Origin of the sequence: Shewanella livingstonensis (genome assembly GCF_003855395.1) — a bacterium.
Classification (GTDB): Bacteria; Pseudomonadota; Gammaproteobacteria; order Enterobacterales; family Shewanellaceae; genus Shewanella; species Shewanella livingstonensis.
Genome location: NZ_CP034015.1, coordinates 288,357 through 346,027, shown reverse-complemented (window position 1 = coordinate 346,027; position 57,671 = coordinate 288,357). Strand labels below are relative to the sequence as shown.

48 protein-coding genes and 3 rRNA genes (2 of these 51 cut by a window edge) are annotated in these 57,671 nt (G+C 41.9%); 13 read left to right on the top strand and 38 right to left on the bottom strand.

The window, feature by feature from the left end:
* On the top strand, nucleotides 1-1,728 hold the 3' portion of the coding sequence (locus EGC82_RS01550) for a methyl-accepting chemotaxis protein (RefSeq protein ID WP_124729213.1). The gene continues 192 nt to the left of window position 1, outside the view; 1,728 of the gene's 1,920 nt are visible here — the last part of the coding sequence; its start codon lies beyond the left edge, outside the window; the stop codon is at nucleotides 1,726-1,728.
* A gap of 95 nt (nucleotides 1,729-1,823) precedes the next feature.
* Here the strand turns inward: EGC82_RS01550 and EGC82_RS01545 are convergent, their stop codons facing one another.
* Nucleotides 1,824-2,183, bottom strand: a complete 360-nt coding sequence (locus EGC82_RS01545; protein ID WP_124729212.1) for a DUF4870 domain-containing protein — start codon at nucleotides 2,181-2,183, stop codon at nucleotides 1,824-1,826.
* 113 nt (nucleotides 2,184-2,296) lie between these two features.
* On the bottom strand, nucleotides 2,297-2,989 hold the full coding sequence (locus tag EGC82_RS01540; protein WP_124729211.1) for an MOSC domain-containing protein: 693 nt from the start codon (nucleotides 2,987-2,989) through the stop codon (nucleotides 2,297-2,299).
* 188 nt (nucleotides 2,990-3,177) lie between these two features.
* Between EGC82_RS01540 and EGC82_RS01535 the strand changes: the two genes are divergently transcribed.
* Nucleotides 3,178-4,149: an IS1595 family transposase gene (locus tag EGC82_RS01535; protein WP_124729210.1), complete on the top strand. Its 972-nt coding sequence runs from the start codon at nucleotides 3,178-3,180 to the stop codon at nucleotides 4,147-4,149.
* 243 nt (nucleotides 4,150-4,392) lie between these two features.
* On the opposite strand, the gene EGC82_RS01530 is transcribed toward EGC82_RS01535, so the two are convergent.
* The 4 genes from EGC82_RS01530 to EGC82_RS01515 form a co-directional block, all read right to left on the bottom strand.
* Entirely contained in the window at nucleotides 4,393-5,238 is an 846-nt protein-coding gene (locus EGC82_RS01530; protein ID WP_124729209.1) for a PfkB family carbohydrate kinase, read from the bottom strand.
* Nucleotides 5,239-5,329: 91 nt separating this feature from the next.
* On the bottom strand, nucleotides 5,330-6,667 hold the full coding sequence (locus EGC82_RS01525; RefSeq protein ID WP_124729208.1) for a coproporphyrinogen III oxidase family protein: 1,338 nt from the start codon (nucleotides 6,665-6,667) through the stop codon (nucleotides 5,330-5,332).
* A 329-nt stretch (nucleotides 6,668-6,996) separates the two neighbouring features.
* Nucleotides 6,997-7,320 carry a N(4)-acetylcytidine aminohydrolase gene (gene yqfB / locus EGC82_RS01520; RefSeq protein ID WP_124729207.1) on the bottom strand — a complete coding sequence of 108 codons (324 nt, stop codon included), beginning with the start codon at nucleotides 7,318-7,320 and terminating at the stop codon, nucleotides 6,997-6,999.
* 61 nt (nucleotides 7,321-7,381) lie between these two features.
* Nucleotides 7,382-8,251 (bottom strand): AraC family transcriptional regulator, encoded by an 870-nt coding sequence (locus EGC82_RS01515; RefSeq protein WP_124729206.1) that lies wholly within the window; start codon nucleotides 8,249-8,251, stop codon nucleotides 7,382-7,384.
* Between the two features lie 273 nt (nucleotides 8,252-8,524).
* Here EGC82_RS01515 and EGC82_RS01510 point away from each other — a divergent pair, with 273 nt between their 5' ends.
* The gene (locus EGC82_RS01510) at nucleotides 8,525-9,688 is read left to right on the top strand and encodes an iron-containing alcohol dehydrogenase (RefSeq protein WP_124729205.1); all 1,164 of its coding nucleotides are present in this window, start codon (nucleotides 8,525-8,527) and stop codon (nucleotides 9,686-9,688) included.
* 110 nt (nucleotides 9,689-9,798) lie between these two features.
* Here the strand turns inward: EGC82_RS01510 and EGC82_RS01505 are convergent, their stop codons facing one another.
* Nucleotides 9,799-10,131, bottom strand: a complete 333-nt coding sequence (locus EGC82_RS01505; protein WP_124729204.1) for a DMT family transporter — start codon at nucleotides 10,129-10,131, stop codon at nucleotides 9,799-9,801.
* A 227-nt stretch (nucleotides 10,132-10,358) separates the two neighbouring features.
* On the opposite strand from EGC82_RS01505, the gene EGC82_RS01500 reads away from it, so the two are divergent.
* Nucleotides 10,359-12,218, top strand: coding sequence for a tetratricopeptide repeat protein (locus tag EGC82_RS01500; RefSeq protein ID WP_124729203.1), 1,860 nt, complete (start codon nucleotides 10,359-10,361; stop codon nucleotides 12,216-12,218).
* 17 nt (nucleotides 12,219-12,235) lie between these two features.
* Here EGC82_RS01500 and EGC82_RS01495 read toward each other — a convergent pair whose 3' ends face one another.
* On the bottom strand, nucleotides 12,236-12,895 hold the full coding sequence (locus EGC82_RS01495; RefSeq protein WP_124729202.1) for a hypothetical protein: 660 nt from the start codon (nucleotides 12,893-12,895) through the stop codon (nucleotides 12,236-12,238).
* 221 nt (nucleotides 12,896-13,116) lie between these two features.
* On the opposite strand from EGC82_RS01495, the gene EGC82_RS01490 reads away from it, so the two are divergent.
* On the top strand, nucleotides 13,117-14,157 hold the full coding sequence (locus tag EGC82_RS01490) for a DUF7450 family protein (RefSeq protein ID WP_124729201.1): 1,041 nt from the start codon (nucleotides 13,117-13,119) through the stop codon (nucleotides 14,155-14,157).
* 106 nt (nucleotides 14,158-14,263) lie between these two features.
* Here EGC82_RS01490 and EGC82_RS01485 read toward each other — a convergent pair whose 3' ends face one another.
* From EGC82_RS01485 to EGC82_RS01395, 19 genes are all read right to left on the bottom strand, one after another.
* Entirely contained in the window at nucleotides 14,264-15,133 is an 870-nt protein-coding gene (locus EGC82_RS01485) for an EamA family transporter (RefSeq protein ID WP_124729200.1), read from the bottom strand.
* 157 nt (nucleotides 15,134-15,290) lie between these two features.
* Entirely contained in the window at nucleotides 15,291-15,677 is a 387-nt protein-coding gene (locus EGC82_RS01480; RefSeq protein ID WP_124729199.1) for a DUF2306 domain-containing protein, read from the bottom strand.
* 70 nt (nucleotides 15,678-15,747) lie between these two features.
* Entirely contained in the window at nucleotides 15,748-16,464 is a 717-nt protein-coding gene (locus EGC82_RS01475; protein ID WP_124729198.1) for a ZIP family metal transporter, read from the bottom strand.
* 126 nt (nucleotides 16,465-16,590) lie between these two features.
* Nucleotides 16,591-17,586, bottom strand: coding sequence for an alpha/beta fold hydrolase (locus tag EGC82_RS01470; protein ID WP_124729197.1), 996 nt, complete (start codon nucleotides 17,584-17,586; stop codon nucleotides 16,591-16,593).
* Between the two features lie 257 nt (nucleotides 17,587-17,843).
* On the bottom strand, nucleotides 17,844-18,773 hold the full coding sequence (locus EGC82_RS01465) for a hypothetical protein (protein ID WP_124729196.1): 930 nt from the start codon (nucleotides 18,771-18,773) through the stop codon (nucleotides 17,844-17,846).
* 313 nt (nucleotides 18,774-19,086) lie between these two features.
* Complete coding sequence (locus tag EGC82_RS01460) at nucleotides 19,087-20,010, bottom strand: formate/nitrite transporter family protein (RefSeq protein ID WP_124729195.1); 924 nt, start codon at nucleotides 20,008-20,010, stop codon at nucleotides 19,087-19,089.
* Between the two features lie 151 nt (nucleotides 20,011-20,161).
* Nucleotides 20,162-20,959 (bottom strand): EcsC family protein, encoded by a 798-nt coding sequence (locus tag EGC82_RS01455; RefSeq protein WP_124729194.1) that lies wholly within the window; start codon nucleotides 20,957-20,959, stop codon nucleotides 20,162-20,164.
* A 249-nt stretch (nucleotides 20,960-21,208) separates the two neighbouring features.
* Entirely contained in the window at nucleotides 21,209-21,901 is a 693-nt protein-coding gene (locus tag EGC82_RS01450) for a hypothetical protein (RefSeq protein WP_124729193.1), read from the bottom strand.
* A 136-nt stretch (nucleotides 21,902-22,037) separates the two neighbouring features.
* Nucleotides 22,038-22,463 (bottom strand): GTP pyrophosphokinase, encoded by a 426-nt coding sequence (locus tag EGC82_RS01445; protein WP_124729192.1) that lies wholly within the window; start codon nucleotides 22,461-22,463, stop codon nucleotides 22,038-22,040.
* A gap of 61 nt (nucleotides 22,464-22,524) precedes the next feature.
* Nucleotides 22,525-23,121 carry a DUF1287 domain-containing protein gene (locus tag EGC82_RS01440; protein ID WP_124729191.1) on the bottom strand — a complete coding sequence of 199 codons (597 nt, stop codon included), beginning with the start codon at nucleotides 23,119-23,121 and terminating at the stop codon, nucleotides 22,525-22,527.
* A 116-nt stretch (nucleotides 23,122-23,237) separates the two neighbouring features.
* Nucleotides 23,238-23,627, bottom strand: a complete 390-nt coding sequence (locus tag EGC82_RS01435; protein ID WP_124729190.1) for a septal ring lytic transglycosylase RlpA family protein — start codon at nucleotides 23,625-23,627, stop codon at nucleotides 23,238-23,240.
* 242 nt (nucleotides 23,628-23,869) lie between these two features.
* Nucleotides 23,870-24,886 (bottom strand): formate dehydrogenase subunit gamma, encoded by a 1,017-nt coding sequence (locus tag EGC82_RS01430; RefSeq protein WP_124729189.1) that lies wholly within the window; start codon nucleotides 24,884-24,886, stop codon nucleotides 23,870-23,872.
* A 48-nt stretch (nucleotides 24,887-24,934) separates the two neighbouring features.
* Entirely contained in the window at nucleotides 24,935-25,531 is a 597-nt protein-coding gene (gene fdh3B, locus EGC82_RS01425; RefSeq protein ID WP_011635550.1) for a formate dehydrogenase FDH3 subunit beta, read from the bottom strand.
* Nucleotides 25,532-25,556: 25 nt separating this feature from the next.
* Nucleotides 25,557-28,406, bottom strand: coding sequence for a formate dehydrogenase subunit alpha (locus EGC82_RS01420; RefSeq protein WP_124732530.1), 2,850 nt, complete (start codon nucleotides 28,404-28,406; stop codon nucleotides 25,557-25,559).
* Between the two features lie 16 nt (nucleotides 28,407-28,422).
* Nucleotides 28,423-28,620: a formate dehydrogenase gene (locus EGC82_RS01415; RefSeq protein ID WP_124729188.1), complete on the bottom strand. Its 198-nt coding sequence runs from the start codon at nucleotides 28,618-28,620 to the stop codon at nucleotides 28,423-28,425.
* Between the two features lie 50 nt (nucleotides 28,621-28,670).
* Nucleotides 28,671-29,336 carry a TorD/DmsD family molecular chaperone gene (locus EGC82_RS01410; protein WP_124729187.1) on the bottom strand — a complete coding sequence of 222 codons (666 nt, stop codon included), beginning with the start codon at nucleotides 29,334-29,336 and terminating at the stop codon, nucleotides 28,671-28,673.
* 10 nt (nucleotides 29,337-29,346) lie between these two features.
* The gene (locus EGC82_RS01405; protein WP_124729186.1) at nucleotides 29,347-31,026 is read right to left on the bottom strand and encodes a 4Fe-4S binding protein; all 1,680 of its coding nucleotides are present in this window, start codon (nucleotides 31,024-31,026) and stop codon (nucleotides 29,347-29,349) included.
* 155 nt (nucleotides 31,027-31,181) lie between these two features.
* Nucleotides 31,182-31,853, bottom strand: a complete 672-nt coding sequence (locus EGC82_RS01400; protein WP_124729185.1) for a DUF3306 domain-containing protein — start codon at nucleotides 31,851-31,853, stop codon at nucleotides 31,182-31,184.
* Nucleotides 31,850-32,317, bottom strand: a complete 468-nt coding sequence (locus EGC82_RS01395) for a DUF3305 domain-containing protein (protein ID WP_124732529.1) — start codon at nucleotides 32,315-32,317, stop codon at nucleotides 31,850-31,852. Before EGC82_RS01395 ends, EGC82_RS01400 begins: the two co-directional genes overlap by 4 nt.
* 346 nt (nucleotides 32,318-32,663) lie before the next feature.
* Here EGC82_RS01395 and EGC82_RS01390 point away from each other — a divergent pair, with 346 nt between their 5' ends.
* The gene (locus EGC82_RS01390) at nucleotides 32,664-33,518 is read left to right on the top strand and encodes a formate dehydrogenase accessory sulfurtransferase FdhD (protein ID WP_124729184.1); all 855 of its coding nucleotides are present in this window, start codon (nucleotides 32,664-32,666) and stop codon (nucleotides 33,516-33,518) included.
* Here the strand turns inward: EGC82_RS01390 and rlmF are convergent.
* Together rlmF and EGC82_RS01380 are read right to left on the bottom strand one after the other, a co-directional pair.
* The gene (rlmF, locus tag EGC82_RS01385) at nucleotides 33,515-34,597 is read right to left on the bottom strand and encodes a 23S rRNA (adenine(1618)-N(6))-methyltransferase RlmF (RefSeq protein WP_124729183.1); all 1,083 of its coding nucleotides are present in this window, start codon (nucleotides 34,595-34,597) and stop codon (nucleotides 33,515-33,517) included. The two genes, EGC82_RS01390 and rlmF, sit on opposite strands and share 4 nt — an antisense overlap.
* Nucleotides 34,597-34,998 carry a flagellar basal body-associated protein FliL gene (locus EGC82_RS01380; protein WP_124729182.1) on the bottom strand — a complete coding sequence of 134 codons (402 nt, stop codon included), beginning with the start codon at nucleotides 34,996-34,998 and terminating at the stop codon, nucleotides 34,597-34,599. Before EGC82_RS01380 ends, rlmF begins: the two co-directional genes overlap by 1 nt.
* Before the next feature lie 128 nt (nucleotides 34,999-35,126).
* Between EGC82_RS01380 and EGC82_RS01375 the strand changes: the two genes are divergently transcribed.
* Complete coding sequence (locus EGC82_RS01375; RefSeq protein WP_124729181.1) at nucleotides 35,127-35,741, top strand: chorismate--pyruvate lyase family protein; 615 nt, start codon at nucleotides 35,127-35,129, stop codon at nucleotides 35,739-35,741.
* Between the two features lie 89 nt (nucleotides 35,742-35,830).
* Here the strand turns inward: EGC82_RS01375 and EGC82_RS01370 are convergent, their stop codons facing one another.
* The 3 genes from EGC82_RS01370 to EGC82_RS01360 form a co-directional block, all read right to left on the bottom strand.
* The gene (locus tag EGC82_RS01370; RefSeq protein WP_124729180.1) at nucleotides 35,831-38,680 is read right to left on the bottom strand and encodes an immune inhibitor A domain-containing protein; all 2,850 of its coding nucleotides are present in this window, start codon (nucleotides 38,678-38,680) and stop codon (nucleotides 35,831-35,833) included.
* Nucleotides 38,680-38,997, bottom strand: a complete 318-nt coding sequence (locus EGC82_RS01365) for a hypothetical protein (protein WP_124729179.1) — start codon at nucleotides 38,995-38,997, stop codon at nucleotides 38,680-38,682. Before EGC82_RS01365 ends, EGC82_RS01370 begins: the two co-directional genes overlap by 1 nt.
* Nucleotides 38,998-39,249: 252 nt before the next feature.
* Entirely contained in the window at nucleotides 39,250-39,846 is a 597-nt protein-coding gene (locus tag EGC82_RS01360; protein WP_124729178.1) for a YhgN family NAAT transporter, read from the bottom strand.
* A gap of 318 nt (nucleotides 39,847-40,164) precedes the next feature.
* On the opposite strand from EGC82_RS01360, the gene EGC82_RS01355 reads away from it, so the two are divergent.
* The 3 genes from EGC82_RS01355 (at nucleotide 40,165) to hemN (ending at nucleotide 44,223) form a co-directional block, all read left to right on the top strand.
* Nucleotides 40,165-41,751 (top strand): ZIP family metal transporter, encoded by a 1,587-nt coding sequence (locus tag EGC82_RS01355; RefSeq protein ID WP_244212518.1) that lies wholly within the window; start codon nucleotides 40,165-40,167, stop codon nucleotides 41,749-41,751.
* A gap of 55 nt (nucleotides 41,752-41,806) precedes the next feature.
* Complete coding sequence (locus tag EGC82_RS01350) at nucleotides 41,807-42,556, top strand: NRDE family protein (RefSeq protein ID WP_124729177.1); 750 nt, start codon at nucleotides 41,807-41,809, stop codon at nucleotides 42,554-42,556.
* A 326-nt stretch (nucleotides 42,557-42,882) separates the two neighbouring features.
* Nucleotides 42,883-44,223, top strand: a complete 1,341-nt coding sequence (hemN, locus tag EGC82_RS01345; protein ID WP_244212567.1) for an oxygen-independent coproporphyrinogen III oxidase — start codon at nucleotides 42,883-42,885, stop codon at nucleotides 44,221-44,223.
* A 73-nt stretch (nucleotides 44,224-44,296) separates the two neighbouring features.
* Here hemN and add read toward each other — a convergent pair whose 3' ends face one another.
* On the bottom strand, nucleotides 44,297-45,295 hold the full coding sequence (add, locus tag EGC82_RS01340; protein WP_124729175.1) for an adenosine deaminase: 999 nt from the start codon (nucleotides 45,293-45,295) through the stop codon (nucleotides 44,297-44,299).
* 214 nt (nucleotides 45,296-45,509) lie between these two features.
* Between add and EGC82_RS01335 the strand changes: the two genes are divergently transcribed.
* On the top strand, nucleotides 45,510-47,318 hold the full coding sequence (locus EGC82_RS01335) for a DUF885 domain-containing protein (protein ID WP_124729174.1): 1,809 nt from the start codon (nucleotides 45,510-45,512) through the stop codon (nucleotides 47,316-47,318).
* Nucleotides 47,319-47,382: 64 nt separating this feature from the next.
* Nucleotides 47,383-48,357, top strand: coding sequence for an alpha/beta fold hydrolase (locus EGC82_RS01330; protein WP_124729173.1), 975 nt, complete (start codon nucleotides 47,383-47,385; stop codon nucleotides 48,355-48,357).
* On the opposite strand, the gene EGC82_RS01325 is transcribed toward EGC82_RS01330, so the two are convergent.
* The 5 genes from EGC82_RS01325 to EGC82_RS01305 all read right to left on the bottom strand — a co-directional run bounded on the left by EGC82_RS01325 (nucleotide 48,323) and on the right by EGC82_RS01305 (nucleotide 56,623).
* Nucleotides 48,323-50,644: a putative bifunctional diguanylate cyclase/phosphodiesterase gene (locus EGC82_RS01325; RefSeq protein ID WP_244212517.1), complete on the bottom strand. Its 2,322-nt coding sequence runs from the start codon at nucleotides 50,642-50,644 to the stop codon at nucleotides 48,323-48,325. The genes EGC82_RS01330 and EGC82_RS01325 overlap by 35 nt on opposite strands.
* A gap of 371 nt (nucleotides 50,645-51,015) precedes the next feature.
* Nucleotides 51,016-51,342, bottom strand: a complete 327-nt coding sequence (locus EGC82_RS01320; RefSeq protein WP_124729171.1) for a helix-turn-helix domain-containing protein — start codon at nucleotides 51,340-51,342, stop codon at nucleotides 51,016-51,018.
* A gap of 180 nt (nucleotides 51,343-51,522) precedes the next feature.
* Nucleotides 51,523-51,638 (bottom strand): 5S ribosomal RNA (gene rrf, locus EGC82_RS01315).
* Nucleotides 51,639-51,785: 147 nt separating this feature from the next.
* Nucleotides 51,786-54,690: ribosomal RNA gene (locus EGC82_RS01310) — 23S ribosomal RNA — on the bottom strand.
* A gap of 390 nt (nucleotides 54,691-55,080) precedes the next feature.
* Nucleotides 55,081-56,623 (bottom strand): 16S ribosomal RNA (locus EGC82_RS01305).
* Together the 16S, 23S and 5S rRNA genes form the textbook arrangement of a ribosomal RNA operon.
* A gap of 560 nt (nucleotides 56,624-57,183) precedes the next feature.
* Between EGC82_RS01305 and EGC82_RS01300 the strand changes: the two genes are divergently transcribed.
* Nucleotides 57,184-57,671 carry the 5' portion of a gamma carbonic anhydrase family protein gene (locus tag EGC82_RS01300; RefSeq protein WP_124729170.1) on the top strand. Its footprint extends 58 nt past the window's final position, so the window shows 488 of its 546 coding nt (coding positions 1-488); the start codon lies at nucleotides 57,184-57,186; the stop codon falls past the right edge of the window.

Here is a 57,671-nt window from a genome sequence, read left to right as displayed (position 1 = left end):
AGTGGTTTAATGAATGCCGCGGAACAGCTCGCAAATAGCAGAATGTTGCTTGGATGGCTTCAAAATGGCCGCCCAGCGGACCAAGAAAGCCTCGTTATCGCACAACTTAATGACATAAAAGACCAATACGGCTTAGCTCAAGCATCTTACGCCGATCGCGAAAGCGCAGCCTATTACACACAAGACGGATTTTTACGAGTATTAACCCCAGATCAAGACGGTTGGTTTTTTGACTATCGCAACAGTAAACAAGAGCGAATGCTGAATGTGTTCACCGAAGCTAATGGTGATGTAAAGCTATTTATCAACTACCAGCAACCCAATGGTCGCGGCCTTGTGGGATTAGCCAAATCGTTAGATTCGATGGTTAATTTACTGGCTTCATTTAAAATAGAAGACAGCGGTTTTGTATATTTAGTTGATGCTAAAGGTGACGTAAAACTTCACCAAGACACACGTAAAGTAGGTAAAAGCAAACTAAGCACTTTGTACCCTAATGCCAATACTAACCAGCTATTAAACCAAAGTGATTTTAATTTAGTCAAAGCGGAAGTCGATGGCCAACACATGCTAATTGCCAGCAGCTACATTGAGTCTATGGACTGGTACTTAGTCGCTCAAGTGCCTGAAGCTGAAGTGTTTGCACTGCTACAAGAATCGGCTTATCAGATATTATTGTGGACAATACTTATCGCAGCGGTATTTATTGCAATTTCAATTGCGGTTGCAGGTTCAGTCAGCCGTCCTATTGCTCATATTGCTGAATTATTTCGTAATATTGGTGAGGGTGAAGGCGATTTACGTCAAAGACTACCGGTTAATGGTGATGACGAAATAGCTCAACTTGCTCGCGGTTTTAATAGCTTTATCAGCAAAATCCAAGATACGGTTGTTGAAGTTGCCAAAACCAGCGAACAACTTGGTTTATCGGCCGTTGATGTATCAAATCAAGCACATCAAACATTAGAAGATAGCCAGTTACAAAAAGATCGTACCATCATGGTTGTTACCGCCATTAACGAAATGGGTGCAACCGTCAACGAAATCGCAAGCAATGCAGCTCAAGCTGCTGTTACCGCGCGCGATGCCGACACCGAATCTGTCGATGGCCAAAAAGTAGTCACTCGTGCACGAGCCACCATTAATCAATTGTCTAAAGACGTTGAACAAGTTGGTGAAGTTATCGAATCGTTAGCGACGCACACAAAGTCGATTGGCAGTATTTTAGATGTTATCCGTGCTATTTCCGAGCAAACTAACTTACTGGCACTTAATGCGGCAATTGAAGCTGCTCGCGCTGGTGAAGCCGGACGAGGCTTTGCTGTGGTTGCAGATGAAGTGCGTAACTTGGCTTCTAGAACGGCTGCATCGACCAATGAAGTACAAAATATGATTGATAAGCTGCAATCAGAAACTAGCCGAGCAGTTAATGCGATGGAGCAATCGCGTAGTCGCTCACACGAAGGTGTTACGGCTGTAGACGAAGCTAGCCAGTCGTTAAGTGGTATAAGTGAACGTATTGCGTTGATTAGCGATATGAACATTCAAGTTGCTGCCGCGACGGAAGAACAATCTACCGTAGTTGAAGACATTAATCGCAATGTGACTGAAATCAACGATATTACTCAACGTACAGCCGATACCGCTCACGCGGCGGCACATGCCAGTAAGTCACTAAACCAATTAGCAACTCGACTTGATACTCTAGTCGCTCGCTTTAAAGTGTAATTAGTTTATAAATCGATGTTACAAAAACGCCACTCAATTGAGTGGCGTTTTTTATGTTTATAATCGTTGCCATTAAGCCATATTTAACATGCTAACTACTTCAGAAATCGGATAGTGAGCGGATATTGATAAGCTATCCCATCGCTGGCTTTCACCATCGCAATAATGGTACAAATAACATCAAGCAATGCCAGCGCGGCTAATAGCAATACACCCACACCAATTAAAATCAATATTGCCGACACCAAGGCATAAATCATTAAGCTCAATTTAAAATTAAGACAGTTTTTCCCACATTGGTTGGCAAACTCAAATTCGTCGCGTTTCATTAACCACACAATTAAAGGACCTAAAACACTGCCTAGCGGAAAGACATAACCGACAAAACTGGCGGCATGCACTAATAACCCCATATTCTTAGCTTCTTTGGATAACGTGTCTATCGGTTCGGTCATTTGATATTCCTTATCATATTACTTTTAAACTGATATTTTAACTGGTTGTTTTTAAACTAGTTACTTTAATCGGCATAATTTTTTTGTTAATATTATCATTGCATTAGAGTTAACTAACTGGCGTTGCCATATAAACGTATAGCCCAATCTTCTATGCTTTGCTGATCAAGGCGACGCTGTAATGAGTTAACCCAACTTTGCGCTAAACCTTCGCATTCAAGCAGCATTTGATATTGCACAGCATCAAATTCAGCTAAAAAATAAATCTGCATAGCTTTGGCGATACTAATATTGGTTTTTCTTTCTAGTAGCATAATACTGTCACTAGGACGAATATCACCTTCAGACAGCACCCGATAAAACCAACCGCACATACGACTTTCTTGCATTGCTAAGGCAAATTTAGGATGGCCAAATTGTAAGTTAAGTTTAAAACAAGGCGAACGCGGCTGAGTCACTTGTAACGTCACATCGCCAATTTGGACAATGTCGCCAATATTAACCTGTGCTTCATTAAGGCCAACGGTACTGATATTTTCACCCATTGAAGGCACATCACCAAATGTTGACATTAAATCCCAGCGGCGGTATTGGCCATAATGTTCTCGAGGAAAATGATGCAGCACTCTATCAAGCCCCCCATGATGCTTAGGATCTGCCTCACTATTACCGACGACCCGATCAAATTGCACGGTTAACTGCTTAACGGCATGTTTTTGGTTAATACAGCTAGCAACACCATTGTGCATTTGCACTTGATCGCCTAAATATAGTCCAGAAATACTCTTTACCAATCGCTTAATCATCCAGCATCTCCTTGCTTAAATCTTATTACAGAGTGCCAATATACCCAATTTTCAGACAAAAAAAAGCCTCACTGGGGAGTAGTAAGGCTATAAATAACATAGAAGATAATACATAAAAAATAGGCGCTGTTGTAGGTAAATGTTGTCTATACTTAATGAGTGAAGCTAACTGATTGAGGGTAAAGTAAATGAAAGCAAAATTATTTGTGAGTAAACTTAACCAGATAACAAAAGCACTTATCTCTATGACTCCAGCTCAGAGAGAGGTAGTTCACCAGTCAATTCAAGCATTAGATACCGAAATCCCTATAGATGAGCTGTTCCAACCACTTTTTGATTCAAAATCGCAGTGTCCACACTGCGATTCAAGCCAGTTCAAAAAGTGGGGGAAAGCAGGTGGAGTACAACGATATCGCTGCAATAGCTGCAGTAAAACGTTTAACAACAAGACTAATACCCCGCTAGCTAGGCTGCATAAGAGCTGCATTTGGGTCGAGTATGCCCACTGTATGGCGTTGCGGTTAACGCTGAGGCAGGCGGCTAGAGTCTGTGGTATTAATCTTAAAACAGCCTTTTTATGGCGACATCGATTTCTTCAGGCTCAGGCAGGGAAAAATGATGACAAACTATCGGGCATTATCGAGGTTGATGAATTCTTTCTTGCCTATTCTGAAAAAGGTAATAAAACACTCGGTTCAGGTCAAAAAGCCAGAAAGCGCGGTGGTGATATTGATAAACGTACTAAAGAAGGCCAAGTTGCGGTGCTTCTTTCCATTGACCGCAGTAAACACATGATAGCGCCAATTTTATCTGCTGATACGTCTTCAGAAATATCCATTAATCTTACTGAAAACATTGAAGAAAATTCAGTGCTTTGCAGCGATGGTGCATGGGCATATGTGAAGATAGCCAAACTAAAGCACTGTGACCATAAGCGATTGATAAATGGGAAAATCAGAGTGATGGATAATATTTATCACATTCAGACTGTCAATGGTGCAATAGCGAATTTTAAAGCCTGGGTAAACGGAAGTATGAAGGGAGTAGCTACAAAATATTTATCGAATTATCTCGCTTGGTTTAAGGAAAGCAGCGCAAAGCTAGATAAACGGCAAATACTGTTGTCCGCTTACGGTAGACAACAGTATTATGGAACATAGCCAAAAAATAATAGCTATGAACGGTCTGAACTATTCAACACTATAAAAGTTGTTTAGACGGGCTCATCATAAAGGCAAACAATGACACTACAATGACAAACGGCGACTATTTCAGTTATATCTAAATAGAGTTAACAATGCACTGCATTCATAAGATCCACTTGGGTTCAGGATAATATTCGCTTATAACATAGGGGAATATCCTACTTCACTGATTGGCCCGATTTTTTACTCAATTTGAAATTAAGCTAGATACTGTTTTAATGCCTCGCCAGGAATTGAGCTTTTTGTCGCAACAGCAAACGATGCCCACAACGCGCCTTCATGCATCGCATCTGTAATTGACATCAACTGACATAAACCATGAATAACTCCAGCGGCATAAGCATCACCGGCGCCAGTGGTGTCAACGACTTTGGCAATCACAGCGGGAACATGTTGTTCGCCGTCAGCATTGTATACTATTGCGCCTTTGTCACCATCAGTCACAATAAAGTATGCTAATGCATCGCCCGCAATTGAATGAGCAAACAACCATGGGTCTTGGTTGCAACGACCTTGCATATCGGTAATCGAGGCAATTAATACATGACAAGGACGGTGACGCTCATCCTTGGCTAATTGAGATATCACTTTGCAGTTAGGATTAGACGCAATAGCATTGGCAGCCCAAGCGCCAGCACCTTTTGCTGAAGAGTTAAGATAAAAGGCATCCCAGTGTTGCCAATCAGGTGGTGCAGGAAGTTCAAAAATAGGTCGCTGAGGTCGAATAATGGTCCGTTCACCATCGGGGGTCATTACCAGTAACATTTCACAGGTATTACCATTAAAACGATGCACTAAACGACAATCGAGCCCCAAAGTACTCGCCTTAGCTAAAATCCAATCTCCGATGTCATCACTACCAACTTCACTCACCAATGAGACATTGTGCTGAGCCCATACTAAACCTAAACCGGTATTTGCGCCGCCACCACCTAAACGTAAGCCGCCGTCTTGATAATGAAATCGACCACCAGTTTGCAAAGGTTTATCAAGCATTAGAATGCGATCACAATTGATATTGGCAAGCAAAAGAATATTGGCCATGTAACTCACCTAAAAAAGCGTCGTTAAAAAGAACCATCAGTATAACAAAAAGGCCGTGATTAACACGGCCTTTGGTTGCCTTAACGTAAGATTACATATCCGCTTCCGCAAGTGGTTGGCGCAGTTGGGCGCGCACATTGTCCATACCAGAGTAAAACTCCTTCATCATCAATAGCCCCAGCATTTTGCCATTATCGGTCACTATTAATTCATCGGGGTTAATAGGGTCATTTTTAAGTGCCCCCATTGCTTTCATTGAAGCCATCTCTTTAAACAATGCGGTGTCTAAATTAACATTAAATGTGTCGCGAAAATATTTACGCGATAAACGCCCAGAAAACATACCCAGTAAAAAGCGATATTGCATCACTTCTTTTAACTGATATTTTTTCTGTTGCTCAACTGCCATGCGGCCTTCAGCAATACGTTGCTGATATTTTTTCAGCGAAAATGTATTCACATATAAAGTGTCATTCAAAAAACTAAATGAACCAGAACCGACACCAAGGTATTCATCATAATCAATAACATACTCATCAAAACCTTCATCATTGGTTTTACCAAATGCCCAGGCTGATAGTTGAGTATATTGCCCCGTTAAGCGATTTAAAATCTGACGGTACTGATTAACCATATCCCCATGAGGAGCAGCTAATTGATTTTTGACACTCTTGCGGGTTTGATGAGTAATCATTAACGGATAAGTAGTAATTTGGCGTGGGTCAAGTTTAGACGCCATTTCAAGATCAGACTGGATAATCTCATCAGTTTGACCACGAAAACCAAAAATCAAATCGACGTTAATTATCGGAAATAATTCTTTTGCCGCCATAATGCGGTCAAAGGTTTGCTGGCCAGAACCAAACTTATCTAAGCGATCGGTCATTTTTAAAATGCCATCGTCAAAGCTTTGCACCCCAATAGACATTCTGTCTACTAGGCCTTTTAATTGTTTAAATTCAGGATTAGCTAAATGCTGCGGATCCGATTCACAAGAGACTTCTTTAATCCCTGGAAACAGATTTTTTGCATGTTCAATTGTACGAGCCAATTCATCTTCAAGTACTGTTGTGGTGCCGCCGCCAATATACATAGACTCAAACTCATAGCCTAAATCTTTGGCCATTTGCATTTCTTTACGCAGCGCAACAAAGTATTCACGCGCCTTGTCTTCGCGAAATAAAAATCGGTGAAAAGTACAAAACGAGCACAAGGTATGGCAAAACGGAATGTGCGCGTACAACATGTATTTTTTGCCCTCGACGGGCTTAGGCATACGGTCAGTAGAAATAGTGTCTAGGCGTAAATTTTTATCAACATAAAACTGCATCACCCGCTCCATAGAGCTGATCATCCAATTGGGTACAGTGATATTAGACTGATAAGGTTTAATCAACTCCTGGCTGGCTGATTGAATAATTGGAGACATAAAAAATCCTAATTGAATGAAGCCCTGAGAGCAAAACCATTGATAAAAAGCGCTAGATAAGACCCATAGCGTAAGCAGGAAATCAAAATATCACTTTAGAGATAGCCAAAATGTGAAGTAGCTAATAGATATGCAAACTAACATGGTTATTGCTACCCATTTGTTAAGCAGATCATGTTTTAGATATTGCTGTTAAGTCATTAATGCATGAATAAGGTGATGGTAATAAAAGCAGTAAAGTACAACAAACGGTACCCGCCATTCAGATTAGATGCACATAGTAATAAAGCTGAGGGATCTTAGCGGAAGTTCTGTTGTTAAAAATGGCCTTAAGCGGCCATTAATTTGAACGAAATCATAAATAAGTGAGATTTATTAGGATAGACCTTCAGAATAAGCTGCTTTAACTCAGCTAATGGCAAGCTTTCTTGAGTGGCATGAAACTCATTAATATCATCGAACTTTAAAGGTTCGACTGCCAAAATAATGATATCGCATACCTTGCTATGGCCTTCGAGGGTAAACACCTCTACTTGGCTACCAGGTTGGTAATGGCTCTCGCTGGCATCACGAATAGTAATCGTCTTTTGCCCAGATGCAACTAACGGCGTTAAAAACTCAAAAAAGGTCATTTGCATAGGTACTGCTGTCATAAGGTAGCCTTAACCCAATATAGAAGGCACTTACATAGCACCTTATTGAAATTAAACAGTATTATAACCTAGCACACTCGCCAGGGCTTTGATCAAAGTAACGTTTAAACTCACGACTAAACTGAGCAGTACTTTCATAGCCAACCTGTGTCGACACCTCTTTTACCTTGAGCTTTTTCAGTTGCAGTAACGCTTTGGCTTTATTGAGGCGGATCTTCTTTAAATATTGTATCGGTGAAGAAGCGGTCACTTCTTTAAAACTACGATGGAATGCCGACGGACTCATATTAACCAAGCTTGCTAATGTGTCGACTTCAACCGACTCACCATAATGCTTATGAATGTAGTTAAGGGCTTTTTCTACCCTCGATAAGCGGGTATGACTTAACGACAAGGCATAAAGCGGTGCTGCATTAGGCGAATCCAATAGGCGATATAGCAACTCAAGCACTAACGCTTCACCCATCACTTTGGCTTCTAACGGCGACTGCAATGCCTGCAATAACCTAATGACGCTACAGTCCATATCTTCAGTGTTGTCTGCTACAAAAAAACCACTCTGGCGCGATTCATTTAAATCTTTAGGGATCTGATGATGCTCGTCCATCAACCGAATAATATAATTAAGTTGCACTAAATCAATATCAACCATCAACACTAATACCGGCTCTTCAATACTAGCAAACGTTTCACACTCTACGGGTAATGGCACTGTCATCACTAATGAGCGCTGGCGGTCGTAATCAAAGGTTTGGTCCTCTATATACACGCGCTTTTTACCCTGACCAACAATCAGTACCCCCTGGGAATAGCATAATGGCCCTCGAGAAGCATACTGAGAGCCACGAAACATACGTACCCCAGCCAAATGAGTATTATTAACCCCTTCTTTTGGTGCAAGCTGTGCCATTAATGTTGCTATCTCATTCATACCTTCCCCCTTAAAAAACCACTGCATCGATACTACCAAAAAAGCAGTAAAAGGCATTAAAATAATCAATAAACAGTCATATAATTACGATATAGATAGGAATAGGCATGAACACGATAGTTCTGTGTATGTTTATTTTGACGAAAAGGATTATCATAACCACATGATTTATTGTTGCTGTGGTGCATAAAAAAACCTGTATAGGGATGACTTATGTATAAATAAACAATCAGCCAACTATTTGTATTATCGCTAGACCAAAAGGCGCCCATTATGCTTAATTTTGATTATCGTAACCCTACTCATGTTGTTTTCGGTAAAGACCGTATCGCAGAGTTAGACCAACTTGTCCCAGCCAATGCTCGAGTATTAATCACTTACGGTGGCGGCAGCGTACAACGTTTTGGCACACTAGATAAAGTTAAAGCCGCATTAGGTAACCGCACAGTATTTGAATTTGGCGGTATTGAAGCGAACCCTAAGTACGACACTCTTGTTAAAGCAGTTGAAGTTGCTCGTAAAGAAAACATCGACTTTTTACTCGCTGTTGGTGGTGGTTCAGTGATGGACGGCACCAAATTTATTGCCCTTGCAACTCAGTTTGATGGCGATACCACTACATTGCTGCATCACGGTTTTACGCCTGTGCCAGTAGCAAATGATAAGGTTATTCCTCTTGGTGTTATTGCTACCCTGCCTGCTACGGGTTCAGAAATGAATGCCTTTGCTGTCGTCAGTTATCAAGGTGGCAAGTTCCCAGTAAACCACCCATGTGCCTACCCAACATTTGCCATGCTGGATCCTGAACTCACTTTCAGCTTACCAAAAATCCAAGTCGCAAATGGTGTTGTTGATGCATTTGTACATGTACTTGAGCAATATGCGACTTACCCAGTTGATGCCCGCGTGCAAGACCGTATGGCAGAAGGTATTTTGCGAACTCTCATTGAAATTGGCCCTATCACTGTTGAAGAGCCAACAAACTATGATGCTCGCGCAAACTTAATGTGGAGTGCTACATCGGCCTTAAATGGCATGATAGGCACAGGCGTTCCATTAGATTGGTCTACTCACATGATTGGCCATGAGCTAACCGCACTTTTCCATATAGACCATGCACAAACATTAGCAGTCGTATTGCCATCACTATGGCGTGTGTTGAAAGAACAAAAACACGCTAAATTAGTGCAATACGCAGCACGTGTTTGGGATATCACTGAAGGTGATGAAGTTAGCCGAGTAGAGCAAGCCATCGACAAAACTGAGGCCTTCTTCAAACAAGTCGGTTTACCAGTGCGTTTACGCGATCATGGTGTCACTCAAGAGCAACTCTCTCAAGTCGTCGATGCATTAGAAGCACACGGCATGACAGCACTGTCTGAAAGCGGCAAAGTAGATTTGGCCACCAGCCGTAAGATTTTAGACATGGCGTGGTAATGAGCTTGTAATCGAAGCAACATTTGGTTGCTTCGACTTAACCTCAACTAAAAAGGGCTTAACAATGACATACATTGTTAAGCCCTTTTTGATTGGCCTGTCTTTCTTCGTTAATGCGGCGTCACATTTGAAAATAAATTCATTATCACCACACCAATCAGAATAAACCCCATGCCCACCAGTGCACCTAAATCTAACTTTTGACCGTACATCACCCAGGCTATTAAGGTAATAAGCACAATCCCAAGGCCTGCCCACGTGGCATAAGCAATACCGACCGGGATCCCTTTTAATGCCAGAGATAGAAAGTAAAAAGACAATACATAGCCCACAATAACTACAATTGAAGGTGCTAATTTTGAGAATCCATCACTGGCTTTAAGCGCTGAAGTGGCCAACACCTCAGTTAAAATGGCTACACTTAACAATATCCAACTTTTCATTTTTACTTTCTATAAAGACAAAACAGCAGCGGAGTATAAAGACTAAATAATAAAAAAACAGCTTTCGATTTTAGAACTGTTACTTAACTCTACACATGGTCAATCGTGACTATTTCTTGTATTTACATTGGCTATCGGTTTATGTTGTTAATATGTTAACTGACATTGCATCTATTTGACGGTGTAATAAGACTTAAACGATATTAATAATTGGACTGGGTGGTTGAGTGCAGGGACTTACAGCTATTTTTCTATTGGTATTGGTATCGATCTATTCGATGCATATGCCTGCAACCGCGGCTAGGTTAACAGCCCAAGGAGATAGAGGTACTACACAACAAAGCAGCTTAGCATTAGAGCAATGCAAAGCCCGTATAAAACAGATTTCTCCTCAAGCCAGCCTGAGCTTTTGCAGCCAACAACTCAAAATATTAGATATTGATAAATACCCCATCATCGCCGCCAAGTTACAACTTATCTTATATGATATTAACCAAGAGTTAGGTGATAAAGTCGTTGCGGAACAAATGCTTGATGACGTTAAAAATAGCGCTACTTTTACTCAAAATGTCGAAATTCAATATCTCTGGCTACGTAAGAAAGCCGCTGAAAAACTTTATAGAAAGTCCTATCAAGAAGCTAAAACCTTATTTGAACAAGCTTTTAGCATTGCTAAAGCCCAAGAGTCTGAAATTTGGTTGGCGAAAAGCTATAACGATTTAGCACTAACTGAACAGTATTTGAATCAATATGACAAAGCATTAAGTTACTACCAGAAGAGTTTAGCGATTAAAGAGGCCTTAGGTAATGACTTTTATACTGCGATAACCCTCAACAATCTTGGTCTGATTTATAAAAAGCTCGAAAAATTTAAAGATTCCCAGCGCTATTTTGAACTATCACTTAAACATTACTTACGCTACACCACTCATAATGTAGATCTTCATGTTATCGGTTATATGTCGCATCTCTACGGAAACCTTGCTGAAATATATAATATAAACAATGAATTCAATAAGAAAAATTTCTACAGTAATAAGGTCATCGAAGCATACAACGATAACCTTGTCGGTGACGACAGGCTGTCTGCGCTAATTAATGTCGCGACGATCCATATCAATGCCAATGAATTTACTCCAGCCCTACATGTCGCCGATACATTATCGGAATATTTAACCCGCGATGACCATTCGTTTCATGATGTAATTTTCTATTTAAAAGCCCAAATAGCCACACATCAAAAAGATGCGACTCAAGCCATAAAATTTATTGAAAGTGCAATGGACTATAGCGACACCAAACAAGACTCATTGCAAAAAATGAACATTTATCACTATGCCAGCGAGTTATATTATGACAACGGCCGCCCTTACGAATCTCTGGTTTATCTAAAGAAATATCAACAGTTACACGAAGCATTACTTGAAAAAAAATACAGTGAGAGCATCACAGTCATTCAAAGCGACATAGAGAATGAACGCGTGCAACGAGCATTAGCAGAAGAGCAAATTGCTAGTCAGCAGAAGAGCCAAAAAATAGATAAATTACTTAATTTAATCCTTGGCATTACCAGTATTGGCTTGTTAATTGGCTTTATTGTGAGCTTTTATATTTATAGAAAACGTAAAACCCAGCAGCATTTAATGACCATAATCGAGTCGCATAAACAGCAATTATTTTTATTATCTAATGACGATATAACAGAGCAAGACGACACCCAGCAGCAGGCAACTTTGTCATTGTCGCCGTCGGAATTAACGGCTTCATTTGCTGAGTTATTAGTGAATACGATGATTGATTGCATCAGTATTTGGGAGAAAAGTACCAAAACGAATAAAGTAGAATTAGCCGACAGAAGCCAAATTTGGACGATATCTATCGACTCTGGTCGCCTAAGAACACGCTCTTTAGATAAATACCTACACGTAAAAAAATTACCTGATAATCCACGTTGGCGCAATGTGGTTAAAACATGTCACTTCATCTTGTCTGAGTGCAACTTGTCTAACGATGATAGAACATTATTGACCTCGCACCTTGACCGAATTATGCAAGTGATCAAGAGCGAGTCTTTAGGCGTAACGTAATTGATTACTTTTGCGGCTTACCCACCTTTTTTGAGTAATGGTTGCTGTAGTTTTATCTCGCGAACACTGTCTCTTACTCTTGGCTTAAGTACATTTTTATACACACAACTAAACGTTAATCCTTCAGTCAATCGGTAATCACTTTGTTGTGCTGTCGCAGGATTTATCCCCATTAAAAAGCTATTAGGTGCAATAAACTTAGGCATTAGATTATTATTTTGATCTTTGATATTAATCGAAGCATAAGCATTACACATCGATACAGCCACAAGTCCTGCGATATTGATTCGATTTGTCACGCTATTGAGATCGGGTGAATTAACATTATTGTCTTGTAGCTTCATGAATGGGTCTATCACACCATGAAAACCACCTAAATCATCTATTTCGACTTCTGGTTGCTGCATCTGACGAGTATTCATCGACTGTGGTGCACCATTTGTTGCAGCTGCATGATCATTATGTAATGTCAGTTGTTTACTCATCATCCACTTTTCAATATCAAAGTACTGAGCACGGTAATGATATTGTTTAATCATATCCATCTCGCTCAGTTCAAAAGTGATTTCGGTTTTAATCGCTGTACTGACAGGCGTGAGTTCATTAAATGCAAGTTGGTGCGCAGATGCGCTACCAGCACAACTAAGCAGAGTGACTAGGGGTAATATGTATTTCATGTATTAAATATCCTTTTTAGAGTGAATGCATCACTTAGACGCTATGCATTTCCATTTTTATAGTCCACTAAATACTAGGGTAAACTTGGGTAAAACACAAAACACCCCCTTTTTAACCCTCTAACTTTGCTGACTTTTTTATCTTAACTGTTAGTTTTAAATCAGCTTAAGTCATTAAGCATGATTCAACACTTTACTAAACCAGAATAAGGAAAGTCAGGATGAGTATACTCAAAAAAACATTAATCAGTATGTGCCTAATGAGCGCATCAGGTATGGTCGCAGCCACCTCGATTACAGCAAACGTTACCGCAGACAATGATTTCATTGTGGTACATTCACCAGGTAATGGTAGTACACCTACGGTGGTTTACCGTGGGGCCAATGGCAGTAATTGGAAAAAGATTGAATCACTCAAGTTCGACATTGATAGTAGTCCACAATCATTAAAGACCTGTTCAGTGAGTGTTATTGCGTGGGGGGATGGTGCAGTGTCACAAGGTATGGCAGCCATCTTTAAGGGTGATAATACTATTTATACAGGCTCTGGCCACTTTAAGGCATATCAATCAACGACTCCATCGTCCGGTTGGGCACAAACTGGAGGGCCTAATGCCAGTCAAATTAATGCATTAATTGCAGGTTCTTTAGCTAATGGCCAATCGCCTTACCTGTTGCCTGGTTCTGTCGCGGGAGGCACCTCACCCTGGGGAACCATGAACTTCCCTCTAGCCAGTAATGTTAATGCGAATAATTTCCGTTGGGCTTGGTCGACGAGTAATCTAGCAAAAAAAACCTATTCAGTATTTACCGCAGCCTGTGGTGACATCGTTAAAGAGATACCTGTCGCCGTCCATATGCCTGGAGAACACTTCCAATGTTATGGCGTACAGAAAGGAGATGCCCTTCGTGAAGAAACCATCATGATAGAGGACCAGTTTGGTAAAACGCGTGCCGTTTTGGGTAAGCCAGTCTTGTTATGTAATCCTTCAAGCAAGATCCACAACGACAAGATGTATAAAATTCGAAATGAAAAGCGCCATATGGTTTGTTATGACTTAATCAAGCAAAACAAAGTAAGAAACTACAATCTAGAAATCAATAACCAGTTTGCACCTGATCAGATAGTCAATGATCAACGTGAGTTGTTCTGTGTTCCTTCGAGTAAAAAACACTTAAAGCCAATCAAACCAGGAAAACCCGGTAAGCCGTTCCCAAGAGAAATGAAAAGAGCAGAAATAAAACCATTAAAGCAACTATAAACCTACATTGATAAAGGGTTATACATAGTCAGTGAGTCCCTTCACTGACTATTTTTTATTGGTGAAAAATAACAAAAATACAAAATACGTTCTTGCGCATAGAAATCTACACGCCCATCTCAACCGCTTTTTTAGGAGTAAAACTACTGCCTACAGATGCAATAATGACTAAACCAATGGCAGCCCATTGCAACAGATTCAATTGCTCACTTAAAATAATTAAGCCCGCTAATGCGGCAATCGCAGGTTCTAAACTCATTAGTACGCTAAAAGCCTGTGTCGGCATATTGCGTAGCGCGACCATTTCTAACGAATAAGGTAAGGCACTGGATAGTACCCCCACTAATAACCCTAGCGGTAGCACTTCCCAGCTCAATAACGCTAAGCCTTGGCTAACTGCACCAACGGGCACGAGTACCACTGCGGCAACCGTCATGCCTAGCGCCACTGTAATGCCACCAGATGCTTGCTTGCCAGTGCGAGTACCAAACAAAATGTAACCTGCCCAACATGCCCCTGCACCTAATGCCATTAATGCACCTGTAAAATCAAGCCCTTGTGCACTAGATAGGTCAGGTAGCAGAAGTAAAATCCCCGCAATGGCACAACCAACCCAGAATAAGTCACTTTTTCGTTTAGAGCCAAACAAGGCTACTGCCAAGGGGCCGGTAAACTCAAGCGCTACCGCAATTCCCAATGGAATACGCTCAATGGCTAAGTAAAACAGGATATTCATCCCGCCTAAACACAGACCATAAATAATAATACTCTGCCAATCTCTGCCTTGAGGTAATGCCCGCCATGGACGAAACACTAACCAAAGTACGGCAGCGGCAAAACCTAAACGTAATGCAGTTGTACCTTCAGGTCCAACCAAGGGGAAAAGTTGCTTCGCTAAAGAAGCACCCGATTGAATGGTCACCATTGCCAGCAAAACACTACCGACTGCGGTCAGAAGTACACGATTGATTTGCATATAAAATACGCCAAAAAATTAAAAATGAGTGCTGGCATTCTACCTGAGGCACGTCAAACACTGCAGCAAATATTACTAGTAGATACAGAAGTCATACCATTGAGGCAACGATAAAAATAACTAACATAATTGGTAGTATGTAAAGACAACCAGCCTATTAAGCAAAAATCCAACTATTCAATAATCGACCCGGCATAATAGCAAAAGTGCCAGCAACGATGAGACCACCACAATACAGTATAATCATGCTTCGTTTATGCCCTCGAACATTACCTTTTTTGATATAGAAATATGCCGCTGGGACGGCATAAAGTGTTAATAAACTCAGTAAGTGTATATACCCAAAGTGATTCAAAAAACGACTTCCAAGCTGGGCAGGCATGAACAATGACACGATGGCGGTAAACAGCATCAGTACCATATAAACTTTACCTAAAACTTTGTGCTTAGCTGTACCTTTTCGAACAATAAGTAGATATGTGCCAATGATAAATGCTGGTACGACTGTAACTAAATGTAGATAAGCTAAGTTGATGTAATCCATTTTTTATTTATTCCCTGATAACGACATTGATACTTGCAGAATTATTTAGCACTACGAAGTCGCTCTGTGGTCATGATGTGGTTAACATTAACCCCAGCATACCAAGACCAAATCCAAATACAGCCCCCATTGGCGGAGCCCAACGTTTTTCTAGTTTTACCTGGGGAGCCAAATCTTGGAATATTGAATAAAGAATACCACCAGAGGCAAAAAGCATAACCGCTGCAATCACTTTAGGTGACTCTGATAACCACAAATAGCCAGACATTGCCGCAATAGGACCCAGCATTGCCATTAAACAAAACATAAGGATAATTTTTTGGGGCTGATAAGCAGAAGAGGCATTTAGTTCACGATAGGCACTAAATCCTTCTGGCACGTTTTGTAATGCGATTAACGCTGCAAGTAAAAATGCATTACTGTTTCCCGTCGCAAATGCTGCACCAAGAGCAATGGATTCAGGAATAAAATCAGACAGCATTGCTGCCAGTTGACTAGCGGGGGTGGCTATTTTGTTAAGATAAATATCAAGGGCCATAAAGCTAAGCCCACCGACCATAAGCCACAAACAAGCAGCTAGTGGCTTAAGATGTACTATCCCTTCAGGAACCAAGACTAAAGCAACGGCAGACAATAGGGCCCCACCGCCAAAGGCCATTACACTATGCCTAAACTCCTGTTCAAGCCACTCACTGCTCACTTTTTCAAAATGGGCAATTAAGGCTCCTAGCGGCATAGCTAAACCAGCAAACAGTGTGGTAGCTATAACAATTAACAGCAAAGACATAATTTAATCCTTTAAAAAATACGCTGCTGTACCCTGTCATAACAGAACGAAGCCATGACGCTATTTGAGACAATATGAATGCAGCGAATACCTACAGTATTGTGGTAATTTAAGCCAATTTTTTATTTATGGTTGATCAATCGCCTGGTGAAACGCCTTGATAAAAAGAGTATAGTTTTCGAACTGTGGCATGTGCCCTAATCCTTCTAACTCAATCAATACAGAATTTTTAATCAAACTTTGCGCATTGATACCGAGTTTTTTATACTCGCCTAATTGCCTAGTTACACCCTGTTTCAACCACCCTTTTCCGGGGCCAGTTTGATCTCTGGTACCAATAATTAATACAGTTTGGTTGGTGATTTGTGACAATCTATCGACAATATTTTCTGAAAAAATAGGTCCATAAGTTAATGCATTATTCCAAGCAATAACTTGCCAATCATCTCCTGCAAGCATGCCTTTGACTGGTACTAATAACGTCTCGTACTCGCTTGACCATTTACCATCATAATAATTTTTCTTCTGATAGTTTCTCGCTTTATCAAGCGTTTTATCAAGCTCATTTTTATAAAAGAAGTTAACGTCTTTAAACTCGACATACTTACTGTAATCTTCTAAACCAATAGGATTAATCAGAATGAGTTTATTAACCGAGCCAGCATAGTTAACAGCAAATGTCGTCGCTAACATCCCACCCATTGAGTGACCGACAAGATCGAATTTTTGCACATGTAAACTATCCATTAATAACTTGGTATTTAATGCTAGCTGGCCAAAACTATACTGGTAGAAATCGGGTTTTGAAGATTTACCAAAACCAATTTGATCCGGAATAATAACGCGGTAGTTTCTTTTTAACAGATCGTTGGCAATTCTTTCCCAGTAGTAGCCTGAAAAGTTTTTACCATGCAATAAGACAATGACTTTTTTTGCATTTTTATCGCCTATATCCATATAGCGCATCTTTAAAACTTTATCTTGGGAGTTAAGATTAAATGTTTTAACGTCAAAGGGATAATCAAACCCATCTAACTCTTTATTGTACTTAACAGGACTTGCTGCCAATGCTTGTGATAGCAACGCCAATATGGCAAATAATAGAAAATAATATTTCTTCATATCAATCTCACTTATAAATTATTATGTTAACTGATATTCAACTTTTAACGCTATGAAACCATGAAACCATGAAACCATGAAAAAATATCATTAATTATATCAACCCACTATAGCAGATGTGACGGATGAGATATCCATATGACCTCGAGACTATTGCTACTAACGCAGCGATCGTCAGCAACTGTGTGCATACGGGCTAACCTTGTTCGTAAAGAATATTTTTATGATACTTTTCAAGTGCCTATATAGTAAATCTATTATTCAAGATACTTTTCGCATATTGATGAAATATCTAAGCTTGGATTAAACAAAAAATCTTCACCCATAATCGAAGTCATTTGTGATTCGACCACCAGAGGATTAGTGATTTTAAATAATTGACGTTTGTTTAGCAGACTGCGTATTAAACACTCGCAATGCCATCGATAAAAAAGTTGATCAAACTTACCATTCTCAATCATTCTCAATAAACCAATCTTAATTCTCTTTGCTAACCTCGGTTTTTTAGGAGAGACATAATAATATGTGGCAAGTGGGATATTGAGCACAATATGTTCATCAACGATTAATTCAGGATAAAGCTTTTGAAATAACTCAACCTCTTGATAAGCCTCATTTACACCACGGCCAAATGTGACAAAACGTCTTTTTGAAAGCATATTAAATAAACTATCATACTGAGCACTCTCCACCACATTGAATCCAGCTTGTTTCATGGCGACTCTCGTCGACCACTGACTGCCTGAACCGGTTTGCAGCATCATCAATTGCTCTAACGAACTAATATTGGCTAATAAGTCTTTATTTTCATTTTTAATAATAAAAACTCTCAGCCCTTGAATGCCTTTACGGATAGGGATGGGGATGGGAATGAGTTTAGTATTCCATTGTTCATTTGATGCTTCAGCCATGACATTAATGGTTTGGCCATCCTGCAATGATCTAAATATTCGATTTCGACTCATCACCAAATTAGTCACTTCAATAGAAGCATCACCAAAATCGGCATTAGTCTCGTTAATAATTAAATCTAACAGTTCATAAGTGTATTGATAGCGTTGATCACTTTCTGAGACGGAGTGATTGATAACAAATTTATCCACCGCATAAACACGTGGGACAAAAGCCAAGCCACATAAATTCAAAACAAGTGAATACACACAAAAACGTAATAAATTAAAATCCATTTTAACTCTCTCATTTTTCAAGTAAACCTCATTTATTTAATGTTAATACCGTATCCAGATAATGGTAAAGGTTAGCTTTACTGCATAACGATATAACCTAACCACATAATTTTTTATACCCAGATACACCACAAACTACGCGAAATAACGGCTTATTAAATGGGTCATGCAATTACATCCGCTATTTATATAGCAGACTTCCCTGTGCTTGAATTATCTATGTCGTTGATGCAAATATTAAGTTTAATAGCTAAAAAGTTCACCATATCCGCGAAGGTATCCACAAATCGCTGGATTTAACTTAGCACACAACTTACATCTCTTCCTTAACTTGACCATAAGCCAACATCGCAAACAGTCCTGTTCCGCCAATAATATTACCCATTAGCATGGGAGTAATATGATGCAACAACGCAGTAAAAAAATTCATTTCCTCATTTAGCACTAGGCTAAATATCTCAGTAGAACCGGCAATAACATGAGTAAACTCTCCGGCTGCAATTAACCATGTAAACATTATAATAACCAGCACTTCAGACCCTTTTGCCGAGGGTAACATCCACACAAGTACGGCAATAAAAAAGCCAGCTGGAATGCCACGCATTAATGTTTCTGATGGCGTCAACTCTGCGACATGCCGTGATATTTGTAATATTGCGGTAAGGATATCTTCTGTCAGTACACCACCGTGAACAAAAATAGCCGCAGTAAAGAACGTACCAACAAAATTAGCGCCCAACACCACAGCCCATAAACGTGCGGTGCAAACAAGACGATTTGTTGTGGTGCTGGCGAGCAGTGGCAGCACTACCGTTATAGTGTTTTCAGTGAAAAGCTGCAGCCTGGCGAGAATGACTAATACGAAACCGAAAGTGTATCCAAGGCTTTCAATAAGTGACAAATAAGGGTGATCGGAGCCAAGATTGCTGCGAATAATACCTTCGGCCAATACAGATGATGAAATACCGATGCCTGCTGCTATTCCGGACCACCACAACGACATCAATGGGCGCTCTAATTCTTCCTGACCTTCACGCAGAATAATTGAATAGACCGTAAGCGATGAAAGGCTGCCATGCTCAACCACAGCTTGACGCTCTGAACCGGTTAACGCTATCTCTGTTTGCGTTGGCTCATTCTCCCGAGCCTCACGCTTAACGGCCTTGTCACTAGACTGCATATCGTCGGTGGTTGACTGTTTAATATTGTGGGTCGGGACAGGCCCATGCTGTGTCATATTGTTATCCTTTTCTAGCCTAAACCTAGTTTGATGTACCCATTAAACCCCTAAAAAATAGACGTCTTAACTCATCTATTCAACAAGTGTTGTAGGCCATACAAACAGTTAAACTATCTTATTCTTAATCGATAATACTTTGATACGATGCTTATTGATGACCCTTTTTAGGCAACGAATGATAAGCACTCTTTACTGCATCATAGCCATATATCCGTTCTAATTTTCGAACAATAAAATGACCTCTCGCCATGTCTTGAAAGTGATCAATAAACAAAGTGTTGATTATGGCACCACCAGCGGCACCGATTGCGGGTACGGCTTGTGCCGCGGCTTTTTGCGTAACTTGAACCCCAAATTTTTCAGCGATTTTTGTAATTAATTTGATTAAAATAGGTGCGGCTTCATCGGTAATACCTTTTTTAACCATAAACTCAGCGGCTTCAGAAACCGATTTTGCTAGGGCAGCCCTTACTGCAAAATATCCTGACTCACTACCATCATCTAAATCACTTTCGCCGCCCAATGCAAATACCTCTAAACAAGCCATTTTTGTTTCCAGAGTGGTGATTAACTCACCTTCACTTCGAGCAATATCAGCGATAGAACGCAACATGATTGATGTTGAAATAGGAAGCTCAACAGCTATCGCAGCTAATCCAAAGAAACCACCCACACCACCACTCGCAGCAACGCCTAATTTATGCCAAAGATTGGACGACTGTTCTCCGGGAATGTCTTTCATGGTGAAAATGGCTGCTTCAGACGCTTTAATAAGTGACTTTTCGGTTACTTTCGCGATATTTTTATTCCAGTTATCAGGTAATAACGCTAAGCCTTTTTCAATAGGAGTGCCGATAAAATTAGTTATTTTTACCGCAAGCCCTGGGTTTTCTAATAGCGACTTAGCAACTAAAAGCTCTTTTTTATGTGTTGCTGAAATATTCAAATAACCCCCCTTAGTTGTTAAGTAAAATAATCTTGCAGTTATGTACTGCACTTTAAAAAGTATTTAGAACCAATTTGAAGTAAAAGGCCATTGGTTGCAAATCAAATTAAAGCACTTATTAAACAATACTCCCTCAACAACTTTCGATTCAAAACAGCGAACACCGCTTTATGGCTTAAACGGATCTCAAGTTAACTCAGCAAAAGTGACTTTGTGGGCTGCTGAATGATGGGGAAATGTAGTTGAGAGTTATTTATCTACTGGGGGTAGATAATCGCGACCATTTTTAGACAAATTACTCACGCCTTCAGTGGTGTCATTTAGTGCGCTGCCATAATTATCACGGCAGTAAACACAAGGGCTCATTTTGTTCACGAAGCGGCCTTTTTTAGTGTATTTGCGCAAATAGGCGTGAGAGATCTCAACATTACCTCGATGCAGCCCAATGGCACTACTTAATTTCAGCCTCAAATCGCTTACTGCTGCATCTTCGGCACACATAGTGTCATTTGCACGACCCCAACCGATAATTTCATTGTTGGGATCGCTATGTAAATATTTAGCCGCAACCCAAGGACCACTGTGGTGCCCGGTTGACTTACCATCAGGAAAATTAGAAGGACGATTTGCTAGCTCATAAGCGATGAGTTCAAGTTTATCGATCGGGGCACAATTTTGTAGCGTGTCATGGAATGCCGGGCGTATAGTCGTAATAAAATAATTATGGTTGTGACTAATTTTTAAATCTTGGCAAGGGTGTTCGCCTTCGACTGTATTAATGCTTTCTATCTCGGCTACTGCATTACTGCAGGCCGATATTTTGTCACCTACAGCCAGTTCTACAGCCTTTACCCACGTTTCAGAACTAAGGAAAAAAAGATGTTCTTCTACAACAAGCATCGACGTTTTTAATTCACCAATAATATACTCAATCTTGATCATAACGTCTGCGATACTTCTATATAGTGGTTAAATAGGATTAAGTTAATATGCATCAAACCTAGGAATAAAAAATCTGCCACTCAGCCAATATTGGGCTTGTTCAACACCTAAAATAAACACCCGCTCGGCCTTAAAGTTATGAGTGTATCTGTAATCGCTTCCAAGCCGCATGATATTTAGCCACTCTTTGAAGATCTTTTACCTCAACAACCTCTAAACGTAAAATATTAATATTATCTTCAATGTCTGCCATTTTAACTTTTATCGCAATTGGGTTATCAATAATACGACCTATAAATTGATCGTAAGTTTCACCAGCCACCTTAGATAACAATTGCACAGCGTTTACAACATCAGGTGGGATACCTTGTGTTAATAAATCGTCAGCGGTGTAATCAGAGTCTTCAATAACATCATGAAGTAAAGCCACAGCCATTTCGTATTCAGTATCCATTTTTGCCATAACTCTAAGAGGATGAAGAATATACGTTTTGCCTGCTTTATCCTGTTTCCCAGAATAAGCTTTTAAAGCTATTTCTAAAGATTTTTCGATTATGTTCATACTTCCTCTTCAGCGTTAACGCCTTGGATAAGAAGGCCTAAGATGATAGTGAGGCCTGTCCTTACTGATTATATTTCAATGGTTCAAACCTATAATGTCCCGTTATTTTATAATCAAAAATCATGTCATCTATTTTAGGCCCACTGCCAATATTATGAACAATCATTGGGTTACCTGTTACAGAATTAACTTGATCGATAACCATACCAATATGGGGTAAATTGCCAGGCAGCATCCAAGTAACGATATCGCCAACAGCATAGTCAGCTTTATGAGTACTGATGATTAGAGATTTACCCTGTCTTTCAAAGAAGGTCTGTAAATTAGGCACTCGTCGATGATCTATATTTTTATCGGTTGAATGCAGACCCCATAGCCGCTTAGACGGATAAAGAGCAAAGTTTACGCTCATATCTTCATGGACTAATTGTTGTAAATCAGTGCCTATTCCCCGATAAGCGCGAATAATGACATCTGTACATACTCCCGTGTTTTTAGGTACATCTCCATTTGGATAGGCTATCGATACATAAGCACCGTCATAAAAAACCTGATGAGTCGTTCTGTCTATTAAACTCACGGCGATATCGTGATTAAAGTCTGAAGCATCAACCGTGGAACTCACAAGTAACAACAAGATTAACGCTAACTTTCTCATGGACCATCCTTAGATACATAACGTTCACACACCAGCGAATCTGTTGAAACCAAAACAAAACGTCTAACTAAAAGCACATGTATTGGTGCTAAATTATAATCTTAAAGCTTATCTAGCTAGCGGACGACTTCGATTTTAACGTTAATTAGGCCAGTAGATAAATTGCCTATACTGCTAAAAGCAGACTTTGACAGGTCAATAATGCGTCCTTTAACAAAGGGGCCACGATCATTGATTTTAACTATAACGCTTTTACCATTGTTGGTATTGGTGACTTTTACATTTGATCCAAAAGGTAATTTTTTATGAGCAGCTGTTTTTTGATTATGCTGATATAAATCGCCGCTAGCGGTTTTCTTATTTTGATGTATATCTGAGTAATATGAAGCTTGGCCAGACTCAGTAAAACCTATCGCATCGCCACTAGTACTTGATTGCATCGAAGAGCAACCCGCTAAAAATAGGCAAAAAGTTAGCAATAGAATTTTTTGTGCAGTAGCTACCATGATTTGTCTTTTAGTTTGTTTACATAACGAGCTAAAAATCACTCGTTTTATTGTAATTTAATAATGTTAAGCACACTAACCGACTTTGAATAGTGATTCAAATGAAACCGCTATTTTGATTCGTCATTGGCTAAACCCATAGAAAAACCTATCACAAAATCAATAAAAAACACCTTGTCAGTTACCTAACAAGGTGTTTTATGTCTGCCATCAACGAGTGTATTAACACTCGAATGATAGATTTACTCTTTGTACTTTAAAGTACCATCGGCTTTGATTTCGTCGTACCACACATTGTGGTGCTGAGAAGCCCAGTTTTCGTCGCAATAGCCCGAAACCATACACTCCATACCGCCTTCACTAAGCACTGTCGCCATCCAAATATGTACGATGGTAAATGCGATTAAAATCGTCGCACTGAGTCCATGTATCAATAAGGCGAGCATTGATAGTTCACGCGGTAAATCTAGCATAGGAAACACTAGCATGATGCCAGTAATACTGATGCTAAGACCGAAAAGAGCTAAGGTCCAGAACCACATTTTTTCACCCGCGTTGGCAAAACCACTGTCTGGGTGCTTGCCTTTAAACGGGCCAAAATTAATGTAGCCACCAACCACTAAAAACCATTTCAAGTCATACATTTTGAAGGTTTGTAGTGGCATCCACTTAATAATACACAACAGCCAAGACACCATAAAAATGGGGCTAGACCAGTCATGGGCAAATTTACTAAAGGCAATAATCCCAGCCCAAATACCGTCACCGACATAAGGGGCTAAGACATGGCGTCCCAGCATAATGACCAAACCAGTTAGCATCATGATTAGGCACGATATTGCCATAACCCAATGTAACCAGAGATCGCTTTTGCTCCAGCGAAGTACCATTTTACCCGAAAAGCCTTTACTCAGTTTTGATGGACCATTAACGAAGTAAAAGACTAAAAAGGCTGCAAAAACCCCAACAACGGCTAAGCCGAGTGCAGGTTTCAGGTAAGTATTTCGCAATATCTTGCCTTCATTCCCAGCGACATTTATCAGCACATCAGCATCGAGGCCTTTGTCTGTACTGTATCCAGGTTCGCCGGCTTTTACTGCGCGCCAGAGATCTGCATCACTGGTTTTAGACTTTGCTTGTTGTTGGCTTGATTGTTCATCAGCGGCATACACCGGTGATGTAACCAACCCCAATCCCATACACAGAACGAACAGAGCAAACATCCTGCGCAGTGATTTGTTTAACGTTAAAGTTAACATTGTCACTCCTTATATGACTGCGAAAATTATCGCAGCCATTGCTCTGGGTTAAATCATTTCGCCTGTTTTAGGATTGTAGCCCCAAATCACATTTGGATTACCGCGTGCAGCCATACGTTGACGGTAAATGTCAGACACTATGCCTGCATCACCAGCCAACAATGCTTTGGTTGAACAAAGTTCAGCGCACATTGGTAATTTGCCTTCTGCAATACGGTTTGAACCGTATTTTAGACGCTCAGCTTCTGAGTGATCTTCTTCTGGGCCACCAGCACAGAAAGTACACTTATCCATTTTGCCACGGCTACCAAATGCAGTCTTTTTAGGGAACTGCGGTGCACCAAATGGGCAAGCATAGAAGCAATAGCCACAACCGATACAGGTATCTTTGTTATGTAGCACAATGCCGTCTTCGGTACGGTAGAAACAGTCGGCCGGACATACAGCCATACACGGTGCATCGGTACAATGCATACATGCTACTGAGATTGACGCTTCTCCTGGTTCACCATCATTAAGCGTTACCACGCGGCGACGCTGAATACCCCACTCTAAAGCAGAGTCGTTTTCGTTTTTACATGCTGTGACGCAACCGTTACACTCGATGCAGCGTTTGGTGTCACACAGAAATTTCATGACTGCCATAATGGCTTATCTCCTCATCAAGTGTTTAGGCTTTGCTTATTTGACACAAGCTAGACTTGGTCTCTTGCATTTGCGTTACGACATCATAACCATAGGTCATTACGGTATTGGCAGATTCGCCAATCACATAAGGCACTGTTCCTTCAGGGTAGTTTTTGGCTAAACTCTTGCCTTCAAATACGCCTGCAAAGTGGTACGGCATAAAACATTCACCTGCAATAACACGTGGTGTCACCATTGCCTTAACGGTAATTTTGGCACCTTCTGGACTGTGAACAAATACGTCATCACCATCACGTAAACCGCGATCTGCAGCATCTGCTGGGTTGATCTCGATAAACATTTCTTGCTGTAGTTCTGCAAGCCATGGGTTACAACGGGTTTCTTCACCACCACCTTCGTATTCAACCAAGCGTCCGGTTGTTACTGCTAGTGGATAGTCGGTAGCAAAATCCTTGTCTTGAATGGTTTTATAAAGCGTTGGTAGACGAGCCACCATACGGTCTTCATAAGTAGGGTATTTAGCCACTAAGTCACGACGAGGGGTGTATAACGGTTCGCGATGTAATGGAATGTCGTCAGGGAAGTTCCACACAATACAACGCGCTTTAGCGTTACCGTAAGGAATACAACCATGCTTAATTGCCACACGTTGAATACCGCCAGAGATATCAGTTTTCCAGTTTTTACCTTCAGCTTTGACTTTTTCTTCAGCTGTTAGGTCGTCCCACCAGCCAAGCTGCTTAAGCATGTCGGCAGTAAACTCTGGGTAACCATCTTCAATTTCAGATCCTTTAGAGAAAGAGCCTTCAGCAAGAATGTTATTGCCTTCGTGCTCCACACCATAACGCGCGCGGAAGTTACCACCACCGTCTTTCACTTCACGTCCAGTGCGATACAAGATTTGCGTGCCTGGGTGCTTGTTTTCTGGTGTACCCCAACATGGCCAAGGTAAACCATAGGTTTCGCCTTTAGCTGGGCCGCCAGGTGCTTCAAGTGAATTAACGTCGAAGGTGCCCCAGTTTTCTTGGTGCATTTTCAAGCGCTCAGGGCTTTGCCCTGTATAACCAATAGTCCACATACCAGTGTTAAATTCACGGGTAATGTCTTCCACTAATGGCTCATCGCCATTAACCTTGATGTGCTTACAGAATTGGTCCGCAACGCCCCATTTTTTGGCCAGTTTATACATGATGGTGTGATCAGGTAATGACTCAAATAATGGTTCGATAACTTGCGTACGCCACTGCAGTGAACGGTTGGAGGCCGAAACCGAACCGTAGGTTTCAAACTGAGTTGCCGCAGGTAATAAATACACTCCATCTTGGCGTTCGTGCATAACACCCGCCATGGTTGGGAATGGATCAACGACCACAATGGTATCCATTTTATTCAGTGCTTCACGGATTTCACGACCACGAGTTTCGGTGTTAACAGACTGACCCCAAAAGAACCCCAGACGAATATTGTCTCGTTGAGCAATCTTGGTTTTGTCTTCTAACACACCATCATGCCAACGAGAACAAGGAATACCCGCAGATGTTTGTGGAGATTGGCCTAAGTATTCACCTTGGTCAAAACGCTCGGTGATCCACTTTGGTTCAAGGTCCCACACATTAGCCCAATGGTCCCATGCGCCAGACGTTAAGCCGTAGTAGCCTGGTAAGTTATCAAATAACAAACCAAAGTCAGTCGCACCCTGTACGTTATCGTGACCACGGAAAATGTTAGTTCCGCCGCCTTCTATACCCATGTTGCCAAGGGCAAGCTGTAAAATACAGTAAGCACGAGTGTTAGCATTACCAATGTGATGCTGAGTCCCCCCCATACACCATACGACAGTGCCGGGCTTGGTTTCTGCCATCATTTTAGCGACACGGTACATTTGTGCTTTTGGCACACCAGCGATGTGTTCGACTTCTTCAGGGGTGTATTTTTTCACTTCTTCTTTGATACGTTCCATGCCGTATACACGTTGAGAAATGAATGAATCATCTTGCCAGCCGTTTTCGAAAATGTGCCATAACAGACCATAAATAAATGGAATGTCAGTACCTGGACGAATATGGACATATTCATCAGACTTAGCCGCTGTACGGGTAAAACGTGGATCAACTACGATGATTTTGGCACCGCGTTCTTTACCAATCAAAATGTGTTGCATCGCCACTGGGTGAGCTTCACATGGGTTAGACCCAATAAACATCATGCATTTTGAATTGCGGATGTCGTTAAACGAGTTAGTTTGCGCACCGTAGCCCCAAGTGTTTGCAACACCGGCTACCGTGGTAGAGTGACAAATACGAGCAGAGTGATCGACGTTGTTAGTGCCCCACATTGCTGCTAATTTGCGATACATATAAGCTTGTTCGTTGGAAAACTTAGCGCTACCCATAAAGTAAACAGAATCAGGACCAGACTCTTGACGAATCGACTCCATTTTGTCGCCCACTTCATTAATAGCTTGATCCCATGATAGACGTTTCCACTTACCGCCTTCTAACTTCATTGGATACTTTAAGCGTTTTTCACCATGACCATGTTCACGCAGTGCTGCGCCTTTAGCACAATGGCCGCCTTGGTTAAATGGATGATCGAACGCAGGCTCTTGCCCTGTCCATACGCCATTTTGAACTTCAGCATACACTCCACACCCTACTGAACAGTGTGAACAAATCGTCCGTTTTATTTCGGTTGGTGCATCATGGGGAACATCTTTAGCTTCTGCTTTACGCATCATACCTGCGCCAAGCATTGAAGCCGCTGCAATACCACCGGTCGCCAAACTGGCAGACTTGAGGAATTGACGTCGGTTAAGACCTAGGCCTGACTTTTCAGCTTTGGTGGCCGTGTCTGTTTTGCGGGTTAATCGCATCACACACTCTCCTTTGTTATTTGCTTAACGATGCATAGTAATTACGAATATGCTCAGTTTCGCGATAGTTACTGCCCGAAGGCTCTTGTGTAGACGGTTTAGTGACTTGAGCAAGTGCGGGTGCACTGACACTGGCCACAGCACCTACCGCACTGCCGAGCGCTAATGCTTTTAGCATTTGGCGGCGACCCATGTCGGAAGCTTGCTTGTTCATATTGTCTCCTTGTTAATAAAAAGGTGAGGTTAAATAAGCCATCACCCGGTTTAGTTAATTTGTACAGCGTCTTGTTCAAGCGGATCTAAGTCAGCACTACCTGGACAATTCACCGGAATATCTAAACTCAGTTGTTCAAATTCATTGGCTTCAGCGATAAAAAACGCTTTAGCTAGTTGCGCCACACTTTGGTAGAAAATGGCACTAGGCGTTTTGGCTAAATTATCACAAAAACGCAAAATCCAGCTGCCTATATGACGTTGATAAAACGCTAACTGACGGTAACCTGGTGCTTCTAAAATTAAGCAGCCCATCACTTCACATAATGCGGCAACATGATCTTCTGGTTCTTTAACGTTCTCTTCACGTTCAAAACCAAGTTGCATCAGGTCGCTGCGTAATGCCGCTAACGGTTTATCCATTAACGATCCGGTCATAAACCAACTGCCATAAGGCATTATTTCGCCACTGCCAACGCCTAAGAAAATGGCAAAGTATTCATCTTCCAGGATGTTGGTATCACTGTTTTGTGCTGCGAGTTTTAACGCATTCCATGCTTGACTCATGGTATTACCATCCTCGGCCTCTACCTCTAAACCTGCTAAGAACGTTAATAATTCAGCACTTGGTTGGCGGCGTAATAACGCAGCCAGTAACTGATATATATCGGCTCTTAACTGATCATTCTCACTTACTTGTCTTCCTGTTTCGGTCATAGGAGATCTCTTATTGCAATTGCTTTTCTGGATCGTCAAGGATGTCTTCAAACATGTCTTTTACACGGCAATCGCCACACATTTTCAAACGCTCAATATTGCCACTAAACGCGCTATGTTCACCCACCATCTCAATTATTTTGCGTACCATGGATTGGGTAGCAAATTCACTGCCACATCGAATACACTCAAATGCAGGCTCTTGCTTTAAGACTTGAACTTGTTGCCTTGCAGACTGATTGAAGTTGATTTGAGGTATTAAGCTAATCACGTTTTCAGGACACGCGGCTTCACACAACCCACATTGGACACAATCTTGCTCAACAAACTTAAGGGCTGGAGCGTTGCCACCATCTTTCAATGCTTGGGTAGGACATGTTGCTACACATGACATACACAAGGTGCATTTGTCGCTGTTAATGCTAACCATGCCGTATGGAATATTAGCCATCGCTAACACATCATCAACAGCTGCGGCTTGGCTATTAAGATGGTCAATCGCTTGAAACACGATACTGCGTTTTACATTGGTATTGGGTTCAATAGCATCTAAGACCATTGGCATAATCACTGGCCACGCTAAACTCACCGCGAGTGCATCATCTAATTGGCTTAGCTCTGATGGGGTAATTAAGCGGATCCGTTGTGGTTGACCCATTTGATCAAGAATACGATTGGCTAATGCTGACTCACCTTTAAGCATTTGCAATAATGTTGGTGCTGTAGCAGGCGTTTGCAGAATTAACACTTCGCGGGCACCATTGGCTAAGACTGCTAACCAATGATCAATACTCGCAACAGTGATTTCTTCCATTGCGACAGGTAATACGTCACCGCTTAACTGATCCGTAATCCATTCGGCACCAGCTTCATTGTCATGAAATAATATCACTGGGGCAGTTTGGGCTTCTTGGCGATAGCGGCTGACCAATTTTTCAAGGTAAGTATGCAGTGATGATGGGGTTGGTAAATCATAGCTTAGCGCCCCTGTTGGGCATGCATTAGTACAACTACCAGCGCCATGACAAAGATAAGGGTCAATTTCAATTTTGTGCGCTACGCTGCTAATCGCATCGGCAGGGCAAAAGTTTAAACATCGGTTACAGCCGTTTAAGCCGTGTTTGTCATGGGCGCAAATATCACTGTTAACCCGAACATAGCGCGGTTTATCAAACTCACCGATTAGGTCTGGAATGTTGGCAATGGCATCGGCAAGTAACGCCGCGTCTTGGCCAACATAAAAGTAACCTGGAGGAAGCATTTCAAGATTAATGCAAGGACTGTGGCTTAAATCGAGCACAATATCAAAATGTGCTTGGCGAATAGCAACCACACTTAACTCTGTAATGCCGCTTTCGCCTTCAACTTTAACCTGAAATTGGCCTAAAAACCCTTTAACACTCGTTAATTTATTGTAGTAACTTTCAACATCAGCGGCCGCATTCATCACTGCTTCAAGGTGGGTTTCATCTTGGCTAGTGATCGCTTCATTGGCTAAAATCACTCGGCTTGCCATTGTGGACAATTTGTCCGCAGCTAAACGCGCCAGATCTTCAGGCCCAATAATGAGCACATGCCCCTGGGTGGTATAGCTAACAGTGGGCGGAATTAAATTTTGCAAAATCTGCGTACTGGCCATCACCTGTTGTCGTGCTTGTTTTAGCTGTGGCTGGTTTTTTCTTATACTCATTGCGTTCCCAATTATCGGTTTTTATACCTCATTAACAGTGATAGCTCATTTCACTGTTCACGCTTATTGCACGTCATCAATTGACATTCACTTGTTCTAATTCTGTAACTAACGACTTTTATTTGTGTCACATACATCTGGTGACGGTGTCGTTATTATGCTTTCGCCTCATCACTGGCGATAGCTTGCTTTAGCAGATCATCATTCTGGTAAAGCGGTTGTTCTGCTGGAGATAACGCCGCAGTCGTTGTTGCATCATTATCGGCTAAATCGATTGAGTCCTCTTCGGCTATCGAGTCGGTTTGTTCGGCTAATTCGTTTGATGCTAATTCGTTTGGTGCGAATTCAGCTGAATCGGCTAAGTCAGTTGGCGCTAAGTCCGCGTCTAATTCTGGCTCAGGCTTTTCTTTTTCAATGACATATCGAAACACTTTACTGGCCAACTCGGCGGATACATCCGCTGACAATAACGGTTGATTGGTATAATCCAATGCATATTCAAGCAGCCCATCGATATGACCATATTGCGGCTGTTTCCATAATGCTCGTAGCGCAGCAGCTTTAGTAGTTGGGTCGACACTTTTGGCCATAAAGCGGGCAAAACTGCCACCGACTTCAATGGTATTTGGGTCTGGTAATGCTTCTGGCTCTGCCACCTCATCCGCATCAATTTCGCTAACGTCTTGAGGTGATTCAGCCGTAAGTATGTTGTAGTCATCGGGCTTTTCTTGTGCCAGCTGCAATAACTCTTCTTGCTGAGCCTCTTCAGCAACCCGCTGACGCCTAATTTCCCAACGGTTAAGAAGACCTTCTGCTTTATCGCTCATTGCATATTTCCAGAGCGATTCGCGCTCGGCCCTTCATTTTTACGGCGGTTAACATGCTTGCGTCTATGAGCACTGATTTCCACTTCGCCGTGACGAGTGATGAATGCCTCTATCCAACAGGCAATGGCGCTAGGCATTGGAATATTGAGCACTGGTGTATCTGACTCTAGGCAACCGGCACTCACGTGTTGGTCGGCAGAGATCATCGCAGGCACCCATGTGCCATCAATCAATTCGTCGCACACAATGAACAACGTTGCATTATCCATATCGAGATTGATGCGATAACTACCACGTTGATCTTTGTACAATTCCAGTGGCACCAAAACAGAATTGTCTGGTTGCAACTCTGTTGCTGGAACCATTTGGTCCAGTTCCCAGCGAATAGATGTCCAGCGCCCTACTTGGGTTTGAACTTTTTTCAATGAAACATACATTGGCCAAATCGTGTCGGTGTGTTGCATGGTAATGCTTACCTCTGACATGAATATGTGCATTAAAATACACTTGATTGATTTGTTTATTATTAAAGTAAAAGCAAAAATGATGCCAACTAAAAAGTAAAATTAACTTTGAACTAGATCCCGAAATCCTTCATAAGGATAGGACATTATGTCCACAGTGCAATTTTAGGTGGGACATAAATACACGCCAAAAATATTGAATTTATCAAGATTTGCGTCAGATCACGCTTAGGCAAGTTGTTTTCAGTTTAAGGAATAATAATTGCTATGATCGTTAGGTATTGAAGCAGGCAAACACTGCCGATCTCTTCCATCAATGAAAACCCATTAAGAGGCTAGCCCGTTTATGACTCAATCTGTTTCAACCACATCTTTAACGCGCAAAGCAATAAAGTTTGTTAAAACCAATACTCAGGTACCATTAACTATTGCAGTCAAAGCAGTAAACGAACAAGGCCAGGTAGTTGATAAGTTTGTTGCCTGTGAACGGCCATTAACGGTGTATTTAAATTGGCGCCCTATCGTAACCTTAATGACGTTAGGTGCAAAACCAGAGTCATTGACTCTTGGTTATTTAAAAAACCAAGGCTTTATTAGTGAGTTAAGCTTATTAGAATCAGTTATTGTTGATTGGGAAGTCAGCTCAGCGGCGGTAATAACCAAAGAAGTTTCTGAAGATATTGAGCAAAAGTTAGCTGAAAAAACTGTCACATCAGGTTGCGGGCAAGGCACTGTTTACGGAGGGTTTTTACAAGGTTTAGATGAAATAGATTTACCCATTCCATCTTTAAAACAATCGACTATTTATGCCTTACTAAGCAATATTAATGCTTACAATGAAACCTATAAAAATGCTGGTGCAGTGCATGGTTGTGGTATATGCCAAAACGAGAAAATATTAGCCTTTGTTGAGGATGTTGGTCGCCATAACGCTGTTGATACTTTGGCAGGTGATATGTGGTTAGATGAGCAATCTGGAAGTGATAAAATTTTCTACACTACAGGCAGGTTAACATCGGAAATGGTCATCAAAGTCGCCAAGATGGGCATACCTGTATTACTATCGCGCAGTGGCGTAACTCAAATGGGCTTAGACTTGGCCCAACAAATGGGTATTACCATAATAGCTCGTGCAAAAGGACGACATTTTTTAGTGTATCACGGCAGTGAAACCATTGAGTTTGATGCAATGAAAGATTAACGCCGTAATGTAGCCCATTGTTGGCGTAATGCAGGGGTTAAAAAACTCCAGGCTAAAATACGGGTCGCTTTATTACCTTGTGTCATCTCAATAGTTTTTACCTCAATTGCGTTTACCTGTTTGAGTAATTGGTAACAATGCTTAAGGTTTTCTGACTTTGATACTAATGAGGTAAACCATAACACTTGGCTAGCATAGTCACGGCTTTGCTTGATCATGTTGGCCAAAAATTGATGCTCGCCTCCATCACACCATAACTCAGCTTTTTGACCACCAAAATTAAGCGTAGGCTTAATGTGGCTTTCAGCTAGCTTACTTGATTGTTGACCATGCTTTTTCTGCTGGCTTTTAGCTAAATTGGTAACTTTACGTAATGAGCCTACTGATGCATCAGCGAGTGAGCGATGAAATGGTGGGTTACACAAGCTGACATCAAACCGTTCATCTGCGATAATAATACCTTTGAAAATAGACTCAGGATACCGCTGTAATCTGAGCTGCAAATGATTTGCAATCTTTGTGTTTTGCTGGGCAATATTGGCCACATTATTGATAGAGACAGGATCAATATCCGACGCCACAAATTGCCAACCATAGCTTTGAATACCAAGTAGCGGATAAATACCATTGGCACCGGTGCCAATATCTAAGCCACGAATACTGGCCCCTTTAACCACTTTGCCGTTAACAGCCAATAAGTCTGCAATATAATGCAAATAATCGACTCGACCAGGTACTGGTGGACATAAATACCCTTCGGGAATATCCCAACCGCTAATATGATACTCACTCAACAGTAAGGCCATGTTGAGGCTTTTTACTGCTTTAGGATCGGCAAAATCGATAGAAAGGTTACCGTAAGGATTTGGCCGCACAAAAGCCGCCAGCGCAGGCATTGCATTTATAAGTGCTGTAAAGTCATAACCTTGTTGGTGCGCATTACGTGGATGCAATGCTTTTGATAGTGCGGGCTTACTGGCCTTTACTGATATCGGATTACGGTTAACCACTGATCGGCTTGGCGAGCGCTTAGCACTACTATGCTTGGCCCGCATCGGAGGCGTTGTTGACCGAGTCATTAATCGTATAAATATTTAGTAAATAATAAGTTCACCACAATAGAGCGACCGACTTCTTGCTCCATTAGTCGATTCACCGTCTCATAGCATTCACGACGAATCTCCTCACGTCCAGATAAGGATTTAACCTTTTCTTCCGACTGATTACCTAAAATTTCCACTATGGCTGAGCGTAATAAAGGATCGTGATGCTCTAAGCTCATTAAATCATTAGGGTCTTTTACCATCAATTCAACACTGATTTTAACAAAACCTAACTTTTTACGGTTAGAAATATAGTTAGTCACAATATCTGGCTCAAAACCATAATAAGCATAATCTTCGACAGCAGGCTCGTCTGCAGCATGGGCATTCAATGCCAAACAACACAGCATAACTAACGTTGAAACCAATTTTTTCATAGTGAGATAAACTCCGTCGATGTAGAACGTTAATTAAAATAAGCCATATTGGTCACTCCCTCAGGAGTGTTTGCTCATCTTTGACATGATAGACTATTGCCGTTGAGATATATTGTAACGAGTTTTAGATGAACGTGACCAGTATTAGCTTTCCTTATGGTGAATCAATTCATTGGTTTTCGCCACAAAAAATAGATTCCTTGCCCCATAGCCAACTTAAAGAGTGGTTACTAGCAACAGGAAGTTTAACCAAACGCCTCAAGACACACTGTAAACACTTTGAAGTAAAGGTGTTAGGCGAGCACTTACTTGAACCTCTAGCTCATGAATTTCCTGCTCAAATAGATCCTGTTTGGATCCGTGAAGTACTATTGTGCCTTGACGGTATCCCATGGGTATTTGCCCGAACATTAATCCCACAAACTATTTTAGGCTCTCAATCCCTTGATAATCGAAATGCTGATGATAAACAAAATTGTAATCAACAAAATGACTTTACTCGCCTTGGGACTCGGCCTTTAGGCGAGCTATTGTTTAGTAGCCCAGACATAACGCCCGGTGATATTGAAGTCGCCCAGTTTGAAACCTGCGGCCGATTAGCTGCGTTAGCTAACAGCTTAAATCAACAGGTTAAGAGCCGTTTATGGGGCCGTCGTCGCTACTTTAATATGCATGGTTCACAACTTATTGTCAGCGAAATTTTTCTGCCTGCTGCGGTCGAATACATCAACCAAAGCATTTAACATTAATGCAAATCCGGTCTCGAAAACCTGACTCTGTAGCCAAAATAAAAAACGCCCTTATGGGCGTTTCTGTTGTTTGCTACGAAAGATTAAACTCGTTTGCGCTGATAGCCTAGTAGACCGAGCATTAATACGCTTAACCAACCAAAACTACCTCCGCCACTACCACTGTCTGTTGTGGTTGTTGTGGTTGGTGTAGTCACAGCCACTATTGGCGTCGATACAGTGATTGCTTGGTTGGCAGTAACTTCATTACCAACAGAGTCAGTTGTTACTAACTTAATAGTATAAGTACCTGCCTCTTTATAAGTATGGCTTGGATTTTCGGCTATGCTGGTGCTGCTGTCACCAAAGTCCCATAGATAAGTCAAATTACCGAAACCTTGATTAGAGGTATTTGTTAGCGTTACCGTTAAGTCAGTTTGGTACAAGGTAAATGCCGCTACTGGCTGAATAACTACGCGTACAGTGTCAGTCGCGGTAACAGTATTACCTGCTGCGTCGGTGACTAGCACATTGACAACATAGTCACCCGATGTCGGGTAAGTGAAACGTGGCGCCGCATCACTACTCGTGGCACTATTTACCCCAAACGACCATGCGTAGCTGTAATCATTACCGCCAATGACAACCACATTAAAGCTGACATCTGCACCACTAGCTTGCGCATTAATCTCGGCCATTAGAGTAACGGGTGGCAATACACTGTTATCAGACAAGGTGAGTTCAACGGTTGCAGTACTGCTATCGCTGGCTTGCTCGGTTACTTGCATGGTTAAACCAAGTTCTGGCAATAGCATTCCGGCTTGCGGTTTTAACGGCGCGCTGTAATCGCGGCTGTCATCAAACAATGACTCTGCCGCTAAATGACTGTCACCACTATAAGCGCTTTGAGCGTATAAACTGAATGCTGCATCGCGAATCTGTACGTCCGTCGACTGACCTCTAATTAAGTTTTGGTCTGCATCAACCACACCGATTAAGCCTTTTCCTGGATGATCTGACACATTATTATCGATTTGATTAGAGTTTTCTAACCACAACAGTACTCCTGGTTCATATTTGTCATAAGCCAGCCCAGCATCGACACCTTGATGGCTGCGTAATTGCACAATGTAACGTCTCGCTTTACCTGGAAGACTCTCTTCAATACGGCTAAACCCTGACAAGGTTGCTGAGCCATTAACTTCTGCGCCATCAATATAAAATGCGGCGCCTTGGTTAGTTAATTGAATATCATCAATTGCCATACCGTAATCGCCTACGGCCTCATCGGTTTTGTATACCACACTGATTTGTACATCTCGGCCCGCGTAGGCACTCAAGTTAAAGCTCATGTTCACCCAAGCATCAACACCCGATGCAGAACTAATGTCACTCGACTTGCCACTAATAAAGTTTTTTACCGTTGGATAAACAGAATTAGTCCCGTTGGTGTAGTTACCTTCTACTGCGACGCTATCAACTAATACCTGTACATAATCATAATCTTCTTCAATATCCCAATGGGCTTGAAATGATAATGCTAACGGCGTATTTAAGGGTAATGACACATCAAATGACATAGCATTATTGATCATATTACCTTGACCTGAATAGTACTGATATTGACCCGTTAATGGTGCTTTAAAAGCGATTTTCTCTGCAGGAATCGCAATTGACAACTGGTTTGTCGCATCAGTATTAACCGCATGATTAAGCTTTACAGTGGTGCCGCCATTGGTTAAGTTAGCCAGTGATATGTGCTGCTCATTAACCCACTTACCTTTGTATTTTTGTTGTAAGAAAGATTTAGCATATGGGCTAAAACCACTCGGTTGAGCCCCTGCAATACTCCCCGTCCAGCTACCACCAGACATCAGCGACCAAGAGCCAACAGGTGAACCATCGCCACTATTAGTGGTGTCATATTCATCTGGTAAACCTAAATCATGACCAAACTCGTGAGTACAGACTCCAGCAGCAGAATCGATAGGTTGTACGGTATAGCCAAATACCTTCAAGCCACCACGGCCAGGAAGAACATAGCCATTGGTGTTTGAGTCGACATAAAAACGGTGTGACCAAATAGCTTCGTCAGCCAATACTCCTCCACCAGCTTCTTCACCTATGCTCGAGTGAAACAGCATAACATGATCAATAATGCCGTCGGCTTCATCATAATTACCATCGCCATCGATATCGAAAGGGTCTTCAATATCATAACTGGCTAGTTCTGCATCGGTCATACCCACTACTGCTTTAGTGACGGCCTCTTTAACTAGCTCAGGTACTGCATTATCGTCTTCATCTGCATTATTACCGCCATAGTATGCGGCGTTATTATCTGCAGTAACCCAATCTCTTACTTCACCGGTAAAATAGAAACTGTTACCCGATACCGCTTGAAAATACTGATAAGCCGATTGTAGCGTTTGATTGCTTGGACCTTTAAAACCATTTTGTGAAAACAGTAACTGTTGGTAATGTGAGACTGGATAACTGCTGTAATACATGTCGGTATCACCAGCGGCTAGTTGATTGGCGTCATGAGGTAAATCAGGGAAATCGACCAAAACAGCTAAAACTTTTACCGTTTTGGTAATATCTTGATCGGCTGATACTTTATTCTTGGCAGCAACATATTGAGCACTTTTAGTATTTTTTTGCTCTGAGCGCTTAATACGTAATTGCTCGGCTTTAACTTCAATAGCCGCGGGTTTAAATGCGGTATCACGACCACGGCTAACAAATGCATCTACAGCGGCTTTTTTTTCATCATCACTGGCGTCTGCTGAGACCTCACCACGTTTAATTAACCAGTACAGTACTTGCTGTTGATTAATCAATCCACCATCGGCTGGAGTGCCGGTTTGTGGAGCAGCATTTGCTGCCATACTGCTGCATGCAAGCAATAACGTTGCAACACCTAACCCTTGATATTTAGTCAACTTACTCATTATTGCTTACCTGTATTTGGTGTTGGCTTGTGGCACTTTTCAAATGCTTTTTGGCGTTTAGTGATGTAATCAGCAACAACTTTATCTATTTGTGCTTGATCCATATCGGCGCTAATTAACCCTTTAGTTCGCAGGTTTTCAGTTAATTTAGTTCTATCGCGTAAAGGAGGCATGGCACTGGGACCACAATCTTTAATTAACGGTTTAGTTACCACTACAGTGGCAGCTTGCTCGTCTATTTTTGAAGCCGCCGACGGATTTTGACAACCCTGTAAGGTCATAAAAGCCAGTCCCAGCATGACGATAATGTATTTCATAATTCACCCCGACCAATAATCACATGACATTAACAGCTGCAACCTATGGGTTACAATTAAATTAGACATTCTTTAATGTAAATATATCCGTTCGCTTAAAAATTAATACAACAGATGATTAATCCTGCACTAAAAACAAAAGCCGACTCATTCGAGTCGGCTTATAATGTCCATTAGTTCGATGAGAACCGGCCAGTTTTTAATATTCCAAACAGTGGTTGTCTCAAACAATATCTACAGCTAAAGCTGAGCTTAACTCACGGTAAAGTTAATATAATTAGATATCCCATCAAGTAACATTTGCACCGATATCATCACCAATACCATCCCCATTAAGCGCTCTACCGCTATTAAGCCTTTTTCACCGAGTATCCGAGTAAACAACTTATAGAACATTAAAATAACCGCACTCATGCCCCACGCAGAGACCAACGCAATAGTCCAATCTGTCATACGACTGCTATCGGTATGCGCCAATAATATCAATGCGGCTAAAATAGATGGGCCAGCCATTAACGGAATCGCCATCGGAACAATAAAAGGCTCTTCACCAGCGGCTAATCCAGCTACGCCACCCGGTGATGGGAAGATCATTTTAATCGCGATTAAGAACAAGATAATGCCGCCCGCAATGCTAACGGATTCAGAACGTAAGTTCAGAAAGTTAAGAATAGCTTCACCGGCATACAAAAACGACAACATGATAACCAACGCAAATAACAATTCACGGATTAAGACTTTACGGCGTTTTTTAGGATCAATATGTCGCAATATAGAAGCGAATATAGGTAAATTACCTAGGGGATCCATAATCAAGAACAACATGACGGCTGCAGAAAAAATATCCATGGACAACAATCTTTTAATTAACAAAATATGGCCTGCATTGTATACCCAACGCCATAATATAAGCGATGTAAACAGCCAATTTATTGCCAATTACACGACGGGTTACCTTGATAACCGTCCACAAGGACGTATCATAAACAACCATCTTACTGTTACCAACGTAATGATCTAAAAACCTTTTTTAATCTTACCGTCATTAACTCGAACGACATAATCCATTCTTTGTAGGTAAATTTTTCAGCTTGAGATATTCACACGCTACAATATTGGTTTAAAATGATATACTGCGTTGTTTTTTTCGATTAATTTCTGGATAACATGCTCTATCTAATCGCTAGCTGTGTTGCATTACTGTTTGGGCCACTTTTTTACCGCTTCTTCTCATCAGGTAGCGGACTTCAAAAGGGTTTAGATGGCTTTATTTTCGTCTCCCTAGGCGGATTAGTGCTTATCCATATTTTGCCTGAACTATTAGAACATGGCGGGGTTGTCACACTATTTTTTGTCATGCTGGGTGTTTGGGGACCTACTGCCAGTGAAAAGCTGTTTCATCGATATTCCGAAATAACTCATAATATTACCCTTACATTGGGCATTGGCGGACTATTACTGCACACCATTACGGACGGTGGAGCGATGGTATTGGCACAGCAAGAAGGCAATTCGACACTTCTAGCCTTAGGCGTGATCATGCACCGCCTACCTGTTGGTGTTGCCATTTGGTGGTTACTCAAACCTCAAGTCGGCACTCGATGGGCTAGCGCCGTTTTAGCTGCGATGATGGTATTAACCAGCGTCGGCTACTTTGCTGGCGAACATTTGTTAACTCAATTAAGTCTTGAAAACACGGTTTACTTGCAAGCTTTTGTTACCGGTTCCATTTTGCACGTTGTATTGCATCAACCACATGGCCACCAACAAGAAGATAAGCAAGGTCAATATCAATACCAAGCAGGCATTGGCAGCCTATTAGGTTTAGGATTATTAGCCCTGTTACTGCTAATGGATACTGGCGGCCATGAACACGCTCATAAAGACCATGGTTCAGAGCAATTCGTTAGTTGGTTACTGACTATTTCTCCGATCCTATTAGGCAGTTACTTTATCGCCACCGCTCGATTTGCATCTGGATTACGACCATCTCATCCTTCCCTAGGATTACGTTGGTTACAGCGTTTAGCCGGACCTGAAGCATTGTTAATTACCTTACTACTATTGGGTCCTTGGTTTGCGCTTTACCAAATATTGGGACTATTAGCTATTGGGGCACTAATGACCCTGACCAAAGTGGATATAACCGACCCGCACCCAACGTTATCTGAGTCGCCATGGCGTTTTGGTTTTAGCCAATTAGTCGACCGCAGTGCACCGTGGATTATTCTTAGCTTAGTATTAGCAAACCTTATTGGTCATCCATCAGTGCCATTAGCAAACCCGGCATTGCAAGTGTTTATTTTACTGTTAGTGTTTTTACCGATGCGCTTTTGTAATTTAGGTACGGTAATTTTAGCACTGGCTTTGGCTTACAGTGGTTGGAGCCAAATTGCAGTGGCGTTTACCTTATTGGCAGCACCGGTGCTTAGCATTGGTCAATTGAAGCTAATGAATTGGAAACAAGGGCTAATGTTAGGTGGCATTTTACTGCTAGGATTAATCGCGGCAGATCAGCTCACTCTGAGCTCAGCATTTACATTACACCTGCCTGAGTCAGCCAATATTGTTGGTTTAGTGGCTATCGTTTTATTGTTTGGAGCCAGCTTACTTCGACTTGGCCCGCGTAAATTTTTAAGCCGTTTGATGATCAACCTAAAATCAGCACCACATAGCCATGACCACGGCCGTCATTCAGACACCAAAGCTGCACATCATCACGAGTCAGCTTCGACACATAAGCATCATCATTAATCATAATCGATTTATTAGGTTACGATGGCGGTGTCGATATTTTTAAGGAGCTGCCATGTGTATTTTATTTATTGCCGTTGAAGCGCATGTCGATTATCCCTTAATTGTTTGCGCCAACCGTGATGAGTTTCATCACAGATCAACCGAACCGACTTATCGCTGGCCAACAACGCCAACCATTATAGCTGGACAAGACAAGCAAGCTGGCGGTACCTGGTTAGGCATTAATGAGCAAGGCCAATTTGCAGGACTAACCAATATTCGCTCCATCGAATTGCAAGATGGCGTTCGCAGTCGCGGTGAGTTAGTGGTCGATGCACTAACAAAACAACACATTAACAATCAATGGTTAGCTGAGCACTCGGTTAATTATAATCCGTTTAATCTCGTCTTCGAACAACACAATCAACTTCATTGCTTTAATAGTAAAACATTATCGACCACGACACTTGAGCCCGGGTTTCATGCGGTGAGTAACGGCGCATTAGATGATATATGGCCTAAAATGGCTAAAGGTCAACAACAACTGCAAGCCTACATCAAGCAAATGCAATCACCTTGCATAGACAAATTACTCGATATAATGCGCGACACCTCTCAACCAAAGGATCAAGATTTACCTCAAACGGGTATTAGTCTTGAGTGGGAGCGTCGACTGTCTTCTATTTTTATCCAACATGAAGAATATGGCACTCGTTCAACCAGCATAGTATTAAAACATCGTAGCGGAACTATGCAATTAACCGAAGTAAGATACGATGGTAAAGCCCGTAATTTAGGCTCTCAACGTTTTACGATGGGTTAATTCCAACTTAAGTTAACTGATATTACCGCACACCAAAATCACATTCTTTGTGCTAACCCATATCCTAAGTATTAGTTAGTTGGTGTGTTAAGGCTAACGACCAATGACCTCTCACATTGACTATGGCAAACTGTGACTTGTCCCACATTCCTAGCAATATTCAATATAAGATACCGCTAAAGTGCCTTTATTCCATGAGGCAACATTCATTTTTACAACCTAGATCAAGGTTATTTGATCTCGAACATTGCATACTTCGCCTGTTGCTAATTTACCCCGGAGGACACGCCTTGAAGCAGCCCACTCAGATTAGTTGGGATCAGTCGATGATCGAAAAATACAATTACAGCGGTCCCCGTTATACTTCTTACCCGACCGCACTAGAGTTTGACGATGCCTTTACTGAGCAAAATTTACTGACATCTATTAAAAATAGTAAATCAGATAAACTGTCGCTATATGTACATATCCCTTTTTGCGCCAAACTTTGCTATTACTGTGGTTGTAATAAAATTATTACTCGCCACGCACACAAAGCTGATCAATATATTGAATATCTGGCCACTGAAATTATTAAACGCGCCCCATTATTCAAAAATTACACCGTAACCCAAATGCATTGGGGTGGCGGTACACCGACATTTTTAAGCCCTGAACAAATTCTTAAACTGACTGCACTAATTAAACAACACTTTAATTTTGCTGATGTGGGTGAATACTCAATTGAAGTTGACCCGCGAGAGATAGAGCTCAGCATGTTAGACACCTTAAAAGAAGCTGGGTTTAACCGGGTGTCTATTGGTGTTCAAGACTTTAATAAAGAAGTACAAATTGCCGTTAACCGTGAGCAAGACGAACAATTTATTTTTGACTTAATTGCCAGAGCTAAAGAACTCGGTTTTGTATCCACTAACGTTGATTTAATTTACGGTTTACCGCTGCAAACACCAGAAACCTTTGCGAAAACTATTGCGCGCATTATTGAGCTATCGCCAGATCGTCTATCTGTCTTTAACTATGCACATCTACCATCGCGTTTTGCTGCACAACGTAAAATTAAAGAACATGATATGCCTGCTCCACAACAGAAATTAGATATGCTTCGCCAAACGATAGAGTCATTAACCGGTGCGGGTTATCAATTTATTGGTATGGACCATTTTGCCAAACCCAATGATGAGTTGGCAAAGTTACAAAATGCCGGCAAATTACATCGTAACTTTCAAGGGTACACCACCCAAGAAGAATGTGATTTGCTTGGGTTAGGGGTATCATCTATCAGCCAAATTGGCGACTGCTATGCCCAAAATCAAAAAGATATTCGTCCATACTACGAATCTATTGATGCTAATGGTCATGCATTATGGAAAGGCTGTAGCTTAAATCACGATGATGAAATTCGTCGCGCGGTCATTAAACAGATTATCTGTCATTTTGATTTAGACATGGCCAAAATTGAACAAAAGTTTGCCATTAACTTTGATGAATATTTTGCTGAAGACCTTAAACTATTGCAAACATTCATTAATGATAAATTGGTTGATATCACTGATCGAAAGTTAACAGTAAGCCAGACCGGTCGTCTACTTATTCGTAATATCTGCATGTGTTTTGATGTATATTATCGTCAAAAAGCCCGTCAGCAGCAGTTTTCAAGAGTTATTTAACTCACTATTTATGTAAAGTAGAATACAAAAATAGCCAGCATTTGCTGGCTATTTTTTTACTTACATTCGCTATTTACTTCGCTTTTTTAGCGTATAACGCTTTACGATCGCTGTCAGACATAAACGCCATTTCAACGCCATTACGTTGTAATGTCGCCAACTGGCTATCACTAAAGCCCATTTCAGATTTAACCACACGATACTCGTGCGCAATATCAATGGCACTCACACCTGGGTCATCGGTATTCAGGCCAATCAATACACCTGCATCCATAAACTTACGCAGTGGATGAACGCCATAATCTTTAACCGTTGAAGTATGCAAATTGCTGGTTGGACACGATTCAATCCCAATACGATGCTTAGCTAAGTATTCCATCAATTTAGGATCATGTATGGCATTAACCCCATGACCAATTCGCGTAGCGCCTAATACATTAATGGCTTGCCACATACTTTCAGCACCCGCGGCTTCACCAGCATGAGCAGTGATCTGTAATCCAGCATCACGTACGCGCTTAAAGTGCTCTGTAAATAAGTCGCCAGGAAAACCGAGCTCATCTCCGGCTAAATCCATCGCCACAATGCTGTCACGGTGAGCAAGTATACCTTCAAGTTCTAAGCGACATTTTTCTTGTCCAAAAGAACGCGACATAATACCAATTAGGTTAATGTTAATATCATGCTCTTTTACGCCAGCGCGCATACCATCGATAACGGCTTCAACAACACCTTCAATGGGTAAATTATGATTCATCGCCATGTAATAAGGACTAAAGCGCAATTCCGCGTAATCTAATCCTTGTGATGCTGCATCGACAACATTTTCATAGGCAACGCGCTTAACAGCGTCAAGATCTGCTAATACTGCCACCATCCAATCTAGTTTCTTCAAAAAATCCACTAAGTTGTTTTCTTTGCCTTGAATTTGCACAAATGGCGCAAGCTCTTCTAGCGAATTAGCAGGTAATTTAATACCGTGTTGATGGCCTAATTCCCAAATGGTTTTCACATTAACATTACCGTCTAAATGGCGATGTAAATCAACCAGCGGAATGGTTTTATCTATCATAATTAACCCCTATAAACTTACCCTGCCATTAGTTTAGTTTTGTCGGTCAGAGAATAGCATTCAGTTTAACATGTATTTATATAAACTCTGATGACCAATGTTTTTTTATGGATGCTATCACACTAAAACACATGCTCATTTGTGATGTGTTTTTTATCGTTAAATCGGGCATACTCTAATGCTGACAAATAGATTCAAACATAAAGGACTATCGATGCGCTTGCTGATCCTACCGGTACTGATAATGTTAAGTTTATCGAGTTGTAGTCATCATCCGACCACAACTCAAATTGATAAACCCATCGCTCATCAACAAACGCAGGTAGATGCTTCTTTACAAGCAATTATAGATCAGAGTTGGGCTGTTAATTTAGCCTACTCACCAGAGCTAGCTGCCAGTTTAGGCGATGCTTCAGCAGCAGGAAAGCTTGACGATTTATCGGTAGAGACATTAGTCAAAAAGAATCAACAGACTCTCAAAATCCTTAACACCCTCAAACAACTTGATCGCACACACCTATCAACAGCTGATGTTATCAATGCCAAAATATTACAAGACCAACTACAAAATGAAGTCGACCAGTATCGTTTTCATGACCACTACTTACCAATAACGGCTGAAAGTGGTTTCCATGCGTATATCTCATCGATTGCTAAAGCACGCTTTAGTAGTGTTGAAGATTATCAGCATTATTTAGCTAAACTGAACCAATTGCCACGTTATTTCGCTCAACAAACATACTGGCTCAAACAAGGTTTAGCCAGTGGCATAACGCCAGCAAAAATTACGTTAAATGGTTTTGAAGACAGCATTAGCGCGTTTATTGTTCCCGTTGAAGCCAGTGGCTACTTTACGCCGTTTACCCATTATCCTGATTATTTTACCGCAGCAGAAAAGCAAGCTCTTACCGAGCAGGGTCGGTCAACTGTAGCGCAAATTGTACTACCGCTTTATCAGCAGTTTTATGATTTTATGACTCAAGAATATATTCCTAATGCACGAATAAGTATTGCCGCTTCCACCTTACCAGACGGCAAGGCTTTTTATCAAAATCGAGTTGAATATTACACCACACTGCCAATGACCGCTGAAGAGGTTCATCAACTTGGGATGCAAGAAGTTGCTCGTATAAAAGCTGAAATGGAGCAGGTGATTAAAAATGTTGGCTTTGAAGGTAGTTTTGCTGACTTTTTAACGTTTTTACGTACTGACCCACAATTTTATCCGAAAACAGCTAATGAGTTACTTAAAGAAGCAGCGTTTATAGCCAAAAAAGCCGATGCTATATTGCCTAAATATTTTAGTAAATTACCACGGACACCTTATGGTATTGCTCCAGTACCCGCAGAAATAGCCCCCAAATATACCACTGGACGCTATTCAGGTTCAAATCGTGACGATGAGCCTGGCTATTATTGGGTTAATACCTTTGCCCTGAATAAACGACCACTCTACGAGCTTGAAGCATTAACTTTACATGAGGCCGTTCCTGGTCATCATTTACAAATATCACTCAATAAAGAACTGACTAATTTACCCAACTTTCGACGTTACAGTTATATATCTGCATTTGGTGAGGGATGGGGCTTATATTCAGAGTATTTAGGCTTAGAGGCAGGGTTTTATCAAGATCCATATAGCAACTTTGGCCGCTTAACCTATGAAATGTGGCGGGCGGCGCGATTAGTCGTCGACACTGGTATGCATGCTAAAGGGTGGAGTCGTCAACAAGCGATAGACTTTATGGCCGGTAATACTGCACTTTCAATGCATAATGTTACAACTGAAATAGATCGCTATATTTCTTGGCCTGGCCAGGCGTTATCATACAAAATTGGGGAATTAACCATAAAACGCTTACGAGCTAAAGCAGAGAATTCGCTAGGAAAGGATTTTGATATCAGGAAGTTCCATGATGCCATTTTAGAAAACGGTTCAGTCCCAATGTCGGTACTCGAGCAAATGATTGATGAGTTTATTACTCGCCAACAAGCAATCATAAAAGATATGAGCAACGTATAGTAAGATAAATTAACACTTATAAATCAAATACTATTTTAGATTCAAACATACTGGCTTAATAACAATGCATTACATGAAATTTTCATCCGAATTAAAGCTCGATACGAGTGAGCAACGACATTTTTGGCAGCAAGTACACCAATCAAGTTTCTGTGCTACTGACGGTATCAACATTGCCTATGCGATGATCCAACACCCTAATAAACAACGCGCAATAGTGATCAGTAATGGCAGAGTAGAATCTTATATAAAGTATCAAGAATTGATATTTGATTTATATCAACAAGGGTTCAGTGTTTATGCTTTAGACCATCGCGGTCAAGGGTTATCAGACAGACTCACGCATAATCCTCATCAGGGCTATGTTGATAGCTTTACCGATTATACTGCTGACTTAGCTCAATTTATCGATCAGGTCGTACAGCCACAACAGCATGAAGAGTTATTTATAATCGCTCACTCGATGGGCTGTACCATCGCAAGTGATTATCTTAATAAATACCCAAAAACGTTTACTGCTGCAGTGTTTTCAGCACCCATGTTTGGTATACGACTACCATTTGCTAAATCACTTGTCAGTTGGTTAGCTCAAAAACTCAATAATAATCGCATTGAAGCCGGTAAAGTGCATAGTACCTTTGTGCTAGGTGGAACCCATTACAAACCCGATAGTTTTAAGCGCAATCCGCTCACTCATAGCCAATACCGCTACCAGCACTATCGTAACCTATTCGAGGCGACCGTTAAGGCACAATTGGGTTCGCCTACTAATCATTGGTTACTTGAAGCAATGAGCGCAGCACAGAGAAGTATTAACTATGCTAAGAACAGTCAAACTCCAATTCTCATCCTACAAGCTCAGAAAGACAGAATTGTCTGTAATGAGGCACAAAACCAAGCACTGAGCACTCAATGCCATAAGGTTGTTATTGAAGGCGCATTTCATGAGGTATTTATTGAGAGCGATAACATGCGTAATATTGCATTGTCTTACACTGTTGATTTTATGGCACTACACTCAAAGACAACTGCGTCTTAATCAATTGAATGATATCGTCATGAACTAACGGTCTGCTAATAATATACCCCTGAAACCATGTACATTTAGCATGAGTCAGTAAATTAAGTTGTTGCTTATTCTCAATCTGTTTAGCTACAACAGGAAAGTTTAATTTTGCGGCAAACTCAACAATGGCACTGATAATGTTAAAAGTTTCGGGGTTAAACTCTATGTCCTCAAGGTAAACTGCCGCTAACTTCACTTGTGAGAAACGAATACCCTGCAATAAATGGACAGCACAAGACCCACTGCCAAAATTATCCATCGCAATGTTGACACCAAATCGTTGTAACTCAGCAATTTTATTCCTGGCAACGTTAGCATTAACAACAAACACGTCTTCAGCTAACTCAAACTGAAGTAATGTGGGTGATATTTGTGCTGCATTGATTCTATTCATAATCACATTAACGAAGTGATCTTGATGAAAGTGTCGTGAGGACACATTTAACGACATAATTGGAACAGTCGCATTAGCCTGCTGAAGTTCTCTAATAACTTCACAGACTTTATCTAATGCCCATAACTCTAACTCAAAAATACAATCAGACAATTCAGCTGATGCAATAAACTTGCGAGGACTAATATAGCCATATTGAGGATGATACCAACGCATTAGCACTTCAACGCTATTAAGCTGCCCGGCCTGATCGACAACCGGTTGATAAACCAATGACATTTGTTGGTTATGGATAGCTAGTTTCAATTCATTTTGTAATTTAAATGGTTGAACCTGATTCTGATCTAATTCCGCTTGATAAATGGCGCAACCATTAGAACGACTGTCTTTTGCTTGCTCCAAAGCACTGTCGGCACGAGCCAACAATACCTGCGGCTCTAACGACTCAATACCATCAAAAACAACTAATCCGATACGAGCTGAAATAGTTAAGTTTTGATCAGAAATCGTAAAGCCACGGCCAATTAATTGCCTTACTTCACTAGCTAATGCTAACGCACGCTTATTTGCTTGATCAATTTCATTACCAAAATTTTTGGCTAAAATAACGAACTCATCAGCACCAAGGCGAGCCACCAAACCAGCACTAGAAAATGTACCTGACAATCGCGCAGCTATCTGCATTAATAATCGGTCACCTAATTGACGACCTAAAGCATCATTGATTAATTTAAAATTATCTAAATTAATCATCAATAACGCAGAAAACTGACCTGTCTTGCGACTGAAAACTTGTAAGTCATAAAGCTGATCAGCCAGTACATCACGATTAATTAAATCGGTAAGGCCATTATGACCTTGCTTATCATTTGTAATATTCTGGCTTTTAACGTCACCAGAAACATCTGTTATCGTACCGATAATTCGTGATGGTCGACCGCGCTCATCCCATTCAACTATTTTACCTCGGTCAAGTATCCAAATATAACGACCATCTTTATGGCGTAAACGGTGAACACTTTCATAATACTCGTGTTGGTTGTTTATGTAATTTTGTAAAGTATTTAAGACCTGAGCTTTATCATCTCTATGTAAACGAGATTCCCACACAGAATAATCATTATCAAGCTCATAAGGTTGATAGCCTAAAATGTCTTTCCAGCGGTCTGAGACAAACACATCACCAGTAGAAATACACCAATCCCAAATCCCATTACGTGCGCCCTCAACAGCAAATAGCCAGCGTTGCTCTGCATCATTAAGACGTTTCTTACTACGAGATAATCGACCATTAACTTGGTTTAGGTAGTCACGTAAATTAATCAACTCGGTTGAGGCACATAAAATATCAGTGTTGAAATCGGGAGAATCTAGATTTTTAGCGGCTTGGCTTAATTGAGTTAACGGGCGGATAAGTAAATAATGCAACATGACACAAAATAGTGACAATAATAAAGCACCTATTCCCCATATCTCAATGAAGCGTTTTAAAAGACTATCAACGGCTTCTGCTAATAGATTAGCAATGTCATATTCTAAATAAATAAGCTCTACTGAGTTAGAATTGCTATAACGTGAATTGGCGTTTAGAGGATAGTAAGCTTGAATAGATAAACGTTCAAAATTTACCTTTATGTAAGATTTATTGTTACTGATAACACTTCTATGCAAGTCAGCAGAATACCCCTCTAAAACATTAGTAGCATTACTTTCTCGCCAAATAATATGATTTGCAAATTGAATTTCACTAGCAGAATCAAGTATCACATAGACCATCATATTTTGATCGGTTGAAACTAACGCAACCTCCTGCTCTATCCGTTCAAGATCTTGTATCAATAAAGACGTTTCGACTACATGACGCATTCGAAATAAGTCTTTCTGTATTTGCTCTGACTGCCTTAATGCAAGCTGTTCATTTAGCTCAGCGTGCTCATAAAAATACTCTCCTGAGACTAGACCAAGGTAAAGGATAAAAATGCATACAGGAACGAGTATCGACAGAGAAAGTTTTGGCAAACGAGGCAAAATGAACCCACCCAATTAAATATATGAAGATATGCTAGCGGTTATTTTATCAATAAGTAAAGAAATAGTTATGAAGATGAATAACATATACAACATAAAAACTTTCTATTTATTAGTAGCTTTAAAACAATCTACATACTTTACCTTGTTTAACCGGTAAGTGTAATTTATTTACATAGATAGAAATATACACCATAACATCAAACACCTCAGGTACTATCGATTAGGTTCAATCGTCCACCTAGTTCGGAGCGGCTTAATTCGTCAATATATTGATAGAGAACCTGCTTTTGCTGTTCGCCGAGTTTATGAGCCTTTGTCGAGATCATGTTGGCTTTCAAACCATCAATGCGAGAATTTAAGTAGTTTTTAACCCATTCATTGACACTGCGACGACTAGCCGTTAGTTGGCGAGCAACTTGAGCGCGATTGTGACATTCTAAGAAGCAAGAGACTGCCAAAATGCGAATACGCATACGGGCGTCTTTTTCTGACGTTGATAATTTAACGAGTTCAATAGATGTGTAATTTTTCACTGAATAGAATAATTTGAAAATGATGAGTGTATTAGATCATAATTTAATACGGATTGGTCTTAGTCATCATGGACGGCGCAGGTTAGCATCATCTATGTTTCGATATGCTTAAATTACAGATATAAAAAAGCCCGCTATATAATAGCGGGCTGTTTCACGACTCTTGCAAGTCAATTAGGCGCCTGGAAATGACCTACTCTCGCATGGGGAGACCCCACACTACCATCGGCGATACTGTGTTTCACTTCTGAGTTCGGAATGGGATCAGGTGGTGCCACAGCTCTATGGTTTCCAGACAAATTTGCATATCTAACACACTAATTCTTCATTAGGCATTAAATAATAATTCGGAAAGCTGATTGCTTCTATCTTACTTTGAGTCTCTTCACACCGTTTAAGCGCTTCATTCTAACACTAAGGTCAGTAAAACCCATCTGGGTTGTATGGTTAAGCCTCACGGGTCATTAGTACAAGTTAGCTCAACGCCTCACAACGCTTACACACCTTGCCTATCAACGTAGTAGTCTCCTACGGCCCTTTAGAGAGCTTAAAGCTCTAGGGATGACTCATCTTGGGGCTCGCTTCCCGCTTAGATGCTTTCAGCGGTTATCGATTCCGAACGTAGCTACCGGGCAATGCCATTGGCATGACAACCCGAACACCAGCGGTTCGTCCACTCCGGTCCTCTCGTACTAGGAGCAGCTCCCCTCAATCATCCAACGCCCACGGCAGATAGGGACCGAACTGTCTCACGACGTTCTGAACCCAGCTCGCGTACCACTTTAAATGGCGAACAGCCATACCCTTGGGACCGACTTCAGCCCCAGGATGTGATGAGCCGACATCGAGGTGCCAAACACCGCCGTCGATATGAACTCTTGGGCGGTATCAGCCTGTTATCCCCGGAGTACCTTTTATCCGTTGAGCGATGGCCCTTCCATTCAGAACCACCGGATCACTATGACCTACTTTCGTACCTGCTCGACGTGTATGTCTCGCAGTTAAGCTGGCTTATGCCATTGCACTAACCGTACGATGTCCGACCGTACTTAGCCAACCTTCGTGCTCCTCCGTTACTCTTTGGGAGGAGACCGCCCCAGTCAAACTACCCACCAGGCACTGTCCTCAACCCCGATAAGGGGCCAGAGTTAGAACATCAAAACTACAAGGGTGGTATTTCAAGATTGACTCCACTCAGACTAGCGTCCAAGCTTCAAAGTCTCCCACCTATCCTACACATGTAGGTTCAATGTTCAGTGCCAAGCTATAGTAAAGGTTCACGGGGTCTTTCCGTCTAGCCGCGGGTATACGGCATCTTCACCGCAATTTCAACTTCACTGAGTCTCGGCTGGAGACAGCGTGGCCATCATTACGCCATTCGTGCAGGTCGGAACTTACCCGACAAGGAATTTCGCTACCTTAGGACCGTTATAGTTACGGCCGCCGTTTACCGGGGCTTCGATCATGAGCTTCTCCGAAGATAACCCAATCAATTAACCTTCCGGCACCGGGCAGGCGTCACACCGTATACGTCATCTTGCGATTTTGCACAGTGCTGTGTTTTTGATAAACAGTTGCAGCCACCTGGTATCTGCGACTGCCGTCAGCTTAGGGAGCAAGTCCCATCACCAACAGCAGCGTACCTTCTCCCGAAGTTACGGTACCATTTTGCCTAGTTCCTTCAGCCGAGTTCTCTCAAGCGCCTTGGTATTCTCTACCCGACCACCTGTGTCGGTTTGGGGTACGATTCCTACTAACCTGAAGCTTAGAAGATTTTCCTGGAAGCATGGCATCAACTACTTCATCACCTTAGTGACTCGTCATCAGCTCTCAGCCTGTACATTAAAGTACGATTTCCCGGATTTGCCTAAGAAATCAACCTACCACCTTAAACGCGGACTACCAACGCCGCGCTAGCCTAGCCTTCTCCGTCTCTCCATCGCAGTTAGCAGAAGTACAGAAATATTAATCTGTTTCCCATCGACTACGCCTTTCGGCCTCGCCTTAGGAGTCGACTCACCCTGCCCCGATTAACGTTGGACAGGAACCCTTGGTCTTTCGGCGAGGGAGTTTTTCACTCCCTTTATCGTTACTCATGTCAGCATTCGCACTTCTGATACCTCCAGCGTGGGTTACCCCTTCACCTTCAACGGCTTACAGAACGCTCCTCTACCGCGCACTTCTAATGAAATGCACCCGTAGCTTCGGTGACTAGCTTAGCCCCGTTAAATCTTCCGCGCAGGCCGACTCGACTAGTGAGCTATTACGCTTTCTTTAAATGATGGCTGCTTCTAAGCCAACATCCTAGCTGTCTAAGCCTTCCCACATCGTTTCCCACTTAGCTAGTACTTTGGGACCTTAGCTGACGGTCTGGGTTGTTTCCCTTTTGACAACGGACGTTAGCACCCGCTGTCTGTCTCCCGAGTAGTACTCATTGGTATTCGGAGTTTGCAAAGGGTTGGTAAGTCGGGATGACCCCCTAGCCTTAACAGTGCTCTACCCCCAATGGTATTCGCTCGAGGCGCTACCTAAATAGCTTTCGAGGAGAACCAGATATCTCCGAGTTTGATTGGCCTTTCACCCCCAGCCACAAGTCATCCGCTCATTTTTCAACATAAGTCGGTTCGGTCCTCCAGTTGATGTTACTCAACCTTCAACCTGCCCATGGCTAGATCACTCGGTTTCGGGTCTACACCTTGCAACTAAACGCGCAGTTAACACTCGGTTTCCCTACGGCTCCGCTATTCGCTTAACCTCGCTACAAAATGTAAGTCGCTGACCCATTATACAAAAGGTACGCAGTCACGGTCTCAAGAACCGCTCCCACTGCTTGTACGTATACGGTTTCAGGTTCTATTTCACTCCCCTCACAGGGGTTCTTTTCGCCTTTCCCTCACGGTACTGGTTCACTATCGGTCAGTCAGGAGTATTTAGCCTTGGAGGATGGTCCCCCCATATTCAAACAGGATGTCACGTGTCCCGCCTTACTCGTTTTCATCTATGGTTAGTTTTCATGTACGGGGCTATCACCCTGTGCCGCTGTGCTTTCCAACACATTCCACTAACACCCCATAGACTTAAGGGCTAATCCCCGTTCGCTCGCCGCTACTAGGGGAATCTCGGTTGATTTCTTTTCCTCCGGGTACTTAGATGTTTCAGTTCCCCGGGTTTGCCTCATAACGCTATGTATTCACGTTATGATGACCACTTATGTGGCCGGGTTTCCCCATTCGGATATCGTTAGCTCAAATGCTTATTACTAGCTCGCCAACGCTTTTCGCAAGTTATTACGTCCTTCATCGCCTCTGACTGCCAAGGCATCCACCGTATACGCTTGGTCACTTAACCATACAACCCAAATGAGTTTCACACCCTTGAATTAACAAGAGAAGAGCTCTGGGTCATATCATGACCAGCTGGTTTTTACTTGTCTCACTCCCGACCAGGAAGTGGACTCGCCTTAGTCTTTTAGAATATTCAAGACACTTAAACAGTGTGTTGAGAACTCAAGTGTTAATGCTTTCGCATTAACGTTTTTCGCACTAACATAATCACACAAACGACAACGAATCATCATCCATGCGCCTTTAGTTAGTACTATCAGCTTTCCAAATTGTTAAAGAACAATGCTAACCGGCTCGCGGCGCATTTCACTCTACTTCCGAAGAAGTTAACAAGTAATCTGTGTGAACACTCACATGCATCGCTGCACTTTAGGTATTGAGTTAGTCGTATAGGTAAGGAGGTGATCCAGCCCCAGGTTCCCCTAGGGCTACCTTGTTACGACTTCACCCCAGTCATGAACCACAAAGTGGTGAGCGTTCTCCCGAAGGTTAAACTACCCACTTCTTTTGCAGCCCACTCCCATGGTGTGACGGGCGGTGTGTACAAGGCCCGGGAACGTATTCACCGTGGCATTCTGATCCACGATTACTAGCGATTCCGACTTCACGGAGTCGAGTTGCAGACTCCGATCCGGACTACGACGTACTTTGTGAGATTAGCTCCACCTCGCGGCTTTGCAACCCTCTGTATACGCCATTGTAGCACGTGTGTAGCCCTACTCGTAAGGGCCATGATGACTTGACGTCGTCCCCACCTTCCTCCGGTTTATCACCGGCAGTCTCCCTAGAGTTCCCACCATTACGTGCTGGCAAATAAGGATAGGGGTTGCGCTCGTTGCGGGACTTAACCCAACATTTCACAACACGAGCTGACGACAGCCATGCAGCACCTGTCTCACAGTTCCCGAAGGCACAAGTCCATCTCTGGTCTCTTCTGTGGATGTCAAGAGTAGGTAAGGTTCTTCGCGTTGCATCGAATTAAACCACATGCTCCACCGCTTGTGCGGGCCCCCGTCAATTCATTTGAGTTTTAACCTTGCGGCCGTACTCCCCAGGCGGTCTACTTAATGCGTTAGCTTGGGAGCCCAGTGACTAAGTCACCAAACTCCGAGTAGACATCGTTTACGGCGTGGACTACCAGGGTATCTAATCCTGTTTGCTCCCCACGCTTTCGTGCATGAGCGTCAGTCTTTGTCCAGGGGGCCGCCTTCGCCACCGGTATTCCTCCAGATATCTACGCATTTCACCGCTACACCTGGAATTCTACCCCCCTCTACAAGACTCTAGTTCGCCAGTTCCAAATGCAATTCCCAGGTTGAGCCCGGGGATTTCACATCTGGCTTAACAAACCGCCTGCGCACGCTTTACGCCCAGTAATTCCGATTAACGCTCGGACCCTCCGTATTACCGCGGCTGCTGGCACGGAGTTAGCCGGTCCTTCTTCTGTAGGTAACGTCACAGCAATGTGCTATTAACACATCACCTTTCCTCCCTACTGAAAGTGCTTTACAACCCGAAGGCCTTCTTCACACACGCGGCATGGCTGCATCAGGGTTTCCCCCATTGTGCAATATTCCCCACTGCTGCCTCCCGTAGGAGTCTGGGCCGTGTCTCAGTCCCAGTGTGGCTGATCATCCTCTCAGAACAGCTAGGGATCGTCGCCTTGGTGAGCCATTACCTCACCAACTAGCTAATCCCACCTAGGTTCATCCAATCGCGGAAGGCCCGAAGGTCCCCTCCTTTCCCCCGTAGGGCGTATGCGGTATTAGCAGTCGTTTCCAACTGTTATCCCCCTCGACTGGGCAGATCCCTAGGCATTACTCACCCGTCCGCCGCTCGTCACCTCAGAAGCAAGCTCCCTTGTGTTACCGCTCGACTTGCATGTGTTAGGCCTGCCGCCAGCGTTCAATCTGAGCCATGATCAAACTCTTCAATTAAAGTTCTTTTGACACATCCCCTTAAGAATGTATCGGCTCAATGAATTCTGATTTTGTTTTCTAAATCCCGAAGAACCTAGATAACGTTTGTACATATTACTATGAACACTCATCGTTGCATTGAGTTTAAATTTTTTGATTGCCAACATTCCGAAGAACAGAAGACAATTTCGAATAACTCAATACCTGTGAATGTCCACACAGATTTCTTGTTTAGATTGTTAAAGAACGTGATGTCGATTTTTCAGACATCGCCATAAGACGCTAGGTCGTTGGCTTGGGGTGCGTATTCTACGCTTTCCCGTGTCGGCGTCAAGTGTTTTTTCAAACTTTCTTTTCGCCTTGAATTCAGTGTTATTAACCACTTAACTCAACCCAACTCGGTGACCGCTTTCGCTGTCTGCCGTGTCAGTGGATGCGCATTATAGGCAACACAAGATTTTGTGCAAGGCCTTTTTAAAGGTTATTTGTTATTTTCAGCTTGTTTGCGGATAATTTAGCCTGACCAGCTAGTTTTTAAGCATTATACTGTCACAAACCATGAATATATAAGGATTGTTATGTCTACCAATGTAAGAACTTACCAAGGGATACACCCTAATTTAGCTGATAACGTCTATGTTGATGAGTCTGCGGTACTTGTCGGGGATATTAAATTAGACCACGACGCGAGTATTTGGCCATTAGTGGCCGCTCGTGGTGATGTGAATAAGATCCGTATTGGTAAACGCAGTAATGTTCAAGATGGCAGTGTATTGCATGTCACGCGTAAATCGCCTTCTAACCCTGATGGTAATCCATTAATTATAGGCGATGATGTGACTATTGGTCATAAGGCTATGTTGCATGGCTGCAAGATTGGTCATCGTGTACTAATAGGTATGGGCGCTATTTTACTTGATGGTGCAATAGTAGAAGATGACGTAATTGTCGGCGCGGGGTCATTGGTACCACCCAATAAAGTTTTGCAGAGTGGTTACTTATATGTAGGCAGCCCATGTAAGCAAGTGAGACCGTTAACGGATGCTGAACGTGCCTTTTTACCTCA

What these genes read in the sequence shown, in the direction of transcription:
- EGC82_RS01545 (WP_124729212.1), bottom strand. Translation starts at nt 2,183, where the DNA reads ATGACCGAACCGATAGACACGTTATCCAAAGAAGCTAAGAATATGGGG.
- EGC82_RS01540 (WP_124729211.1), bottom strand. Translation starts at nt 2,989, where the DNA reads ATGATTAAGCGATTGGTAAAGAGTATTTCTGGACTATATTTAGGCGAT.
- EGC82_RS01535 (WP_124729210.1), top strand. Translation starts at nt 3,178, where the DNA reads ATGAAAGCAAAATTATTTGTGAGTAAACTTAACCAGATAACAAAAGCA.
- EGC82_RS01530 (WP_124729209.1), bottom strand. Translation starts at nt 5,238, where the DNA reads ATGGCCAATATTCTTTTGCTTGCCAATATCAATTGTGATCGCATTCTA.
- EGC82_RS01525 (WP_124729208.1), bottom strand. Translation starts at nt 6,667, where the DNA reads ATGTCTCCAATTATTCAATCAGCCAGCCAGGAGTTGATTAAACCTTAT.
- yqfB (WP_124729207.1), bottom strand. Translation starts at nt 7,320, where the DNA reads ATGACAGCAGTACCTATGCAAATGACCTTTTTTGAGTTTTTAACGCCG.
- EGC82_RS01515 (WP_124729206.1), bottom strand. Translation starts at nt 8,251, where the DNA reads ATGAATGAGATAGCAACATTAATGGCACAGCTTGCACCAAAAGAAGGG.
- EGC82_RS01510 (WP_124729205.1), top strand. Translation starts at nt 8,525, where the DNA reads ATGCTTAATTTTGATTATCGTAACCCTACTCATGTTGTTTTCGGTAAA.
- EGC82_RS01505 (WP_124729204.1), bottom strand. Translation starts at nt 10,131, where the DNA reads ATGAAAAGTTGGATATTGTTAAGTGTAGCCATTTTAACTGAGGTGTTG.
- EGC82_RS01495 (WP_124729202.1), bottom strand. Translation starts at nt 12,895, where the DNA reads ATGAAATACATATTACCCCTAGTCACTCTGCTTAGTTGTGCTGGTAGC.
- EGC82_RS01490 (WP_124729201.1), top strand. Translation starts at nt 13,117, where the DNA reads ATGAGTATACTCAAAAAAACATTAATCAGTATGTGCCTAATGAGCGCA.
- EGC82_RS01485 (WP_124729200.1), bottom strand. Translation starts at nt 15,133, where the DNA reads ATGCAAATCAATCGTGTACTTCTGACCGCAGTCGGTAGTGTTTTGCTG.
- EGC82_RS01480 (WP_124729199.1), bottom strand. Translation starts at nt 15,677, where the DNA reads ATGGATTACATCAACTTAGCTTATCTACATTTAGTTACAGTCGTACCA.
- EGC82_RS01475 (WP_124729198.1), bottom strand. Translation starts at nt 16,464, where the DNA reads ATGTCTTTGCTGTTAATTGTTATAGCTACCACACTGTTTGCTGGTTTA.
- EGC82_RS01470 (WP_124729197.1), bottom strand. Translation starts at nt 17,586, where the DNA reads ATGAAGAAATATTATTTTCTATTATTTGCCATATTGGCGTTGCTATCA.
- EGC82_RS01465 (WP_124729196.1), bottom strand. Translation starts at nt 18,773, where the DNA reads ATGGATTTTAATTTATTACGTTTTTGTGTGTATTCACTTGTTTTGAAT.
- EGC82_RS01460 (WP_124729195.1), bottom strand. Translation starts at nt 20,010, where the DNA reads ATGACACAGCATGGGCCTGTCCCGACCCACAATATTAAACAGTCAACC.
- EGC82_RS01450 (WP_124729193.1), bottom strand. Translation starts at nt 21,901, where the DNA reads ATGATCAAGATTGAGTATATTATTGGTGAATTAAAAACGTCGATGCTT.
- EGC82_RS01445 (WP_124729192.1), bottom strand. Translation starts at nt 22,463, where the DNA reads ATGAACATAATCGAAAAATCTTTAGAAATAGCTTTAAAAGCTTATTCT.
- EGC82_RS01440 (WP_124729191.1), bottom strand. Translation starts at nt 23,121, where the DNA reads ATGAGAAAGTTAGCGTTAATCTTGTTGTTACTTGTGAGTTCCACGGTT.
- EGC82_RS01435 (WP_124729190.1), bottom strand. Translation starts at nt 23,627, where the DNA reads ATGGTAGCTACTGCACAAAAAATTCTATTGCTAACTTTTTGCCTATTT.
- EGC82_RS01430 (WP_124729189.1), bottom strand. Translation starts at nt 24,886, where the DNA reads ATGTTAACTTTAACGTTAAACAAATCACTGCGCAGGATGTTTGCTCTG.
- fdh3B (WP_011635550.1), bottom strand. Translation starts at nt 25,531, where the DNA reads ATGGCAGTCATGAAATTTCTGTGTGACACCAAACGCTGCATCGAGTGT.
- EGC82_RS01420 (WP_124732530.1), bottom strand. Translation starts at nt 28,406, where the DNA reads ATGCGATTAACCCGCAAAACAGACACGGCCACCAAAGCTGAAAAGTCA.
- EGC82_RS01415 (WP_124729188.1), bottom strand. Translation starts at nt 28,620, where the DNA reads ATGAACAAGCAAGCTTCCGACATGGGTCGCCGCCAAATGCTAAAAGCA.
- EGC82_RS01410 (WP_124729187.1), bottom strand. Translation starts at nt 29,336, where the DNA reads ATGACCGAAACAGGAAGACAAGTAAGTGAGAATGATCAGTTAAGAGCC.
- EGC82_RS01405 (WP_124729186.1), bottom strand. Translation starts at nt 31,026, where the DNA reads ATGAGTATAAGAAAAAACCAGCCACAGCTAAAACAAGCACGACAACAG.
- EGC82_RS01400 (WP_124729185.1), bottom strand. Translation starts at nt 31,853, where the DNA reads ATGAGCGATAAAGCAGAAGGTCTTCTTAACCGTTGGGAAATTAGGCGT.
- EGC82_RS01395 (WP_124732529.1), bottom strand. Translation starts at nt 32,317, where the DNA reads ATGCAACACACCGACACGATTTGGCCAATGTATGTTTCATTGAAAAAA.
- EGC82_RS01390 (WP_124729184.1), top strand. Translation starts at nt 32,664, where the DNA reads ATGACTCAATCTGTTTCAACCACATCTTTAACGCGCAAAGCAATAAAG.
- rlmF (WP_124729183.1), bottom strand. Translation starts at nt 34,597, where the DNA reads ATGACTCGGTCAACAACGCCTCCGATGCGGGCCAAGCATAGTAGTGCT.
- EGC82_RS01380 (WP_124729182.1), bottom strand. Translation starts at nt 34,998, where the DNA reads ATGAAAAAATTGGTTTCAACGTTAGTTATGCTGTGTTGTTTGGCATTG.
- EGC82_RS01375 (WP_124729181.1), top strand. Translation starts at nt 35,127, where the DNA reads ATGAACGTGACCAGTATTAGCTTTCCTTATGGTGAATCAATTCATTGG.
- EGC82_RS01370 (WP_124729180.1), bottom strand. Translation starts at nt 38,680, where the DNA reads ATGAGTAAGTTGACTAAATATCAAGGGTTAGGTGTTGCAACGTTATTG.
- EGC82_RS01365 (WP_124729179.1), bottom strand. Translation starts at nt 38,997, where the DNA reads ATGAAATACATTATCGTCATGCTGGGACTGGCTTTTATGACCTTACAG.
- EGC82_RS01360 (WP_124729178.1), bottom strand. Translation starts at nt 39,846, where the DNA reads ATGGATATTTTTTCTGCAGCCGTCATGTTGTTCTTGATTATGGATCCC.
- EGC82_RS01355 (WP_244212518.1), top strand. Translation starts at nt 40,165, where the DNA reads ATGCTCTATCTAATCGCTAGCTGTGTTGCATTACTGTTTGGGCCACTT.
- EGC82_RS01350 (WP_124729177.1), top strand. Translation starts at nt 41,807, where the DNA reads ATGTGTATTTTATTTATTGCCGTTGAAGCGCATGTCGATTATCCCTTA.
- hemN (WP_244212567.1), top strand. Translation starts at nt 42,883, where the DNA reads ATGATCGAAAAATACAATTACAGCGGTCCCCGTTATACTTCTTACCCG.
- add (WP_124729175.1), bottom strand. Translation starts at nt 45,295, where the DNA reads ATGATAGATAAAACCATTCCGCTGGTTGATTTACATCGCCATTTAGAC.
- EGC82_RS01335 (WP_124729174.1), top strand. Translation starts at nt 45,510, where the DNA reads ATGCGCTTGCTGATCCTACCGGTACTGATAATGTTAAGTTTATCGAGT.
- EGC82_RS01330 (WP_124729173.1), top strand. Translation starts at nt 47,383, where the DNA reads ATGCATTACATGAAATTTTCATCCGAATTAAAGCTCGATACGAGTGAG.
- EGC82_RS01325 (WP_244212517.1), bottom strand. Translation starts at nt 50,644, where the DNA reads ATGCGTCATGTAGTCGAAACGTCTTTATTGATACAAGATCTTGAACGG.